Origin of the sequence: Mesorhizobium sp. M0938 (assembly GCF_040319125.1) — a bacterium.
GTDB lineage: Bacteria > Pseudomonadota > Alphaproteobacteria > Rhizobiales > Rhizobiaceae > Mesorhizobium > Mesorhizobium robiniae.
This window is the reverse complement of record NZ_JAMYNS010000010.1, coordinates 1-54,882: the sequence shown is the minus strand read 5'-3', so window position 1 is coordinate 54,882 and position 54,882 is coordinate 1. Positions and strand designations below refer to the sequence as shown.

58 protein-coding genes, 1 tRNA gene and 3 pseudogenes are annotated in these 54,882 nt (G+C 61.9%); 44 read left to right on the top strand and 18 right to left on the bottom strand.

Annotated features, from left to right (window positions below):
- Nucleotides 1-641: 641 nt before the first annotated feature.
- The 4 genes from NKH73_RS18860 to NKH73_RS18845 all read right to left on the bottom strand — a co-directional run bounded on the left by NKH73_RS18860 (nt 642) and on the right by NKH73_RS18845 (nt 2,418).
- On the bottom strand, nt 642-863 hold the full coding sequence (locus NKH73_RS18860; protein ID WP_352934631.1) for a hypothetical protein: 222 nt from the start codon (nt 861-863) through the stop codon (nt 642-644).
- A gap of 140 nt (nt 864-1,003) precedes the next feature.
- Entirely contained in the window at nt 1,004-1,609 is a 606-nt protein-coding gene (locus tag NKH73_RS18855) for an ATP-dependent Clp protease proteolytic subunit (protein WP_352934628.1), read from the bottom strand.
- 21 nt (nt 1,610-1,630) lie between these two features.
- A complete protein-coding gene (locus NKH73_RS18850) occupies nt 1,631-2,107 on the bottom strand; it encodes an SRPBCC family protein (protein WP_352934625.1) in 477 nt (158 codons plus the stop codon).
- Entirely contained in the window at nt 2,104-2,418 is a 315-nt protein-coding gene (locus tag NKH73_RS18845) for an ArsR/SmtB family transcription factor (protein ID WP_095492810.1), read from the bottom strand. The genes NKH73_RS18850 and NKH73_RS18845 overlap by 4 nt, the downstream gene beginning before the upstream one ends.
- Before the next feature lie 235 nt (nt 2,419-2,653).
- Between NKH73_RS18845 and ssb the strand changes: the two genes are divergently transcribed.
- Nucleotides 2,654-3,172 carry a single-stranded DNA-binding protein gene (gene ssb / locus NKH73_RS18840; RefSeq protein ID WP_352934621.1) on the top strand — a complete coding sequence of 173 codons (519 nt, stop codon included), beginning with the start codon at nt 2,654-2,656 and terminating at the stop codon, nt 3,170-3,172.
- Between the two features lie 135 nt (nt 3,173-3,307).
- Nucleotides 3,308-3,733: an OsmC family protein gene (locus tag NKH73_RS18835; RefSeq protein ID WP_352934618.1), complete on the top strand. Its 426-nt coding sequence runs from the start codon at nt 3,308-3,310 to the stop codon at nt 3,731-3,733.
- 94 nt (nt 3,734-3,827) lie between these two features.
- Here NKH73_RS18835 and NKH73_RS18830 read toward each other — a convergent pair whose 3' ends face one another.
- The 3 genes from NKH73_RS18830 to NKH73_RS18820 form a co-directional block, all read right to left on the bottom strand.
- Nucleotides 3,828-4,457 carry a MarC family protein gene (locus tag NKH73_RS18830; RefSeq protein ID WP_029352879.1) on the bottom strand — a complete coding sequence of 210 codons (630 nt, stop codon included), beginning with the start codon at nt 4,455-4,457 and terminating at the stop codon, nt 3,828-3,830.
- A gap of 132 nt (nt 4,458-4,589) precedes the next feature.
- A complete protein-coding gene (locus NKH73_RS18825) occupies nt 4,590-4,967 on the bottom strand; it encodes a VOC family protein (RefSeq protein WP_352934615.1) in 378 nt (125 codons plus the stop codon).
- Nucleotides 4,968-4,999: 32 nt separating this feature from the next.
- A complete protein-coding gene (locus NKH73_RS18820) occupies nt 5,000-5,536 on the bottom strand; it encodes a hypothetical protein (protein ID WP_352934612.1) in 537 nt (178 codons plus the stop codon).
- Nucleotides 5,537-5,656: 120 nt separating this feature from the next.
- Here NKH73_RS18820 and NKH73_RS18815 point away from each other — a divergent pair, with 120 nt between their 5' ends.
- Nucleotides 5,657-6,511 carry a helix-turn-helix transcriptional regulator gene (locus NKH73_RS18815; RefSeq protein WP_352934610.1) on the top strand — a complete coding sequence of 285 codons (855 nt, stop codon included), beginning with the start codon at nt 5,657-5,659 and terminating at the stop codon, nt 6,509-6,511.
- Between the two features lie 191 nt (nt 6,512-6,702).
- Nucleotides 6,703-9,501 carry a DNA gyrase subunit A gene (gyrA, locus tag NKH73_RS18810; RefSeq protein WP_352934607.1) on the top strand — a complete coding sequence of 933 codons (2,799 nt, stop codon included), beginning with the start codon at nt 6,703-6,705 and terminating at the stop codon, nt 9,499-9,501.
- A 57-nt stretch (nt 9,502-9,558) separates the two neighbouring features.
- Here the strand turns inward: gyrA and NKH73_RS18805 are convergent, their stop codons facing one another.
- Nucleotides 9,559-9,711, bottom strand: a complete 153-nt coding sequence (locus tag NKH73_RS18805) for a hypothetical protein (RefSeq protein WP_352934604.1) — start codon at nt 9,709-9,711, stop codon at nt 9,559-9,561.
- A 324-nt stretch (nt 9,712-10,035) separates the two neighbouring features.
- On the opposite strand from NKH73_RS18805, the gene coaD reads away from it, so the two are divergent.
- The 23 genes and pseudogenes from coaD to NKH73_RS18690 all read left to right on the top strand — a co-directional run bounded on the left by coaD (nt 10,036) and on the right by NKH73_RS18690 (nt 31,664).
- Entirely contained in the window at nt 10,036-10,536 is a 501-nt protein-coding gene (gene coaD / locus NKH73_RS18800; protein ID WP_352934602.1) for a pantetheine-phosphate adenylyltransferase, read from the top strand.
- A 75-nt stretch (nt 10,537-10,611) separates the two neighbouring features.
- Nucleotides 10,612-11,202, top strand: a complete 591-nt coding sequence (locus tag NKH73_RS18795; RefSeq protein ID WP_352934599.1) for a peptidylprolyl isomerase — start codon at nt 10,612-10,614, stop codon at nt 11,200-11,202.
- Between the two features lie 28 nt (nt 11,203-11,230).
- Entirely contained in the window at nt 11,231-11,743 is a 513-nt protein-coding gene (locus NKH73_RS18790) for a peptidylprolyl isomerase (protein WP_091593716.1), read from the top strand.
- On the top strand, nt 11,740-12,135 hold the full coding sequence (locus NKH73_RS18785) for a hypothetical protein (protein ID WP_352934596.1): 396 nt from the start codon (nt 11,740-11,742) through the stop codon (nt 12,133-12,135). The genes NKH73_RS18790 and NKH73_RS18785 overlap by 4 nt, the downstream gene beginning before the upstream one ends.
- 12 nt (nt 12,136-12,147) lie before the next feature.
- A complete protein-coding gene (queA, locus tag NKH73_RS18780) occupies nt 12,148-13,260 on the top strand; it encodes a tRNA preQ1(34) S-adenosylmethionine ribosyltransferase-isomerase QueA (protein WP_352934592.1) in 1,113 nt (370 codons plus the stop codon).
- Nucleotides 13,257-14,387, top strand: coding sequence for a tRNA guanosine(34) transglycosylase Tgt (gene tgt / locus NKH73_RS18775; RefSeq protein ID WP_352934589.1), 1,131 nt, complete (start codon nt 13,257-13,259; stop codon nt 14,385-14,387). The genes queA and tgt overlap by 4 nt, the downstream gene beginning before the upstream one ends.
- Before the next feature lie 260 nt (nt 14,388-14,647).
- Nucleotides 14,648-14,884, top strand: a complete 237-nt coding sequence (locus NKH73_RS18770) for an Lrp/AsnC ligand binding domain-containing protein (RefSeq protein WP_352934586.1) — start codon at nt 14,648-14,650, stop codon at nt 14,882-14,884.
- A 172-nt stretch (nt 14,885-15,056) separates the two neighbouring features.
- Nucleotides 15,057-16,469: a circularly permuted type 2 ATP-grasp protein gene (locus tag NKH73_RS18765; RefSeq protein ID WP_435528767.1), complete on the top strand. Its 1,413-nt coding sequence runs from the start codon at nt 15,057-15,059 to the stop codon at nt 16,467-16,469.
- A gap of 103 nt (nt 16,470-16,572) precedes the next feature.
- Nucleotides 16,573-16,940 (top strand): annotated as a pseudogene (locus NKH73_RS18760) (four helix bundle protein).
- A gap of 63 nt (nt 16,941-17,003) precedes the next feature.
- Complete coding sequence (locus tag NKH73_RS18755; RefSeq protein WP_352934582.1) at nt 17,004-17,945, top strand: alpha-E domain-containing protein; 942 nt, start codon at nt 17,004-17,006, stop codon at nt 17,943-17,945.
- A gap of 7 nt (nt 17,946-17,952) precedes the next feature.
- Nucleotides 17,953-18,747 (top strand): transglutaminase family protein, encoded by a 795-nt coding sequence (locus tag NKH73_RS18750; RefSeq protein ID WP_352934579.1) that lies wholly within the window; start codon nt 17,953-17,955, stop codon nt 18,745-18,747.
- A 31-nt stretch (nt 18,748-18,778) separates the two neighbouring features.
- The gene (locus NKH73_RS18745) at nt 18,779-19,510 is read left to right on the top strand and encodes a proteasome-type protease (protein WP_352934577.1); all 732 of its coding nucleotides are present in this window, start codon (nt 18,779-18,781) and stop codon (nt 19,508-19,510) included.
- Nucleotides 19,511-19,535: 25 nt separating this feature from the next.
- Nucleotides 19,536-20,948 carry a pyridoxal phosphate-dependent decarboxylase family protein gene (locus NKH73_RS18740; protein WP_352934575.1) on the top strand — a complete coding sequence of 471 codons (1,413 nt, stop codon included), beginning with the start codon at nt 19,536-19,538 and terminating at the stop codon, nt 20,946-20,948.
- Nucleotides 20,949-21,074: 126 nt separating this feature from the next.
- Nucleotides 21,075-21,842: a DeoR/GlpR family DNA-binding transcription regulator gene (locus NKH73_RS18735; protein ID WP_095485289.1), complete on the top strand. Its 768-nt coding sequence runs from the start codon at nt 21,075-21,077 to the stop codon at nt 21,840-21,842.
- Nucleotides 21,843-21,967: 125 nt separating this feature from the next.
- The gene (glpD, locus tag NKH73_RS18730; protein ID WP_352934573.1) at nt 21,968-23,494 is read left to right on the top strand and encodes a glycerol-3-phosphate dehydrogenase; all 1,527 of its coding nucleotides are present in this window, start codon (nt 21,968-21,970) and stop codon (nt 23,492-23,494) included.
- Between the two features lie 28 nt (nt 23,495-23,522).
- Entirely contained in the window at nt 23,523-24,605 is a 1,083-nt protein-coding gene (locus NKH73_RS18725) for an ABC transporter ATP-binding protein (protein ID WP_352934571.1), read from the top strand.
- 13 nt (nt 24,606-24,618) lie between these two features.
- Nucleotides 24,619-25,689 carry an ABC transporter ATP-binding protein gene (locus tag NKH73_RS18720; protein ID WP_352934569.1) on the top strand — a complete coding sequence of 357 codons (1,071 nt, stop codon included), beginning with the start codon at nt 24,619-24,621 and terminating at the stop codon, nt 25,687-25,689.
- A 2-nt stretch (nt 25,690-25,691) separates the two neighbouring features.
- A complete protein-coding gene (locus tag NKH73_RS18715) occupies nt 25,692-26,558 on the top strand; it encodes a carbohydrate ABC transporter permease (RefSeq protein WP_352934566.1) in 867 nt (288 codons plus the stop codon).
- A 43-nt stretch (nt 26,559-26,601) separates the two neighbouring features.
- Nucleotides 26,602-27,480, top strand: coding sequence for a carbohydrate ABC transporter permease (locus NKH73_RS18710; RefSeq protein ID WP_435528770.1), 879 nt, complete (start codon nt 26,602-26,604; stop codon nt 27,478-27,480).
- A gap of 2 nt (nt 27,481-27,482) precedes the next feature.
- Nucleotides 27,483-27,764, top strand: coding sequence for a DUF2160 domain-containing protein (locus NKH73_RS18705; protein ID WP_352934560.1), 282 nt, complete (start codon nt 27,483-27,485; stop codon nt 27,762-27,764).
- Nucleotides 27,765-27,843: 79 nt separating this feature from the next.
- Nucleotides 27,844-29,568: an ABC transporter substrate-binding protein gene (locus NKH73_RS18700; protein WP_352934558.1), complete on the top strand. Its 1,725-nt coding sequence runs from the start codon at nt 27,844-27,846 to the stop codon at nt 29,566-29,568.
- An 89-nt stretch (nt 29,569-29,657) separates the two neighbouring features.
- Complete coding sequence (glpK, locus tag NKH73_RS18695) at nt 29,658-31,151, top strand: glycerol kinase GlpK (protein ID WP_352934556.1); 1,494 nt, start codon at nt 29,658-29,660, stop codon at nt 31,149-31,151.
- 36 nt (nt 31,152-31,187) lie between these two features.
- Nucleotides 31,188-31,664: a DUF6882 domain-containing protein gene (locus tag NKH73_RS18690; RefSeq protein WP_352934554.1), complete on the top strand. Its 477-nt coding sequence runs from the start codon at nt 31,188-31,190 to the stop codon at nt 31,662-31,664.
- Between the two features lie 105 nt (nt 31,665-31,769).
- Here the strand turns inward: NKH73_RS18690 and NKH73_RS18685 are convergent, their stop codons facing one another.
- Nucleotides 31,770-32,246 carry a BA14K family protein gene (locus NKH73_RS18685; RefSeq protein ID WP_352934552.1) on the bottom strand — a complete coding sequence of 159 codons (477 nt, stop codon included), beginning with the start codon at nt 32,244-32,246 and terminating at the stop codon, nt 31,770-31,772.
- 262 nt (nt 32,247-32,508) lie between these two features.
- Here NKH73_RS18685 and NKH73_RS18680 point away from each other — a divergent pair.
- Nucleotides 32,509-32,584, top strand: a tRNA-Lys gene (locus NKH73_RS18680).
- Between the two features lie 619 nt (nt 32,585-33,203).
- On the opposite strand, the gene dprA is transcribed toward NKH73_RS18680, so the two are convergent.
- From dprA to NKH73_RS18660, 4 genes are read right to left on the bottom strand one after another with little or no spacing between them, the layout of a single operon-like run.
- Complete coding sequence (gene dprA / locus NKH73_RS18675; RefSeq protein ID WP_352934550.1) at nt 33,204-34,328, bottom strand: DNA-processing protein DprA; 1,125 nt, start codon at nt 34,326-34,328, stop codon at nt 33,204-33,206.
- On the bottom strand, nt 34,325-34,912 hold the full coding sequence (plsY, locus tag NKH73_RS18670; RefSeq protein WP_352934547.1) for a glycerol-3-phosphate 1-O-acyltransferase PlsY: 588 nt from the start codon (nt 34,910-34,912) through the stop codon (nt 34,325-34,327). The genes dprA and plsY overlap by 4 nt, the downstream gene beginning before the upstream one ends.
- A gap of 18 nt (nt 34,913-34,930) precedes the next feature.
- Nucleotides 34,931-36,217 (bottom strand): dihydroorotase, encoded by a 1,287-nt coding sequence (locus NKH73_RS18665; protein WP_352934545.1) that lies wholly within the window; start codon nt 36,215-36,217, stop codon nt 34,931-34,933.
- Nucleotides 36,217-37,176: an aspartate carbamoyltransferase catalytic subunit gene (locus NKH73_RS18660; protein ID WP_352934543.1), complete on the bottom strand. Its 960-nt coding sequence runs from the start codon at nt 37,174-37,176 to the stop codon at nt 36,217-36,219. Before NKH73_RS18660 ends, NKH73_RS18665 begins: the two co-directional genes overlap by 1 nt.
- A gap of 177 nt (nt 37,177-37,353) precedes the next feature.
- Between NKH73_RS18660 and NKH73_RS18655 the strand changes: the two genes are divergently transcribed.
- The 3 genes from NKH73_RS18655 (at nt 37,354) to NKH73_RS18645 (ending at nt 40,050) form a co-directional block, all read left to right on the top strand.
- Complete coding sequence (locus tag NKH73_RS18655) at nt 37,354-38,982, top strand: DNA alkylation response protein (RefSeq protein ID WP_352934540.1); 1,629 nt, start codon at nt 37,354-37,356, stop codon at nt 38,980-38,982.
- A 130-nt stretch (nt 38,983-39,112) separates the two neighbouring features.
- Nucleotides 39,113-39,739 carry a hypothetical protein gene (locus NKH73_RS18650; protein WP_352934538.1) on the top strand — a complete coding sequence of 209 codons (627 nt, stop codon included), beginning with the start codon at nt 39,113-39,115 and terminating at the stop codon, nt 39,737-39,739.
- Nucleotides 39,739-40,050: a DUF6105 family protein gene (locus NKH73_RS18645; RefSeq protein WP_352934536.1), complete on the top strand. Its 312-nt coding sequence runs from the start codon at nt 39,739-39,741 to the stop codon at nt 40,048-40,050. Before NKH73_RS18650 ends, NKH73_RS18645 begins: the two co-directional genes overlap by 1 nt.
- Here the strand turns inward: NKH73_RS18645 and ruvX are convergent.
- Nucleotides 40,017-40,502, bottom strand: a complete 486-nt coding sequence (gene ruvX, locus NKH73_RS18640) for a Holliday junction resolvase RuvX (RefSeq protein WP_352934534.1) — start codon at nt 40,500-40,502, stop codon at nt 40,017-40,019. The genes NKH73_RS18645 and ruvX overlap by 34 nt on opposite strands.
- Nucleotides 40,503-40,620: 118 nt before the next feature.
- Here ruvX and NKH73_RS18635 point away from each other — a divergent pair, with 118 nt between their 5' ends.
- The 5 genes and pseudogenes from NKH73_RS18635 (at nt 40,621) to NKH73_RS18615 (ending at nt 44,658) form a co-directional block, all read left to right on the top strand.
- On the top strand, nt 40,621-41,328 hold the full coding sequence (locus tag NKH73_RS18635) for a metal-dependent hydrolase (RefSeq protein ID WP_352934532.1): 708 nt from the start codon (nt 40,621-40,623) through the stop codon (nt 41,326-41,328).
- A gap of 175 nt (nt 41,329-41,503) precedes the next feature.
- A complete protein-coding gene (gene gatC, locus NKH73_RS18630) occupies nt 41,504-41,791 on the top strand; it encodes an Asp-tRNA(Asn)/Glu-tRNA(Gln) amidotransferase subunit GatC (protein ID WP_352934530.1) in 288 nt (95 codons plus the stop codon).
- A gap of 7 nt (nt 41,792-41,798) precedes the next feature.
- Nucleotides 41,799-42,251, top strand: a pseudogene (locus NKH73_RS18625) (GNAT family N-acetyltransferase); the annotation flags it as partial.
- A gap of 4 nt (nt 42,252-42,255) precedes the next feature.
- Nucleotides 42,256-43,821, top strand: coding sequence for an amidase (locus tag NKH73_RS18620; RefSeq protein ID WP_352934528.1), 1,566 nt, complete (start codon nt 42,256-42,258; stop codon nt 43,819-43,821).
- Between the two features lie 27 nt (nt 43,822-43,848).
- Nucleotides 43,849-44,658: a YdcF family protein gene (locus tag NKH73_RS18615; protein WP_352934524.1), complete on the top strand. Its 810-nt coding sequence runs from the start codon at nt 43,849-43,851 to the stop codon at nt 44,656-44,658.
- Here NKH73_RS18615 and NKH73_RS18610 read toward each other — a convergent pair.
- On the bottom strand, nt 44,595-45,350 hold the full coding sequence (locus NKH73_RS18610) for a DUF599 domain-containing protein (RefSeq protein ID WP_352934521.1): 756 nt from the start codon (nt 45,348-45,350) through the stop codon (nt 44,595-44,597). The genes NKH73_RS18615 and NKH73_RS18610 overlap by 64 nt on opposite strands.
- A 159-nt stretch (nt 45,351-45,509) precedes the next feature.
- Between NKH73_RS18610 and NKH73_RS18605 the strand changes: the two genes are divergently transcribed.
- The 4 genes from NKH73_RS18605 to NKH73_RS18590 all read left to right on the top strand — a co-directional run bounded on the left by NKH73_RS18605 (nt 45,510) and on the right by NKH73_RS18590 (nt 48,983).
- Nucleotides 45,510-46,913, top strand: a complete 1,404-nt coding sequence (locus NKH73_RS18605; protein ID WP_352934519.1) for an L-serine ammonia-lyase — start codon at nt 45,510-45,512, stop codon at nt 46,911-46,913.
- Nucleotides 46,914-47,015: 102 nt separating this feature from the next.
- Complete coding sequence (locus NKH73_RS18600) at nt 47,016-47,453, top strand: DUF1489 family protein (protein ID WP_352934516.1); 438 nt, start codon at nt 47,016-47,018, stop codon at nt 47,451-47,453.
- Nucleotides 47,454-47,550: 97 nt separating this feature from the next.
- Nucleotides 47,551-48,285 carry a VWA domain-containing protein gene (locus tag NKH73_RS18595; protein ID WP_352934514.1) on the top strand — a complete coding sequence of 245 codons (735 nt, stop codon included), beginning with the start codon at nt 47,551-47,553 and terminating at the stop codon, nt 48,283-48,285.
- A complete protein-coding gene (locus tag NKH73_RS18590) occupies nt 48,285-48,983 on the top strand; it encodes a DnaJ domain-containing protein (RefSeq protein ID WP_352934512.1) in 699 nt (232 codons plus the stop codon). Before NKH73_RS18595 ends, NKH73_RS18590 begins: the two co-directional genes overlap by 1 nt.
- A 43-nt stretch (nt 48,984-49,026) precedes the next feature.
- On the opposite strand, the gene NKH73_RS32590 is transcribed toward NKH73_RS18590, so the two are convergent.
- Nucleotides 49,027-49,596 carry an SPOR domain-containing protein gene (locus NKH73_RS32590; RefSeq protein ID WP_502893944.1) on the bottom strand — a complete coding sequence of 190 codons (570 nt, stop codon included), beginning with the start codon at nt 49,594-49,596 and terminating at the stop codon, nt 49,027-49,029.
- 138 nt (nt 49,597-49,734) lie between these two features.
- Nucleotides 49,735-50,343: pseudogene (locus NKH73_RS32585) on the bottom strand (D-alanyl-D-alanine carboxypeptidase family protein); the annotation flags it as partial.
- Here NKH73_RS32585 and NKH73_RS18580 point away from each other — a divergent pair.
- The 4 genes from NKH73_RS18580 (at nt 50,321) to clpA (ending at nt 54,182) form a co-directional block, all read left to right on the top strand.
- On the top strand, nt 50,321-50,446 hold the full coding sequence (locus NKH73_RS18580) for a hypothetical protein (protein ID WP_352934508.1): 126 nt from the start codon (nt 50,321-50,323) through the stop codon (nt 50,444-50,446). The pseudogene NKH73_RS32585 and the gene NKH73_RS18580 sit on opposite strands and share 23 nt — an antisense overlap.
- 328 nt (nt 50,447-50,774) lie before the next feature.
- Nucleotides 50,775-51,104 carry a phasin family protein gene (locus NKH73_RS18575; RefSeq protein WP_352935106.1) on the top strand — a complete coding sequence of 110 codons (330 nt, stop codon included), beginning with the start codon at nt 50,775-50,777 and terminating at the stop codon, nt 51,102-51,104.
- A gap of 276 nt (nt 51,105-51,380) precedes the next feature.
- Nucleotides 51,381-51,707: an ATP-dependent Clp protease adapter ClpS gene (gene clpS, locus NKH73_RS18570; protein WP_189501641.1), complete on the top strand. Its 327-nt coding sequence runs from the start codon at nt 51,381-51,383 to the stop codon at nt 51,705-51,707.
- 6 nt (nt 51,708-51,713) lie between these two features.
- Nucleotides 51,714-54,182, top strand: coding sequence for an ATP-dependent Clp protease ATP-binding subunit ClpA (clpA, locus tag NKH73_RS18565; RefSeq protein WP_352934506.1), 2,469 nt, complete (start codon nt 51,714-51,716; stop codon nt 54,180-54,182).
- 81 nt (nt 54,183-54,263) lie between these two features.
- Here clpA and NKH73_RS18560 read toward each other — a convergent pair whose 3' ends face one another.
- Nucleotides 54,264-54,695 (bottom strand): HIT family protein, encoded by a 432-nt coding sequence (locus NKH73_RS18560; protein WP_352934504.1) that lies wholly within the window; start codon nt 54,693-54,695, stop codon nt 54,264-54,266.
- Between the last annotated feature and the right edge of the window lie 187 nt (nt 54,696-54,882).

Genomic DNA, 54,882 nt, shown 5'->3' with positions numbered 1-54,882 from the left:
TTTCGAGAGACGCCACAACTCTCGACCAAAGCCTTTAACCGTCTTTCGCGCGGGCGAGCAAGCGGAAAGAACAAAGACCGAACACGCTCCTGACAAAACCTGTGTACCAACCCAGCTTCACCAAGCGCGTCTCAGATCACATTTTTTGTAATCGGCTATCCAACGGTTGACGTCTCAGCCTCAGGGGGGCAGACTCCAAACGTCACCGAAGCCGACCGTCTTTCGATGGCCTCGCCGCCCTAAGGTGGCCTGCGAGACGCCGCAGGCTTTTGCGATATGCGCTTCGGACGACACCGGTCGCAATGGACAGAAGAGGAGAGCAGAGGAATGACTCCACCGGACAATCCCTTGAGGCTCCACGTGTCGCTGGAGCCGCGGCAGGCATAAGTGCCAGGGCCAGGCGTGTGCGCCGCCCGACAAACCGTGACCTGCCGATCCCACTAAAATCAGAGACTACTAGTCGGATCGTCGGCTGAACGCCGCGAAGCATCCGAAATCAAAAGCCGGCAGTGTACTCCCGGCGAGTTGGATTTTAGATCCAAAAAGGCCCCGACCGTCTGCGGAAGCAGCGGCGGGGCTGTTCATTTCAGACAACCGCAAGCGCACGAGCACCTTCAGATTGTGGCAGCGATGAAAGCTGCCTAGCGCCTGGGCGCCTTGATCGCGCCGGCGCCGACATCGAAGGTAATGCTGCCGGAAATTCTGACATCGGTATCGCCGATCTTGAACTCGCCGTTACTGTTGCTGGGTATGGCATCGTCGGGCTCGGGAGACGGCTTGGCGATGCGGTAGTTGTTGGCCACGCCGGGCAGCGTCCCTTTTTGCGGCGAACTGTCATCGGCAAACGCGTTGCCGGTCAGCAAGGAGGCACTGGCAAGTGCTGCGGCGGCAGGGCGCAATGGTCTTGATGAGCGGCTGTCGGTCATTTTGCGGACTATAGTGTTACGCCTCGCATCAGGCCAGACCGGCTGCGATCAAATTGCCGCGTGTCAGCCGGCTTGCTTCACGCCGCCTTCTTGCGCGTATCAAAAACATGGTCGACAAGGCCCCATGTCTTTGCCTCCGCGGCGGTCATGAAATAGTCACGGTCGAGCGTGCGTTCGACCTCTTCATAGGTGCGGCCGCAGTGATGCGCATAGAGTTCAGTCATGCGCTTCTTGGTGCGCAAGATGCCTTCGGCGTGACGCTGGATATCGGAAGCCTGGCCCTGAAACCCGCCCAGCGGCTGGTGCAGCACGATGCTGGTGTTGGGCAGCGCGATGCGTCGCCCCGGTGTGCCGGCCATCAGCAGGAAGGAGGCCATCGACGCGGCAAAGCCCATGCAGACGGTGGATACGGGGCAAGAGATGTATTGCATCGTGTCGTAGATGGCGAAGCCGCTGGTCACCACGCCGCCCGGCGAGTTGATGTAGAGCGAGATCTCCTTGTCTGGATTGTCGGATTCCAGCGACAGAAGCTGGGCACAGACCAGCGCCGACACGCCGTCGTTGATCTCTCCGTTGATGAAGACGATGCGCTCGCGCAGCAGCCGCGAAAAAATGTCGAAGGCGCGCTCGCCGCGGCTCGACTGCTCGATCACCATCGGCACCAGATTGGCAAAACCGCTCATCGCTTTTCTCCGTTGTGTCGCTCAGGCCGCGCGCAGGAACAGGCGAGGCGTGTTTGCGGCAATGGTCTGTTTGGGACTGTGTCCGTTGAGCGAAAGCCGGCAACCGGCACCCACCATCGCGACCGCAGGTGTAGCTACCCGCGCAAATCCATCGTGGACGATACGCAGATGCGTGCCGCCCGACACGGTGCGGTCGAGCGTGAAGGTGACGATACTGTCAAGCGGATCCGGTGCATTGCCCGGCGCCGCTCGCTCCCGCCAGGAATAGCGCAGCAGGCGTTCGGGCTCGGCGTCGAGGATTTCGCACTCGATCGGCGCATGCGCCTTGGCAAAGGCAAAGCGGCTGCCGATCTCGGGCTTGATGTCGTTCGGCATCATCCAGGCCGCGAGCAGGTCTGGCACCGTCAGCGCCCGCCACACTTTTTCCGGCGGGTCTGGAAGCTCGCACTCGAACTCGATCGAGTCTGCTGCCATGTCCGAATGCTGTTTTACCGTCATTGGTCCATATCCTTCAAAACCGCCTTGAGCCGTTCGATACGCTCGGGCCAGAACGCACGGTAGCGTTCGATCCAGCCGAGCAGAGGGTCAAGCCCTTGCGGATCGGCGCGATAATAGGCGTTGCGGCCGGCCCGCCGCTCGGCCACAAGGCCGGCGCCGCGCAATACCGCGAGATGCTGCGACACGGCCGGTTGCGACACGGTCATGCCGCTGCGCAGTTCCGACACCGTCATCTCGCCGGCGGCGAGCCGTTCGTAGACGGCGCGGCGTGTCGGGTCGGAAAGCGCTCGAAAAATCTCTGCTTCGATCATGGCGGAAGCATAAGTCTACACTTATCGATTTGGCAAGCGGTCTTTTGCGCCCATATGAAATGGCGTGGCCAACCCCAGCGATTGCTGACATTCCTTGACAGTTGAAGGCAGATCGCCTAGAACGAAAAGAGAACAAAAACCTTGTGGGAAAAGGCAGCCACGGCAGGCGGCGATTGTCCGCAGTCTATAAGGTATGCGACAGAAATTTTGTTTCGGATGAGCGCGGAGAAGTATGATGGCGGGTAGCGTCAACAAGGTCATTCTGGTGGGCAATCTCGGGGCGGACCCGGAAATCCGCCGTTTGAATTCGGGTGAGCCGGTCGTCAACATCCGCGTCGCCACGTCGGAAAGCTGGCGCGACAAGACTTCCGGCGAACGCAAGGAAAAGACCGAGTGGCACAATGTCGTCATCTTCAACGACCAGCTCGCCAAGGTTGCCGAGCAGTATCTGAAGAAGGGCGCGAAGGTTTATGTCGAGGGCCAATTGCAGACGCGCAAATGGCAGGACCAGACCGGCAATGATCGCTACACGACCGAAATCGTGCTGCAGAAATTCCGCGGCGAGCTGCAGATGCTCGACGCGCGCGGGCAAGGCGAGGGCGGTCAGGTCGGCAGCTATGCCGGTGGCGGCAGCAGCCGCGGTTCCGATTTCGGCCAGTCCGGCCCGGGCGAGAGTTTCAATCGCGGCGGCGGTGGCGCCAACAAGAGTGGCGGCGGTTCGTCGCGCGAACTGGACGACGAAATCCCGTTCTAAATCCTTAGGGCGGATGGCCCTTACGCGGGCGAAAAACGCCAGCTACTTGAGGCCACGAATTGGCGTCCCGAAAATCTGTCTTGGATTTTCGGGACGTTCTGCGTTTGAGTGATGCGCGGTGAAAGGACGTATCAGGTGAAAGCACGGGTCAAATGGGTCGAGGAGCGCACCTTTGTCGGCGAGTCCGGCAGCGGTCACAAGCTGGTGCTGGGAACCGCGTTTGGACCGGACGGCAAGACGCCGGGGCCGAGCCCGATGGAACTGGTGTTGCTCGGCACCGGCGGCTGCTCCGCCTATGATGTGGTCCACATCCTCGAAAAGGGGCGCGAGGCGGTCGAAGACTGCGTGGTCGAGCTCGACGCCGACCGGGCGGAAACCGACCCAAGGGTCTTCACCCGCATCCATATGCATTTCGTCGTCAAGGGCCGGGCACTCTCGCCCGACAAGGTGAGGCGGGCGATCAATCTTTCGATCGAAAAATACTGCTCGGCCTCGGCAATGATAGCCAAGACCGCCGAGATCACCCACGACTTCGAAGTTATTGATACGACGGCAGGATAGCGCCCGGTGGCTGCGGTTCGTTGCGAGCCGGACGACGAAATCCCGCTTGAAACACGATATGACGACCTCGTACTAAGCGTGGGCCACTTTCGTATCATGCCGCCATCAGCGCCTTGATGCCGTCGGCGACGAACTGCACGGCAAGCGCCGCCAGGATGACCCCGAGCAGCCGCGTCAGGATCGAGCGGCCGGTCTGGCCGAGGATGCGGTCGATGCGCTCGGCCAGCACGAACACCAGGTAGGTGATGACAAGGCAGATCGCGATGATGCCGACAAGGGCTGCCTGTGCGCCAAAACCTGGAAACGAGCCGGAAAGCAGGACGGTCGCTGAAATCGCACCCGGACCGGCGATCAGCGGGATCGCCAGCGGGAAGGCGGCGATGTTGTGGATCATGTCCTTGGTAATGGCGACGTCGCCGATCTTCTCCTTGCGGTCCTGCCGGCGCTCGAACACCATTTCGAAAGCGATGAAGAACAGCAGGAACCCGCCGGCGACGCGGAAGGCCGGCAGTGTGATGCCGAACACCGACAGGATCGACGCGCCGGCGATTGCGAACAGCGCCATCACCAGGAAACCGATGATCGAGGCGCGGACGGAAACCTGGTTGCGCTCCTCGCGGTTCATGCCGCGTGTCACGGCGAGGAAAAGCGGCGCCAGGCCGGGCGGGTCGATGGTCACGAGAATGGTGACGAAGGCGTTGAACAGGCTGTCGAAGCTCGGCATCTCTGACCCTCCCCGCCGGGCCGCGCCCGAATATTGGCATTGCTCCAATATTGGCATTGGTAGAGCAAAGCAGGGTCAGTGGAAACCGTTTGAGCGGCGGGAGTTCGGCAACCTTGATGGGGCAGGGTGAGCCTAGCCGGCCGCTCCGCAATAGGCCTCGATGCGATAGCCATCCGGGTCGATGACAAAGGCGGCGTAATAGTTTTCGCCATAGCTGGTGCGCAGGCCAGGTGCCCCATTGTCACTGCCGCCTGCACGCAAGGCGCCCGCATGGAAAGCGTCGACGCTGCTCCGCGTCGGCGCCGCAAAGCAGAAATGCAGGCCGGACTCGCGGTCGTCCGAAACCGGGCGCTGAGCCTCGTTCACCCACAGCGCAACGTCTTGCGCGCCATAGCCGAGCGAGCCCGGCGACTGGCTGAGACAACTATAGCCGAGCGGCGTAAGCGCGGCATCGTAAAAACGCTTCGAGGCAGTGGTGTCGCGGACGCCGATCGAGACATGGTCCAGCATCTTTTTCTCCTTTTTTACAATATGTTGGGTCGTCAATTTCCAGTTGTTCGCCGTGCCAGGAACTCGACTTCGAGCCGCCAGGTCACGCCGTCATCCTGCGAGCGTTCGCCCAGCCAGCGGAACGAATTTTCGGTGATACGCGAAAAGCTCCAGCGCACCGAGGCGCCACTACCGTCTGCGCCTTGCTGGACGATGCTGTCGCCCTCGGCGCGGCCGAGCTGGCGGCTGTAATACTGGGTGCGTGGGTCGCTCCAGAAGATGTGCCAGGCGTCGACGCCGGGGTCATAGACGCGCAGTGTCGTGCCATAGAAGGTCCATTTGCCGAGAGAGGGCGAGGAACCGGCGTCGCGCGCGGGCAGGATCCATACGTCCTGGATCGCGCGGCCTTCGAGCACCCAGCCGAAATGCACCTCGCCGCGCCCGGTCAGCACCTGGCCGTCCTCGAGGTTGCGCGTGGCGTCGAATGTCCAGGCGCCAACGAAGCGGCCGTAAAGGTTCAGTTTTTCGGCAAGGTCCGTGGCCGGGCCGTTGCTATGCAGGGTTTCGGCAAAGGACGATGAATTGAACATGATTTCGACCTCATTTTGTCAAGGGACCCCATCTGTCAGGAGCCCCATTTTGTCAGGAGATTGGTGGGAATAGGCGGCACCAGGGTTCTGTGCTTGGGAAAAATTGCTATCTTTCGAGCCATGACAACGAGCGCGCATACACTGGCGTCTGGGCGAGGCTGGCAGGTGTCGGATGTGGTCTGCACCGCCGGCGCCGCTGATCGCCCGTTCGAGGAAGAGCATCGCAAATTCTGCGTCGCCGTGGTGACCAGCGGCACCTTTCGCTACCGCGCGCAACAGGGAACCGCGATGCTGGCGCCGGGCGCGCTTCTGCTCGGCAACCCCGGCACATGCTATGAATGCGGACACGAGCATGGCGCTGGCGACCGTTGCCTCTCCTTCCATTTCGAGCCGGCCTATATGGAACAGATTGTCGCCGGCATGCCGGATGCAAAGAAGCTGAATTTCAAGATGCCGCGCCTGCCGCCCTTGCCGGCGCTGGCAGCGCTGCTTGCCGAGGCGGAAGCCGCGCGCGATATGGCCGACATCGACGCGTTCGAGGAACTCGCCCTGCGCATTGCCAGCGCGGCCGTCGCCTCCGGCGTCACGCCTGCTGCCCGGGTACCGAGCCGCCGCGACCAGAAACGTGTCGCAGAGGCGGTGCGGCGCATCGAAAAGGACGCCGAAGGGCCGATCTCGCTTGCCGAGCTTGCAAGCGAGACGGCGACCAGCCCCTACCATTTCCTGCGCAGCTTCCGGCACGTGGCGGGCGTGACGCCCTACCAGTTCCTGCTGAAGACCCGGCTGCACAGGGCGGCGGTGCGGCTGCGCATGTCGGACGAGGCGATCTCGACGATCGCCTTCGAGGCGGGGTTCAACGATTTGTCGACCTTCAACCGCCGTTTCCGGCGCGTGATGGGGGAGGCGCCCGGCGCCTATCGGGTCCGGCGGCGAGGGGATAAATTGTCGAATGCGCCTGCCGTTCCGGCTTTGTGACGCAAAATTGGCCGGACAATCAGCTTTAACCGGCGACCACGAAAAAGCGCCTCGGCCATATCGTCGCAATCAGCGATATCCTTTTGAAATCGCCACAAAAATCGTCATTGGAAAACTGCCGCGGACATTGGAGTTTCGGCCGCGCTTCCTATATAAGCACCGAGTGATTCCTGATTAGATTGTGACCTGATTTGACCGACCAGAAGACACCGCGCGGCGCCGACGGCGGCCCCACCGGCATCGAGCCGATATCCATCATCGAGGAGATGCAGCGCTCCTATCTCGATTACGCCATGAGCGTGATCGTCAGCCGTGCGCTGCCCGACGTGCGCGACGGGTTGAAGCCGGTGCATCGCCGTATCCTCTATGCCGCCCATGAGAGCGGTTACCACTGGAACCGCAAATATGTGAAGTCGGCCCGCCCGGTCGCCGACGTGATGGGTAAATACCATCCGCATGGCGATGCCTCGATCTACGACGCCTTGGTGCGCATGGCGCAGGACTGGTCGCTGCGCGTGCCGCTGATCGACGGACAAGGCAATTTCGGTTCGATCGACGGCGATCCGCCGGCGGCGATGCGCTACACCGAATCGCGGCTGACCAAGGTCGCGCATGAGTTGCTGGAAGATATCGACAAGGACACCGTCGATTTCCAGGACACTTATGATGCGTCCGACACCGAGCCGAAGGTGCTGCCGGCTCGCTTCCCCAACCTTCTGGTCAACGGTTCCGGCGGCATTGCCGTTGGCATGGCCACCAACATTCCGCCGCACAATCTCGGCGAAGTATGCAACGGCGCCATTGCCCTCATCGACAATCCGGCGATCGATCTGCCGGCGCTGATGGAGATCATCCCTGGACCGGATTTCCCGACCGGCGGCATCGTGCTCGGCCGTTCCGGCATCTACAGCGCCTATTCGACCGGCCGCGGCTCCATAGTCATGCGCGGCCGCGTCAATGTCGAGCAGCGCGGCAACGACCGTGAATCGATCATCATCACCGAAGTTCCCTATCAGGTGAACAAGTCGTCGATGATCGAGAAGATGGCCGAGCTTGTGCGCGACAAGCGCATCGAGGGCATATCCGACATCCGCGACGAGAGCGACCGCCAAGGTTACCGCGTCGTCATCGAACTGAAGCGCGACGCGGTCGCCGACGTCATCCTCAATCAGCTCTATCGCTTTACGCCGCTGCAGACCTCCTTCGGCGCCAATATGGTGGCGCTGAACGGCGGCAAGCCGGAAGTTCTGACGCTGATCGACATGCTGAAGGCGTTCGTCGCCTTCCGCGAGGAGGTGATCAGCCGGCGCACCAAATTCCTGCTGCGCAAGGCGCGCGACCGCGCCCATGTGCTGGTCGGCCTTGCCATTGCCGTCGCCAATATCGACGAGGTGATAAAGCTGATCCGCACCGCGCCGGACCCGCAGACGGCGCGCGAGCAGCTGATGGAGCGGCGCTGGCCCTCGGGCGACGTCGAATCGCTGATCCTGCTGATCGACGATCCGCGCCACCGCATCAATGAAGACGGCACCTACAATCTGTCCGAGGAACAGGCGCGCGCCATCCTCGAACTGCGCCTGCAGCGCCTGACAGCGCTCGGCCGCGACGAAATCGCCGACGAGCTGAACACAATCGGCGACGAGATCAAGGATTACCTGGACATCCTGTCGTCCCGCGCCCGCATTCAGCAGATCGTCAAGGACGAGCTCATCGCCGTGCGCGACGAGTTCGGCACGCCACGCCGCACCGAGCTCTCCGAGGGCGGGGCGGACATGGAAGACGAGGACCTGATCCAGCGCGAGGACATGGTCGTGACGGTCAGCCATTCCGGCTATATCAAGCGCGTGCCGCTGTCGCTCTACCGGGCGCAGCGCCGCGGCGGCAAGGGCCGCTCCGGCATGTCGACCAAGGAAGAGGATTTCGTCACCCGGCTATTCGTCGCCAACACGCACACGCCGGTCCTGTTCTTCTCCTCGCGCGGCATCGTCTACAAGGAAAAGGTCTGGCGCCTGCCGATCGGCAACCCGCAATCGCGCGGCAAGGCACTGATCAACATGCTGCCGCTGGAGCAGGGCGAACGCATCACCACCATCATGCCGCTGCCGGAGGATGAGACCAGCTGGGGCGAGCTCGACGTGATGTTCGCCACCACGCGCGGCACGGTCCGCCGCAACAAGCTGTCGGACTTCGTCCAGGTCAACCGCAACGGCAAGATCGCCATGAAGCTGGAAGAGGAAGGCGACGAGATCCTCGGCGTCGAGACCTGCACCGACAATGACGACGTGCTTTTGACCGCAAGCTCCGGCCAGTGCATCCGCTTCTCGGTCAGCGACGTGCGCGTCTTCCAGAGCCGCAACTCGGTTGGCGTGCGCGGCATCGCCATGGCTGCCACCGACCGTGTGATCTCCATGGCGGTGATCGAGCATGTCGAGGCGCCGCCGGCCGAGCGTGCCGCTTATCTCAAGCGGGTGGTGGCCGAACGGCGGCTCGCCGCCGGCATTGCGGCGGGTGAGGACGAAGACATCCAGCTCACTAATGAAGAGGTTGGCGAGGAGACGGAGCTTTCCGACGAGCGCTACGAATTCCTTAGGGCACACGAGCAGTTCGTGCTGACGGTGACGGAATATGGCTATGGCAAGCGCTCATCGTCCTACGACTTCCGTCTGACTGGGCGCGGCGGCAAGGGCATTCGCGCCACCGACGTGTCGAAAGCGGCCGAGATCGGCAGATTGGTGGCAACGTTCCCGGTCGGCAACGACGACCAGATCATGCTTGTCTCGGACGGCGGCACTGTCATCCGCGTGCCGGTCAACGGCATTCGTTTCGCCAGCCGCGCCACCAAGGGCGTGACCATCTTCAACACGGCTGACGGAGAGAAGGTCGTGTCGGTGGAGCGTATATCGGAGCCGCAGTCGGACGAGGACGCCGAAGAAAGCGTCGAGGGCGACGATACGGGTGCTGGGGACGCTGGCCCGGACAGCGCCGAGTAGGTTTTGGCGGGTAAATGCCGGCCGAGGGGCCGGCGCCGTCAACAGATGGCGGCCGGATCAGAAGTGGCGATAAGGCTTGCGGATGCCGAAGCCTTCGAATCGCTTGATATTGGCCTTGGCGCGGACGCGGCCTGCTTCCTGATGCAGCCCGAATACGGTGGCTATAAGCATGGCGACGGTCATTGCGGCGGCGAGCATGTAGATCAGCATGTGCTTGTTCTCCTGCGCCTAACAACGTTCAAATGGGGTTTTGGTTTCATCTTCTGAAGCTGTAACCTAGTGAACGCTGCGTGAAGCCTTCGTGATCGGCCTGTTCATTTGTCGTTCATCTCGGCCAGAAGCTTCATTCAAAGCGCATCGCGATTAACGTGGCTCAGACGATGCGCTTTGGATCCCGTTGGGGTGCATGTCGTTGTCCCAAACCGCTGCGCACCCTCGGGTCAGGCCCAAGGCCAGGTTTTTTGGGCGACATGCATTGGCGGCTCGTTAATCGGATTTGCCTTTGCGAGAGAGGCTCGCTAGAAGCACCCTGCCATGACTGAACGCATCGCTCTTTACGCCGGCTCCTTCGACCCGCTGACCAACGGCCACCTCGACGTGCTGAAGGCGTCGCTGGCCGTCGCGGACACCGTCTATGCGGCGATCGGCATTCATCCCGGCAAGAAGCCGTTGTTTTCGTTCGAGGAACGGGTTGGGCTTATAGAAGCGGCGACGAAGGCCGAATTCGGCAACGACAGCGTCCGCATCAAGGTCGTCGCTTTCGACGGGCTAGTCATCGACGCGGCCAGGAAGCACGGCGCGTCGATCATGATCCGCGGCCTGCGCGACGGCACCGACCTCGACTATGAGATGCAGATGGCCGGCATGAACGAAACCATGGCGCCGGAACTGCAGACGGTTTTTCTACCCGCCAGCCCTTCGGTGCGAACCATTACCGCCACACTTGTCCGTCAGATAGCCTCGATGGGAGGCGACATCCGCCCCTTCGTGCCGGCGGCTGTGGCTGGCGTACTCACCGCCAAATTCGCGAAATAAGGCATGTCGACCAGAAGTCGAACCCGGTTTCGGGACAGCGATATGCATGAAACAAAGGTTTTCGGAGAAAGATCCATGCAGCTCAAAAGGCTTGCCACCTGCTTCGTCGTTCTTTTCGGCCTTGTGGCTGCATCCGTTTCGGCGCTCGCAGCCGATCCGGAAAACACCATGATCATAACGCTGAAGGATGGCGACGTGACCATCGCGCTCAGGCCCGATCTCGCGCCCAAGCATGTCGAGCAGATCAAAAAGCTGGTCCGCCAGGGCGCTTACGACAATGTCGCTTTCCACCGCGTCATCGACGGCTTCATGGCACAGACCGGCGACGTAAAGTTCGGCAACATGAAGAACGGTTTCAGCGCCGATGCTGTCGGCACCGGCGGTTCAGATCTTCCCGACCTGCCGGCCGAATTCTCGACGTCCGAGCGCTACGTGCGCGGCGTGGTCGGCATGGCCCGCTCGCAAAACCCGGATTCCGCCAATTCGCAGTTCTTCATCATGTTCGCGCCGGCGCCGCCGCTCGATGGCCAGTACACCATCGTCGGCAATGTCGAAAAAGGCATGGAGTTGGTGGACCAGATAAAGAAAGGCGACGAGGCGCAAAACGGGGTTGTCACCGGTCCCGATCGCATGATCAAGGTGAGTATCGCCGCCGACGGCAAGTAAACCCATTAGCTTCAAAGGATATTCTGACATGGCCGAGATCAAGGACCGCGAGAACGCGCTCATCATGGAAACGACCAAGGGCAAGGTCGTCATCGAACTGTTTCCCGATCTGGCGCCTGGCCATGTCGGTCGCATCAAGGAATTGGCGCGCGAAGGCGCCTATGACGGCGTCGTGTTCCACCGCGTCATCGACGGCTTCATGGCGCAGACCGGCGACGTGAAATTCGGCAATTCCAGCAAACCCTCTTTCGCGCCCGCCCGTGCCGGCACCGGCGGCTCCGACAAGCCCGACCTGAAGGCAGAGTTCTCCAACGCCAACCATGGCCGCGGCACCTGCTCGATGGCGCGCTCGCAGAACCCGAACTCGGCCAACTCGCAGTTCTTCATCTGCTTCGACGATGCCGCCTTCCTCAACCGTCAGTACACGGTCTGGGGCCAGGTCATCGAAGGCATGGACAATGTCGACAAGATCAAGCGCGGCGAGCCGGTGCCGGATCCCGACAAGATCGTGTCGCTGAAGGTCGCGGCCGACGTGAAATGACCTATCGGGCTGTCGCGACTACTCTGATGCTTGTCGCGGCGGCCACTCCGGCACTGGCAACGGAATCGATGATTTGCAGCGCAGAAGGCGACGCGGCATCGATCGATGTCCTGATGGGGAACACCGCCACGATCGCAGTCGCGCGCGTGTGGCTGGATGCCGGCGGCAAGACATGGACCACCGATGGTCAGCCGGGATCGATGAAAGTGATCGTCGGACAGGCATTCGAGGACGACCAGCACATGGCGATCGATCTCACCGACGAGGGTATCAGCTCGATTGTCGCCAAACTGCGACTGGTCAAGGCCAGCGAACAGTCCAATGTCGCAATGGGCGGCACGCTGAGCATCGACGGTGTTGGCGCCTGGGCGGTAACCTGCCCGGAACCTTGAGGCGGGGTTTTCTTGCGCGTCGACCTTTTCGACTTTGAACTGCCGGAGGAGCGCATCGCGCTTCGACCGGCAGAACCGCGCGACAGCGCCAACATGCTGGTGGTCAGGCCGGGTGAGGGGCTCGAAGACCGAACGGTGCGTGAGCTGCCGTCGCTGCTCGAGACCGGTGACGTGCTGGTGTTCAACGACACCAAAGTCATTCCGGCACAGTTGAAAGGCATCAGGCGGCGCGGCGAGGCGATGGCGCAAGTCGAAGCCACGTTGCACATGCGGGTAGGGCCGGACCGCTGGCTGGCTTTCATGCGTCCGGGCAAGCGCATCGCCGCCGGCGACCGCATCCATTTCGGCCATGACGCCAATTCCTGCTTTCTCGGCCAACTCGACGCCACCGTGATCGAGAAGGGCGAGGCCGGCGAAGCGCTGCTCGGTTTCGACCTCTCGGGCCCGTTTCTCGACGAGGCACTGCACGCCGTCGGTCACATTCCGCTGCCGCCCTACATCGCCTCGAAGCGTGACGACGACGAACGCGACCGCATCGACTACCAGACCATCTATGCCAGTGAGGAGGGGGCTGTCGCCGCTCCCACTGCCGGCCTGCATTTCACGCCCGAGCTTTTCGCCGCACTCGATGCCAAGGGCATCGAGCGGCGCTTCGTCACCTTGCATGTCGGTGCCGGCACGTTCCTGCCGGTGAAAGTCGACGACACGGCCGATCACAAGATGCATGCCGAGATCGGTTCGGTCAGCCCGGAAACGGCCGCGGCGCTCAACGCGGCAAAGGCGCGTGGCGGGCGCATCATAGCCGTCGGTACGACGTCGCTGCGCCTGCTGGAGAGCGCCGCGCGGGAGGACGGCACATTGGCCGGATGGTCAGGTCCGACCGATATCTTCATCATGCCCGGCTATCGTTTCAAGGCCGCCGACATGCTGATGACCAATTTCCATCTCCCGCGCTCGACGCTGTTCATGCTGGTTTCGGCGTTTTGCGGGCTGCAAACGATGCGTGCGGCCTACGAGCATGCCATCGAGAACCGCTACAGGTTTTACTCCTATGGAGATGCAAGTCTTCTGTTCAAGGAGGAGAACGATGGACGCGCGCCCAGTATACAACAAGGAATTCAATGACTAAGGCGTTCACCTTCAAGGTGCTGGCGACCGACGGGAAAGCGCGGCGCGGCTCCATCACCATGCCGCGCGGCGAAATCCGCACGCCGGCCTTCATGCCGGTCGGCACCGGCGGCACCGTCAAGGCCATGTATATGGATCAGGTGCGCGGTGTCGGTTCGGACATCATCCTGGGCAACACCTATCATCTGATGCTGCGACCCGGCGCCGAACGTGTGGCGCGGCTTGGCGGCCTGCACGAATTCGCCCGCTGGCCGCATCCGATCCTGACCGACAGCGGCGGCTTCCAGGTGATGTCGCTGTCGAAGCTGAGGAAACTCACCGAAAAGGGCGTCACCTTCCGTTCGCACATCGACGGCGCCGCCTACGAGATGTCCCCAGAACGCTCGATCGAGATCCAGGGACTGCTCGATTCCGACATCCAGATGCAGCTCGACGAATGCACCGCGCTGCCGGCCAAGGAGAACGAGATCGAGCGGGCCATGGAGCTATCGCTGCGCTGGGCCGAGCGTTGCAAGACGGCGTTCGGCGACCAGCAGGGGAAGGCGATGTTCGGCATCGTCCAGGGCGGCGACATAGCCGCGTTGCGGCTGCGCTCGGCGCAGGCGCTGAAAGCGATGGACCTCAAGGGCTACGCGATCGGCGGGCTGGCGGTCGGCGAACCGCAAGCGGTGATGCTCGAAATGCTCGATATCACCTGCCCGGAGCTGCCGGCGGACAGGCCCCGCTATCTGATGGGTGTCGGCACGCCGGACGATATATTGAAATCGGTGGCGCGCGGCATCGACATGTTCGACTGCGTGATGCCGACCCGCGCCGGCCGCCATGGCCTCGCCTATACAAGGCGCGGCAAGGTCAATCTGCGCAACGCCCGCCACGCCGATGATCCGCGTCCGCTCGACGACGAGAGCGACTGCCCGGCCGCGCGGGATTATTCACGTGCCTATCTGCACCACCTCGTGCGCTCGCAAGAGGCGCTGGGGGCGATGCTGCTGACCTGGAACAATCTTTCCTACTACCAGAGGCTGATGCAGGAGATTCGTGCCGCCATCGAAGCCGGCGCTTTCGAGGCGCGGGCGGCAGAGATTTCCGAGGGCTGGGCGAGGGGCGATATTCCGGCGATGTGAGCGACCGCTCCGCCCGGTTCGACTATCCACGTCTGCGAAGATTCGGCGATTGGCTGCACTTAAGCTTCCTTCAGGGGAGCGCCGTCCTGATGCTTGAAAGCCGGGCGGCAGTCTGCCACAAGGGCCGCCTATGCGCATGACCCCGAAAATCGGAATCGATTTTCGGAAAGGATCATGCGCAATCAAAGTGCTACAGCGTCCTTTGCGCGTCCAAAAAGGACGCGCGGCGCTGTAGGTGCAAGCTTGAGCAGGACCGGGCAATGAAGGCATTTTTCGTGCAGATAAAGTGCGATCTGGGCAAGGCCTATGAGGTTGCCAGCGCTTTGGCCGATGCCGAGATCGCTTCGGAAATTTACTCTACAGCCGGCAATTACGATCTGCTCGCCAAATTCTATGTCGACGACGAGGAAGACATCGGCCATTTCGTCAACGAGAAGGTGCAAGTCCTTCCGGGTATCAAGGACACGTTCACGGTCGTCACCTTTCGTGCGTTCTGAGCAGTGCCGGCCGCCTGCCTGGACATAAGGCAAAGCCTGATCACAGCCATATTGGTGCTGCCCTAATTTTAGGCAGCCGCGACATACTGATCGCCAGCACCCTCCAAATCACCGATTGCGCTTGATTTTCTCCGGTGACGCCAGTGAAATGGCCTCACAGGGGAGTATGCGATTGGCAGCGTTCGACGAAATGCTTCCGGAAATCTCCGGATTGAGAACACCATATTCGGCTTACGATCGCTGGCTGAAGGAGCAGGATCCGGCCAGGCTTACCGAAAAGATGCAGGACGCCGAGCGCGTCTTCCGCAAGACCGGCATCACCTTTGCCGTCTATGGCGAGCAGGAAGCCTCCGAGCGGCTGATCCCCTTCGACATCGTTCCGCGCATCATTTCCGGCAATGAATGGCGACGGCTGACGCAAGGCATCGAGCAGCGCGTGCAGGCGCTGAACGCCTTTCTCGACGACATCTATCACCGCCAGGAGATCTTGCGCGCCGGGCGCGTCCCCAAGGAATTGATCGCCAAGAACGAGGCGTTTCTGCCGGAAATGATCGGGGTTCGGCCGCCGGCCGGCGTCTACACCCATATCATCGGCGTCGATATCGTGCGTATCAGCGAGAACGAATTCTATGTGCTGGAGGACAATGCGCGCACGCCCTCCGGCGTCTCCTACATGCTGGAGAACCGCGAGACGATGATGCAGCTCTTTCCCGAGCTGTTCCAGCAGATCAAGGTGCGACCGGTGGAAAACTATCCGCAGCTCTTGCGCCAGTCGCTGGCAGCGGTGCGGCCGCAGAGCACCAAGGGCGCGCCAACCATCGCCGTGCTGACGCCGGGCAGCTTCAACTCCGCCTATTTCGAACATGCCTTCCTTGCCGACCAAATGGGCGTGCAGCTTGTCGAGGGGCAGGATCTGCGCGTCGTCGACGGCCACGTCGCGATGCGCACGACCGAAGGCTACAAGCAGATCGACGTGCTTTACCGGAGGGTCGACGATTCTTTCCTCGATCCGCTGACCTTTCGGGCGGACTCGGCACTTGGCGTGCCTGGAATCATGGATGTCTACCGCGCCGGCAACATCACCATCGCCAATGCGCCGGGAACCGGTATCGCCGACGATAAGGCGATCTATTCCTACATGCCCGAGATTGTCGAATTCTACACCGGCCGCAAGGCGATCCTCGGCAACATCCCGACTTGGCGCTGCTCGGAACCGGACAGCCTGAAATACGTGCTCGAACATATCGACGAGTTGGTGGTCAAGGAAGTTCACGGGTCCGGCGGCTACGGCATGCTGGTCGGGCCGGCCGCGACCAAAAAGGAATGCGAGGATTTTTCCAAGAAACTCGCCGCAAAACCATCGAACTACATCGCACAGCCGACGCTGGCGCTGTCGACCTGCCCGATCCTGACCGACAAGGGGCTGGCGCCGCGCCATGTCGATCTCAGGCCCTATGTGCTGGTTTCCGACCGCATCCAGATCGTGCCCGGCGGGCTGACGCGCGTGGCGCTGAAGGAAGGCTCGCTGGTGGTCAACTCCTCGCAGGGCGGCGGCACCAAGGATACGTGGGTGCTGGATGATTAAAGTAGGAAGTAGCGAGTAGGGAATAGCGAGTAGGGAATAGCGAATAGGGATAGGGATAGGGATAGGGATAGGGATAGGGATAGGGATAGGGATAGGGAGGTGTGTGACGGCGATCAATTCTTACAGGGACCTGATTGTTTGGAAGGCAGCCATCGAATTGGCGGTAGATTGCTATTCCGGGACGGCAGCGTTCCCGAGCAAGGAAGCATACGGCATGACCTCTCAGATAGGCGCTCGGCGGCATCAATCGCAGCAAACATCGCGGAGGGCCACGGACGAGAAAATACGGGAGCCTTCATCCAATTTTTGCGCATTGCTCAAGGCTCGCTCAAAGAGTTGGAAACGCACCTGATCTTATCCGGAAGGGTAAGCTTGATGGTTGAGAAAGAGGTGGTTCGTTTACTTAGCCAGGCTGAGGAGATCGGGAAAATGCTGCGTTCAATGATCAGGAGTCTGCAACAAAAGTCATGACCTCATATTTCCGCTATTCGCTATTCGCTATTCCCTATTCGCTCGACTTCGAGGCAAGTTGACATGCTTCTCGGCCGCACCGCCAACGGGCTCTACTGGATGAACCGCTACATCGAGCGGGCGGAGAATATGGCGCGGCTGGTCGATGCCGGGCTACGCATGGCGCTGACACGTACGCAGAACGCTTCGGAGGAGTGGAACTCGGTGCTGCTAAGCGCCGGCTCGGACGCTGCCTTCACGCAGAAATATTCCGACTATACCGCCGCCAATGTCGCCGATTTCCTGCTGCGCGACACGTCGAACCCGTCGAGCACGATGGCGTCGATCGAGACGGCTCGCAACAATGCCCGCATGGTGCGCACCGCGCTGACGCGCGAAACCTGGGAAAGCATCAACGAAGCCTGGATGTCGCTGAAGCGGATGCTGGCCAGGCCGATCGACGAGCGCGACCTGCCCAGCGTGCTCGATGCGATCAAGCGCGAGACGGCGCTGATCCGCGGCTCGTTCTACGGCACCATGCTGCGCAATGAGATCTTCGATTTCTCCCAGCTCGGCACCTATGTGGAGCGCGCCGACAACACGGCGCGCATCCTCGACGTGAAATACTATGTGCTGTTGCCGTCGATCTCATGGGTCGGTTCGACGCTGGACAATTACCAGTGGGAATCGATCCTGCGCTCGGTGTCGGCGCACCGCTCCTATCGCTGGGTCTACGAGGCCGACTACAAGCCGACCAACATCGCCGACTATCTGATCCTCAATGTGCGCATGCCGCGCTCGCTGACCTTCTGCTACCGATTCCTGACCGAGCATCTCAGGTTCCTGGGCGACGATTATGGCGAGCGTCATGCCTGTCATGCGACGGCGGGCAAGACCCAGGCCATGCTGACGGCCGGCTCGATCAAGGACATATTCGACGCCGGCCTGCATGAATTCCTGGCCAATTTCATTCGCGACAACACCAGGCTCGGCGACGAGATCGCGCAGGACTATCGATTCTACTGAGGAAGCCATGCGGCTGAAGATCACCCACCGGACCGAATACCGCTACGATGCGCCGGTGCATTATCTGCTGCAGCGATTACGGCTGCTTCCGGTCAGCGGATCGACGCAGACCGTGCTGTCTTGGGCGCTGAAGATCGAAGGCGCACGCGAGGAAGTGCGCTTCACCGACCATTTCGGCAACGACACACGGCTTTTGAGCGTTGAAGGCGAGCGCGATTTCATCACCGTCGCGGCATCGGGCGAGGTGGTGACACGCGACACGTCAGGCGTCTCCGGGCCACAGCAGGGTTTCGCGCCGCTCTGGCTGTTTGGCCACGAAACGCCGTTGACGACGATCGGCAGCGGCATTCGCGAGCTCGCGGCGTCGGTCGGCGAGGGGACGGATATCGAAAGATTGCATAGACTGATGGCCACGATCGGCGAGCGCGTCGCCTATACGCCGGGCACTACCAACGCGGCGACCCCGGCCGAGGATGCGCTGGCACTCAAGACCGGCGTCTGCCAGGATCACAGCCATATCTTTGCCGCCGCCGCGCGCGCCATGGGGTTTCCGGCCCGCTACGTCAGCGGCTATCTAATGATGGATGCGGCGGTCGAGCAGGCGGCAAGCCATGCCTGGGCCGAGGCGCATGTTGCGGGCTTGGGCTGGGTCGCGTTCGACGTCGCCAACGGCATTTCGCCTGACGAACGCTATGTAAAAGTGGCGATCGGCCGTGACTATCGCGACGCGACGCCCGTATCGGGAATTCGGCTGGGACAAGCAGAAGAACAGCTTGCGGTCACCGTCACGGTGGAGCAGTAATCCTCGACAAGATTGCTGCCAAAGAGATTCGATGACCTATTGCGTCGGCCTGAAGATCGATCGCGGGCTCGTGTTCATGTCGGACACGCGCACCAATGCCGGCATGGATTCGATCTCGACCTTCAAAAAGATGCATGTCTGGGAAGAGCCGGGCGAGCGCGTCATCGTGCTGATGTCGGCCGGCAATCTGGCGACGACGCAGGCGGTCGTCAGCCTGCTCGACGAGCGCACCAAGGCAGTTGGCGATCGCCACGCGACACTGCTCGAAACGCCCTCCATGTACCAGACGGTGCGGATGGTCGGCGACACCGTCAAGGAAGTCATCGCCAATTCGTCGCCATCCGGCGACAAGGCGGATTCCTATTTCAATGCCTCCTTCATCCTCGGTGGCCAGATCAAGGGCAGCGCGCCGCGGCTGTTCATGATCTATCCGGAAGGCAATTTCATCGAATCGACCGACGACACGCCGTTTTTCCAGATCGGCGAGACCAAATACGGCAAACCGATCATCATTCGCGCCTATGAAAAGACGATGAGTTTCGCCGAGACGGTGAAACTGTTGCTGGTGTCGTTCGACTCGACGCTGAAATCGAACCTGTCGGTCGGTCTGCCGCTCGACCTGCTGTTCTACGAAAAGGACGCCTACAAGGTCAGCCTGAAGAAGCGGATAGCCCAGGACGATCAATACTACCGCACCATTTCGGACGGCTGGTCGAACGCACTGAAAACTGCTTTTGCGAGTCTGCCTGATTTTCCCGAATAGACGGCTTGTCTTTTCCGGAGGTGCGATGAACAACGACGAATTCCGGCAATGGTCGAGGCGCGCCGCGGATTGGGGCGCCGACTATCGCAACTCGCTGCGCGAAAGACCGGTGCGGCCGCTGGTCGATCCCGGTGACATCTTCAGGAGCGTGGGGACTTCGCCGCCTGAAGCGGCGGAGCCGATGGATGAGATCTTCGCCGATTTCGAGCAGAAAATCCTGCCGGGCATGACGCATTGGCAGCATCCGCGCTTCTTCGCCTATTTCCCGGCCAATGCCGCACCGGTTTCGGTGGTGGCCGAATATCTGGTCTCGGCGATGGCCGCGCAATGCATGCTCTGGCAGACCTCGCCGGCAGCGACCGAACTCGAGACGCGCGTCGTCGACTGGATGCGTCAGGCGCTTGGCCTGCAGGAAGGGTTTTCCGGCGTCATGCAGGATTCGGCATCGTCGGCGACGCTCGCCGCCGTGTTGACCATGCGCGAGCGAGCGCTCGACTGGCAGGGCAACGAGAAGGGCCTGCAAGGCCAGCCGATATTGCGCGTCTATTCTTCCGACCAGGTTCATACCTCCATCGACCGGGCGATCTGGGTATCGGGCATCGGCGAGGACAATCTCGTGCGCATTCCGGTTGCCGGCCGCTTTCGCGCCATGGATGTCGCAGCCCTGGAAGCGGCGATCGTCGCCGACCAGGAAGCTGGCATGCTGCCGGCCGGCATCATTGCCTGTGTCGGCGGCACCAGCACCGGCGGCACCGACGATATCGCCGGCGTCGCCGCGGTAGCCAAGCGCCATGGACTCTATCTGCATGTCGATGCGGCCTGGGCCGGATCGGCAATGATCTGTCCCGAGTTTCGCCATTTCTGGACTGGCGCTGGGCAGGCGGATTCCATCGTCTTCAATCCGCATAAGTGGCTGGGCGCGCAGTTCGACTGCTCAGTGCAGTTTATCCGCCAGCCGGAGGATTTGGTTCGCACCCTGGCCATCAAGCCCGAATTCCTGAAGACGCATGGACGCGACGGCATCATCAATTATTCCGAATGGTCGGTGCCGCTCGGCAGGCGTTTTCGTGCGCTGAAGCTGTGGTTCCTGCTGCGGGCCCACGGGCTGGAGAATCTGCGGACCATGATCCGCAACCATGTCGCCTGGAGCGAAGGTCTCGCTGCGCGGCTGGCGCGGGAAACGGACTTCGAGATCGTCACGGAGCCGATGCTGTCGCTGTTTTCGTTCCGGCATCTGGCGGCGGCCGGCATCGATTCGGACGAACACAATCTGCGGCTGGTCAACGCGATCAACGACGATGGCCGCATCTACCTGACCCAGACACGAGTAGACGGGCAGGTCGCGATCCGCTTTCAGGTCGGTCAGTTCGAGACGACGGCGGCGGATATCGACACGGCTTTCGAAGTCGTCACCGAAATCGCGCGCGGTCTGGGTTGAATTTGTCGGCAAAGTTGCGCCGAGGTTTGCCCTCTGGACGCATGCAATTTCGTTAGCCGGCTTGCGCCTTTTCATCACTTTCGTTTTCCGCTATACCCAAGAAAAACGAAAACGGGAGGTCCCCCAATGTATCTGTCGCCGCGTCATTCGGAAATCATCCAGATGGCCAAGGACCATGGCCGCGTGCTGGTCGATGATCTGGCAACGCATTTCAACGTGACGCCGCAGACCATCCGCAAGGATCTCAACGATCTGTGCGACCAGCGGCTGCTGTCGCGCATTCATGGCGGGGCGCTGTTCCCATCCGGCATCGAGAACATGGAATATGAGGCACGGCGCAAGATCGCCGCCGACGAAAAGGAGGCGATCGGCCGCGCAGCAGCCAGGCTGATTCCGGACAATGCCTCCCTGTTCATCAATATTGGCACCACGACGGAATCGGTCAGCAAGGCGCTCCTCGATCATAGCGGCTTGATGGTCATCACCAATAACATCAATGTTGCCAATAGGATGCGCATATATCCTTCGATTGAGGTTGTGATCGCCGGCGGTGTCGTGCGCGGATCCGATGGCGGCGTGGTCGGCGAGGCGGCGGTCGATTTCATCAGGCAGTTCAAGGTCGACTACGCGGTGATCGGCGCCTCGGCGATCGACCATGACGGCGCGCTGCTCGATTTCGATTTTCGCGAAGTGAAGGTGGCGCAGGCGATCATTGCCAATGCCCGGCATGTCATCCTCGTTTCCGACCAGACCAAATTCGAGCGAACGGCGCCGGTCCGCATCGGCCACCTGTCGCAGGTCAACACCTTCATCACCGACCGCTGCGACATTCCCTCGGTGCGCAAGATCTGCCAGGAGGCAGAGGTTCAACTGATCGAGACGTCGCTGTCCTAGAGGGTGCCGTTGCGGCAACAGCCGCCGTTTACATTTCGTTTGACATTCGTTCCCATTTCGAAATAATTCCGTCACGGTTCGTAAAAACCTAAAAATGCTGCAATGCGAAATCCGGGAGGACTATTGTGAGCGCACCCCCGATCCATGACATCTTCGTCATCGGTGGCGGTATCAATGGGTGCGGCATTGCCCGCGATGCGGTTGGGCGCGGCTTTTCGGTCTTCCTTGCCGAAATGAACGATCTGGCCAGCGGAACCTCCTCCGGCTCGACCAAACTGATCCATGGCGGCCTGCGTTATCTCGAATTCTACGAATTCCGCCTGGTGCGCGAGGCGCTGATGGAGCGCGAAATTCTCTGGAAGAACGCGCCGCACATCATCTGGCCGATGCGCTTCGTGCTGCCCTATGCCAAGGGTTTGCGTCCGGCCTGGCTGATCAGGCTCGGCCTTTTCCTTTACGACCACATTGGCGGGCGCAAATTGCTGCCGGCGACCAAGACGCTGGACATGGCGAAGGACCCGGCCGGCAAGCCGCTGAAGCCGTTGTTTGGAAAAGCCTTCGAATATTCCGACGGCTGGGTCAACGATGCGCGGCTGGTGGCGTTGAACGCGCGCGACGCCGCCGATCGCGGCGCAACGATCCGAACCCGCACGAAAGTCATCAGCGCACGCCGTGAAGGCGAGCTTTGGACGGTCAGGCTGGAAAACGCGCAGACCGGGGATACCGAGGAGGTCAAGGCGCGGCTTTTGGTCAACGCCGCCGGTCCATGGGTCGACCACGTGCTGTCCGCCACGGTCGGCTTGAACGACGTGCATAATGTCCGGCTGGTACAGGGCAGCCATATCGTCATCGGCAAGAAGTTCGACGATCCGCGCGCCTATTTCTTCCAGAACAAGGATGGCCGCATTATCTTTGCTATTCCCTATGAAGACGAGTTCACGCTGATCGGCACCACGGACCAGGACTATTCTGGCGACCCTCGTGAGGTGAAGATCAGCGACACCGAGATCGATTATCTCTGTGCCGCGGCGAGCGAATATTTCGCGCAGCCGGTCAAGCGTTCGGACATCGTCTGGACCTATTCGGCCGTGCGCCCGCTTTATGACGATGGCGCCTCGAAGGCGCAGGAGGCGACCCGCGACTATGTGCTGAAGACCGACGGCGGCGAGGGCATGGCGCCGATCATCAACACCTTCGGCGGCAAGATCACCACCTATCGCCGGCTGTCGGAATCGATGCTGGAGAAAATTGAGGGTTTTCTCGGCAAGCGCGGCAAGCCGTGGACCGCAAACGCGCCGCTGCCGGGCGGCGATTTCCCGGCCGGCGGCTTCGACGCCGAAGTGGCGAAACTGAAAACGGCCTATCCGTTCCTCGACGCGCGTCTGGCGCGGCGCCTGACCCGGCTTTACGGAACTCGCGCAAGGATGCTGCTGGGACTTGCCAGATCGAATGCCGATCTTGGCCGAAACTTCGGCGCCGATCTCTACGAGGCCGAGGTGCGTTACCTCGTTCAAAATGAGTGGGCGGTGACGGCCGAAGATGTATTGTGGCGCAGGACCAAGCGCGGCCTGCATCTGAGCCGCGAGCAGGCGGCCGCGCTCGACGAATTCATGCGCGGGATAAGCCGGCGCCATGTCGCGGCTGCCGAATAGTGATGCAGAAAGCCTGGGAGGAGGCATCATGCTGGAACTGAGAAACGTGACGAAGACGGTCGGCGCGACGGAGCATATACGCGACGTGTCGCTGACGCTTCAGCACGGCTCGCTCAACGTCCTTCTTGGACCGACGCTTTCCGGCAAGACCAGCCTGATGCGGTTGATGGCCGGCCTTGATGTGCCGACATCCGGGTCGGTCTGGTTCGATGGCAAGGATGTCACCGGCATCCCGGTGCAGAAGCGCAACGTCGCCATGGTCTACCAGCAGTTCATCAACTATCCGGCGATGACCGTTTATGAGAACATCGCCTCGCCGCTGAGGGTGGCTGGGACCGAGCGGGCAAAGATCGACAAGGAGGTGCGCAATGCCGCGGCCCTGCTCAAACTGACGCCCTTTCTCGACCGCACGCCGCTTAGCCTTTCGGGCGGCCAGCAGCAGCGCACGGCGCTGGCGCGCGCCATCGTCAAGAACGCCAGCCTCGTGCTGCTCGACGAGCCGCTTGCCAACCTCGACTATAAGCTGCGCGAGGAACTGCGCGCGGAACTGCCCAGGATATTCGCGGCGACCGGCACCATTTTCGTCTACGCCACGACGGAGCCGCACGAAGCCTTGCTGCTCGGCGGCAACACGGCGACGCTTTCCGAGGGTCGCATCACCCAGTTCGGCCCGACGATCGACGTCTTCCGCAGACCGAACGACCTCGTCACGGCCAAGACGTTCGCCGATCCGCCGCTCAACACGATCGTGCTGAAGAAAAGCGGCTCAAGCTTCCTTCTTGATGGTGGGGTGAACCTCCCGGTGCCGGCTGAACTCGCCGGTATTGCTGATACGAGTTACACGATCGGCTTCCAGCCCCACCATCTCTCTCTTGCCCGGCCGAGCCCGTCGGCGGTTCCGGTGAGAGCCAAGGTGTCGGTCACCGAAATCACCGGTTCGGAAAGCTTTGTGCATCTCGACTTCGCCGATGTCCGCTGGGTGATGCTGGAGCACGGCATCCTGGTGTTCGAGCCCGATCAGACCATCGAGGTGTTCATCGATCCGCGCCACATCATGGTTTTCGACGCGAACGGCCGCTCGGCCGCGCCGCCACAAATGCTGGCGGCTTAAGGGAGGAGGGCACATGGCGCGCATCGACTGCAACCACATCCGCCACGCCTACGGACCGCATCCGAAGTCGGACAAGGACTATGCGCTGAAGGAGGTGCATCACACCTTCGAGGACGGCGGCGCCTATGCGCTGCTCGGGCCGTCGGGCTGCGGCAAGACCACGCTGCTCAACATCATTTCCGGCCTGTTGTACCCGTCGCATGGCGAGCTTCTGTTCGACGGCAAGGACGTGACCAATCTGTCGACGCAGGAGCGCAACATTGCGCAGGTGTTCCAGTTCCCGGTCATCTACGACACCATGACCGTCTACGACAATTTAGCGTTCCCGCTGCGCAACCGCGGCGTTGCGGAACCTGACGTCGACCGCAAGGTGCGCGAAACGCTTGAGATGACGGGGTTGGCCGATATGGCCCGGAGAAAGGCGAGGGGGCTGACGGCCGACCAGAAACAGAAGATCTCGCTCGGACGCGGGCTGGTGCGCTCCGATGTCAACGCGATCCTGTTCGACGAGCCGCTGACCGTTATCGACCCGCATATGAAATGGGTGCTGCGCTCGCAGCTGAAGCAGCTGCACAGGCGCTTCGGTTTCACCATGGTCTATGTCACGCACGACCAGACCGAGGCGCTCACCTTCGCCGAAAACGTCGTCGTCATGTATGAGGGCGAGATCGTGCAGATCGGCTCTCCGGCCGAGTTGTTCGAGCGCCCCAAACATACATTCGTCGGCTATTTCATCGGCTCGCCGGGCATGAACGTCATGCCGGTCGCGGTCGAAGGCAGGAGCGCGCGGCTTGGCAGCCAGACGATCGAATTGCCGGGCACGCCCAAGGCTGGAACCACAGGCGCGATCGAACTTGGCATCCGCCCCGAATATGTCAGGCTTGGCGCCACCGGCATGCCGGTTTCAATCAGGAAGGTCGAGGATATAGGCCGCCACAAGGTGGTACGCGCCAGTTTCGAAGGCCGCGACATCGCGGCGATCGTCGGCGAGGACGAGGACATTCCCGCCGATCCGAAGATCGCGTTCGACCCGGCCGGCATCAACCTCTATGCCGATTCCTGGCGCGTCGAGATGGGAGGCTGAGCATGGAAAGGACCTGGAACAACAAGGCCTGGTTCATGGTGCTGCCGGTGCTTCTGCTGGTGGCGTTCTCGGCAATCATCCCGCTGATGACGGTCGTCAACTACTCCGTGCAAGACACGTTCGGAGACAACAAGTTCTTCTGGGCGGGCTCGGAATGGTTCGAGGAGATCCTGCATTCCGACCGTTTTTGGGAAGCGATGGCCCGCAACCTGGCCTTCTCGGCCATCATCCTCATCATCGAGATTCCGCTCGGCATCTTCATTGCGCTCAACATGCCGAAGAAGGGCTGGGGCGTGCCGGTCTGCCTGGTGCTGATGGCGCTGCCGCTGCTCATTCCTTGGAACGTCGTCGGCACGATCTGGCAAGTGTTCGGCCGCGTCGATATCGGCCTGCTCGGATATACGCTGCGGGCGCTCGGCTTCAACTACAACTATGTCAACGACCCGTTCGACGCCTGGGTCACCGTCATCGTCATGGACGTCTGGCACTGGACCAGCCTCGTGGTCTTGCTCTGCTACGCAGGGTTGGTCTCGATCCCCGACGCCTATTACCAGGCAGCCAAGATCGATGGGGCGTCGCGCTGGGCGATCTTCCGCTACATTCAATTGCCGAAGATGAACCGCGTGCTGCTGATCGCGGTTCTGCTGCGCTTCATGGACAGTTTCATGATCTACACCGAGCCGTTCGTCGTCACCGGCGGCGGACCCGGCAATACCACCACTTTCCTGTCGATCGATCTGGTGAAGCTGGCGATCGGCGAGTTCAACCTCGGCGAGGCGGCTGCGATGTCGATCGTCTATTTCCTGATCATCATGCTCCTGTCCTGGGTGTTCTACACCGTCATGACAGCCTACGACGCGGAGCGGTGAGATGGCGCGCCTCGATGAAACCACGGCCGACGGACGAACGCTGATGCGGCAAGCCCCCGCTAGCGGGGAAACGCAGGCGGCGAACGCTGCGCTGGCCCGCAAGATGCGGCGGCGGGGCGAGGAGTCGCGGTTCTGGTGGCTGGTGCCGACGATCTACATCATCTTCCTGATGCTGCCGATCTATTGGCTGGTCAATATGAGCTTCAAGACCAACCAGGAGATCCTGGGCGCCTTCTCGCTGTGGCCGAGAAACCCGACGATCGCCAACTACATGGTGATCTTCACCGACCCGTCCTGGTACAAGGGTTACATCAACTCGATCATCTATGTGGTTATGAATACGGTGATTTCCGTCGCCGTGGCGCTTCCGGCAGCCTATGCGTTCTCGCGCTACCGGTTCCTCGGCGACAAGCACCTGTTCTTCTGGCTGTTGACCAACCGCATGGCGCCACCGGCGGTGTTCGCGCTGCCGTTCTTTCAGCTCTATTCGGCATTCGGGCTGATCGACACACACATCGCGGTGGCGCTGGCGCACTGCCTGTTCAACGTGCCGCTGGCGGTCTGGATTCTCGAAGGCTTCATGTCGGGCGTGCCGAAGGAGATCGACGAGACCGCCTATATCGACGGCTATTCCTTCCCGCGCTTCTTCCTCAGGATATTCATGCCGCTGATCGCGAGCGGTGTAGGCGTGGCCTGCTTCTTCTGCTTCATGTTCTCGTGGGTCGAGCTGCTGATCGCGCGTACGTTGACCACGACCGCCGCCAAGCCGATCGCCGCGATCATGACGCGCACGGTCTCGGCCTCGGGCCTCGACTGGGGCGTACTGGCTGCAGCCGGCGTGCTCACCATCCTTCCGGGCGCGCTCGTGATCTGGTTCGTACGCAACTATATCGCCAAGGGCTTTGCCCTGGGGAGGGTCTGACGATGAACCTTTCCTGGATGGCGTGGACGCTGCCGACTGCGGTCTTTTTCATTACGATCCTGATGCTGCTCTGCGGCATGGCGATCTGGGAATACGTCTCGCCAGGCGGTAATCCCCGGGTCGGCGTGCTGCGCTTCGAGACGACGCGCGGCGACCGTCTCTTCCTATCGCTGCTCGGCAGCGCCTTTATCCATCTCGCTTGGCTGGGTCTTGTCGGACCCAACCTGTGGTGGGCTCTCGCTCTCTCCGTGGTCTACGCCATCGGCGTGTTCCGCTACGTATAGAGGGGGGAAACTGTTGGAGCGGCCGCGTGCCGGCGTCTGCTCCGATCGAACTTGAAAAATGAAACAGTGGAGGAAACACATGAAACGGCAATTATTGACATCGACGACTGCGCTTGTCCTGCTGCTCGGGGCAGGCAACGCCTATGCCGGAATGGACGAAGCCAAGGCGTTTCTCGACGCCGAGATCAAGGACATGTCGACGCTCGATCGCGCTGCCCAGGAAGCCGAGATGCAATGGTTCATCGATGCCGCAAAACCCTTTGCGGGCATGGACATCAAGGTCGTCTCGGAAACCATCACGACGCACGAGTATGAATCGAAGACGCTGGCCAAGGCGTTCGCCGACATTACCGGCATCAAGATCACCCACGATCTGATCGGCGAAGGCGATGTCGTCGAAAAGCTGCAGACGCAGATGCAGTCGGGCGAGAACGTGTACGACGCCTATGTCAACGACTCCGACCTGATCGGCACCCATTGGCGCTACCAGCAGGCGCGCAGCCTGACCGACTGGATGGCGAACGAGGGCAAGGACGTCACCAACCCGAACCTCGACCTTGCCGACTTCATCGGCACCAAGTTCACGACCGCTCCGGACGGCGACCTTTACCAGCTGCCCGACCAGCAGTTCGCGAACCTCTACTGGTTCCGCTACGACTGGTTCAACGACGAGAAGAACAAGGCGGACTTCAAGGCGAAGTACGGCTACGACCTCGGCGTGCCGGTCAACTGGTCGGCCTATGAGGACATCGCCGAATTCTTCACCGGCCGCGAGATCGACGGCAAGAAGGTCTACGGCCACATGGACTACGGCAAGAAGGACCCGTCGCTCGGCTGGCGCTTCACCGACGCCTGGCTTTCGATGGCCGGCAATGGCGACAAGGGACTGCCGAACGGTCTTCCGGTCGATGAATGGGGCATCAAGGTCGATGAGAAGTCGCGGCCGGTCGGCTCCTGTGTGGCTCGGGGCGGCGACACCAACGGTCCGGCGTCGGTCTATGCCATCCAGAAATATCTCGACTGGATGAAGGCCTACGCTCCGGCCGCGGCCCAAGGCATGACGTTCTCGGAATCCGGACCGGTTCCGGCGCAGGGCGAAATTGCCCAGCAGATGTTCATGTACACGGCCTTCACCGCCGACATGGTGAAGGACGGCCTTCCCGTCGTGAACGAGGACGGTACGCCGAAATGGCGCTTCGCTCCGTCGCCGCACGGCGTCTACTGGAAGGACGGCATGAAGCTCGGCTACCAGGACGTTGGTTCCTGGACGCTCCTCAAGTCGACGCCTGACGACCGCGCCAAGGCAGCCTGGCTCTACGCGCAGTTCGTCACCTCGAAGACAGTCGACGTAAAGAAAAGCCACGTCGGCCTGACGCTGATCCGCGAGAGCACGATCCAGCATAAGAGCTTCACGGACCGTGCCCCGAAGCTCGGCGGCCTGATCGAGTTCTACCGCTCGCCGGCCCGCGTCCAGTGGTCGCCGACGGGTACGAACGTTCCTGACTATCCGAAGCTGGCACAGCTTTGGTGGCAGGCGATCGGCGATGCGTCGTCGGGTGCCAAAACCCCGCAGGAGGCAATGGACTCGCTCTGCGCCGAGCAGGAAAAGGTGCTCGAGCGCCTCGAGCGCGCCGGCGTGCAGGGCGACATCGGACCGAAACTTGCCGAGGAAAAGACCCTCGAAGAGTGGAACGCCGATGCCGTCGCCAAAGGCAACCTTGCGCCGCAGCTGAAGATCGAGCCGGAGAAGGACAAGGCGCAGACCATCAACTACGACGAGCTGGTCAAGAGCTGGAGCAATTAAGCATCGGTCCGGGCGTCCGCGCCCGCATCGCAACAATCGGGGGAGGCGGCAGCTTGCCGTCTCCCCTGTTTGTGCCGAGGGGAATGGAAATGAGCAGCTTTATCCTTGCAATCGACCAGGGAACGACATCGAGCCGGGCGATCTTGTTCGATCCCGAAATGAAGGTCGTAGGCAGCGGGCAGAAGGAATTCACCCAGCATTATCCGGCCTCCGGCTGGGTCGAGCACGATCCGGAGGAAATCTGGTCGAGTGTCGTCGCGACGGTGAAGGCCGCGCTGAAGAGCGCCAATCGCGATGCGTCGGATGTCGCGGCGATCGGCATCACCAACCAGCGCGAGACCGTCGTCATCTGGGACAGGGCGACCGGCAAGCCGATCCACAACGCGATTGTCTGGCAGGACCGCCGCACCGCGCCGCTGTGCCAGAAATTGAAGAAGCAGGGGCTGGAGAAGAAGTTCACCAGAAAGACCGGCTTGCTGCTCGACCCCTATTTCTCCGGCACCAAGATCGCCTGGATGCTGGATAAGGTGAAGGGCGCCAGAAAACGCGCCGAGAAGGGCGAATTGCTGGCCGGCACAATCGACAGCTTTCTGATCTGGCGGCTGACCGGCGGCAAGGTTCACGCCACCGATGCCACCAACGCCTCGCGCACGCTGGTCTACAACATCGAAAAGAACGTCTGGGACGACGAGCTGCTGACCATTTTACGCATACCGGCAAAAATGCTGCCGCAGGTGAAGGATTGCGCCGACGATTATGGAATGACAGAGAAAACCCTGTTCGGCGCAGAGATAAAAATCCTTGGCGTCGCCGGCGACCAGCACGCGGCGGCCATCGGCCAGGCCTGTTTCCAGCCGGGCATGATGAAATCCACCTATGGCACCGGCTGCTTTGCGCTGCTCAACACCGGCAGCGATCTGGTGCGCTCGAAAAACCGGCTGTTGACGACCATTGGCTACAGGCTGAACGGCAAGACCACCTATGCGCTGGAAGGGTCGATCTTCATCGCCGGTGCGGCCGTGCAGTGGCTGCGCGACGGTATCAAGGTGATCGGCAAGGCCGAGCAGAGCGGCGTGCTAGCCGCAACGGCGGACCCGACGCAGAATGTCTACCTGGTGCCGGCTTTCGTCGGGCTTGGCGCGCCGCACTGGGACGCCGACGCGCGCGGTGCTATCTTCGGGCTGACCCGCAATTCGGGCCCGGCCGAATTTGCCAGCGCCGCACTGGAATCCGTTGCCTTCCAGACCCGCGACCTGCTCGACGCGATGCGCAAGGACTGGAAGGGCGCGTCAGCGAAGACCGTTCTCAGGGTCGATGGCGGCATGGTGGCCTCTGACTGGACGATGCAGCGGCTGGCCGACATCCTCGATGCGCCGGTCGATCGCCCGACGATCCTGGAGACGACCGCGCTGGGCGCCGCCTGGCTGGCCGGCTCGCAGGCCGGTGTCTGGCCGAAGGCGAGGGACTTCGCCAAGAGCTGGGCGCTCGAACGGCGGTTTAAGCCGGACATGGATGCGTCCGCCCGTATTGCCAAGTTGGCGGGCTGGCGCGATGCTGTGCGCAGGACGCTGAGCGTGCAATAAAAAAGGCGGTGGCAAATCGTGCTGGGACGAGGGGCAATGAATCCAGACTCGTATGCGGCTTGGCGCGAAGAAGCCTTCGAGGAGCTGAACGCTAAGAACGACCGCCTGCAGAAAGATTTCCGCCTCGGCAGTTGGTCGCGCTATGACTACGACCTGACGACTGGAAGACTCCTTTTCTCCGAGGAAGAGGTCATTAAGGTCATTGCCGAAATCCAGATTGCCGGCTCCACCAGCGTCAAGGCCAGCAACTGGCTTTGGGCTTGGGCAAATTCAAACCTGCCTGGCGAGCTTCTCAAAGATGCAAAGCTGGTTCGTTCCTTTGGAGAATCGAACAAGATCGATGAACTGGCTCAGGCTTATGTGATCGATACGGACAACGACCTGGAAGCGCTCGGTTGGGATTTGACCGGGGCAATGGTTCGAATTGGCAGCGCCCTTGGCGCCTACCGTTCTCCGCGTGGTGAAGGCGGAGGCCTTTACCTGACGATCAAGAGCATTAACTGGGCTGGCTGATCCGGGTTCCCTCCGCAGTGCCCCTAGCTTCTGCCGGGATATCAAAGCAGAGCCCGTGCCAATTGAGGCACGGGCTCTCTACGATCCTGTAACTGACTGAAGCCGTCAATACGGCGAATAGCACTGCCGGCGCGGGCCGTTGTAAGGCTGGTACGTGTTGTCATAAGCCCGGTAGGATCTATAGCGGTTGTAGCACCACTCCGTGTGCGAATCGCCTCGATAGACGCGGCGGCTCTGGTTGTTGACGATCGCACCGGTGATCAGCGCGCCAGTGGCGAAAGCAGCCAGCGGGAACCAATAGTCGCCGTGACGGCGATAGCCGCGACGATAACTGCGGTAGCCGCGATGGCCGCGCCAATACCTGCCATCGTCACGCGAGAAACGACGAAAATCGCGGCGGGAAAAATCGCGATCGCGGTTGAAACTACGCCTCCACCGCCTGTGGTCGACAGTCTGGACATCCGACGAGACGTTCTGACCAAGCGGCACGTAGGTGGGCTGGGCGTTGACGGGCACGATCTCCGCTACAGCGAATGACGCTGACAGCGCGGTCGCCAGCAGGCCCGACATGATCCTGTTCATGATCTTCTCCTTGAAAGCGTCGTCCCTTGTAGCGACAAAAACGGGCAGGCTGCGCAATTGTTCCCGCGAAAATCGCAAGGCGCTGATTTGTAATGCGTCTCGGCTTTCTGCGGGGCAGCAAGTTCGGCCTTGCCGAAGCGGTTTACGAGGCGTCACGAGATCGCGAAAACTCCGGCTTGCACAGCCTCTTTTTCCGGTTGACCGGTCGAGACACTCTCCCTATGTTCCGCGCAATTTCGAGGGCGGCATTCTGAGCCCGCGGGAGCGCGTAGCTCAGCCGGTAGAGCAACTGACTTTTAATCAGTAGGTCCAGGGTTCGAATCCCTGCGCGCTCACCATTGTTTCATCGAAAATTCAAGTACTTGTCCGATGGAGCGAAGCCAGAACCTGTGCGACTGCAAAAGCCCCACTGCGCCCCTGTTCGGGCGTCAGATGGCTGCCCGCCCGAAGACGATAACAGAGCGGCATCTCTTAGCCGCCCGTGCCATCCATCATTGTCTCAGTCAGCGCCTCATAGGCCATGCTGCATAGCTGAGAACGTGGACAACCTTTACAACGAGCACTGGCGCCACTGTAAGAATCGCGGCAACCAGGATTTGCAGGCAAAGATTGAGGGCTCCCGTCTTCTTGCCGAACAACCCCGTCAAGAAGAAGTAGAGACCTTGGGCCATACAGGCTGCTGTCAGGGTGCTCAGAAGGGTTCTGGTCGCTCTAGCGAAGGGCGATATATACCCATCCGGAAAACCCAGCATGCTAAGATCCCTAGACCATTGCAGGGCGAGCACAACGCTCAGCCCCGCCCAAAGAAGAGCGGTCGCACGAGTGAACAGCGCCCGCTTTTGCCTATTGGTCATGGGATCACTGCCACGTCAGACGCGACCGGCAACAGGCGAATGAGGCGAGCATCGGGGCGGGTTCTCACAAGAATCTCGTGCTGAGACATCCAGAAAACTTCGATCACACCAGCGAGACATTGCCGCCTGCATGTCGCTCCAGCCGGCCGGCGAGATCCAGTTCAAGCAGCACCATGAAAACCTGGGCCGGATGCAGGCCGGTGTGGCGGATGATCTCGTCGATCGCTACGGGTGTCGGGCCGAGGGCTTCGACGACGCGGGCGCGGTCGTCCTCGCCGGGTGGCGGCGTTGCCGAAAAGTCGGGCGGCTCGCCAAGCGGAGCCGTTTTTGGTGCCAGTGCGCCGACCAGCGGGGCGATCGCACTGGTAATGTCCGATGCCTCGGTGACCAGGGTGGCGCCGTCCTTGAGCAGAGCGTTGGTGCCGGCGGCGCGCGGATCGAGCGGCGAGCCGGGGACGGCGAAGACCAACCGGCCCATCTCGCCGGCAAGCCTGGCGCTGATCAGCGAGCCGGAGCGTTGCGCCGCCTCGACCACGACCAGCCCCAATGCTGCACCGGCGACAAGGCGGTTGCGGCGCGGAAAGTCTTGGGCGCGCGGCTGCCAGCCGAATGGCATCTCCGAAATGATGGCGCCGCCGCGCTCGGCAATCTCCTCGCACAGGCCGGCATTCTCGGGCGGGTAGGGCAGGTCGAGGCCGCCGGCCAGCACCCCGATCGTGCCTGACGCAAGGCTGCCTTGATGTGCTGCCGTGTCGATGCCGCGCGCCAGGCCGGAGACGATGCCGTAGCCGTTGCGGCCGAGTTCGGCGGCGAGCGTTCGCGCCATCTTGATGCCGGCCAGCGAGGCGTTGCGGGCGCCGACGATGGCAACCGCCGGCAGCCGGAACACCGAGCCTTCGCCCTTGATCGCGAGCAGCGGCGGCGGATGGTCCATGCTTTTCATCAGCGGCGGATAGTCGGCCTCGCCAATGCCGACAAAGCGGGCGCCGGCCCGGCGGGCCGCCTCCAGCTCCGTCTCGGCCTCGGCAATCGACGGGATGCGGACGATCTTCCTGGCGCCGCCCGAAATCATCAGCTCGGGCAGCATCTCGAGCGCCGTCTCTGCCGAGCCAAAGCGGTTGATCAGGTCACGAAAGGTGGCCGGGCCGACATTCGGCGTGCGGATCAAGCGAAGCCAGCTCAGCCGCTGCCGGTCGCTGAGCCGCGGCCCGGCGGCGCGCTGGCTCACTCCTTGGCCCCGATCTTGCCCTCGGTGCCGGCCAGCAGCCGCGCAATATTGGCCCGGTGTTTTACGATGACGATCAGGCTCATCAGCGCGAACAGCCCGGCAATCTCAGGCGTGCTGAGGACATAGAGTGCGATCGGCACGACGACTGCAGCGATCAGCGCGGCCAACGAGGAGAAGCGATAGAGGAAAGCAACGGCCAGCCAGACGACGGCGAAGATCAGCGCCACCTGCCAGGCCAACGCAATCAGCACGCCAAGATAGGTGGCGACACCCTTGCCGCCCTTGAAGCCGAGCCAGACCGGAAAGAGATGGCCGAGGAAAGCGCCGAGGCCGGCCCAGAGCCCGAGCTCCGGTGCAAAGCGACTGGCGATCAGCACGGCCGCCGTGCCTTTCAGCGCGTCGAGTAACAGCGTGGCGGCGGCCAGGCCCTTGTTGCCGGTGCGCAGCACATTGGTGGCGCCGATATTGCCTGAGCCGATGTTGCGGACGTCGCCAAGGCCGGCGGCTCGGGTGATCAGGAGCCCGAACGGGATCGAGCCGAGCAGATAGCCGAACACCAGCGCCAAGACGATGCCGTAAGCCATTGTTCCCCCAGATATGCCCTAGGCTGAAAACACTGTGCGGCCCGCCACCATCGTTTGCAAGACCTTGCCCTGCAGCCGCGCGCCTTCGAAACAGGTGTTTTTCGAGCGCGAACGGATGCCGCTTTCGCTGACGATCCATGGTTCGTCCAGATCGACAAGCGCAAGATCGGCCGGCGCACCCGGCTTCAGCGTGCCGCCCGGCAGGCCGAACAATCTTGCCGGCGCAGTGGATAAGGTCTCGACCAATCGAAGCAGCGTCACATCGCCATTGTGATAGAGCCGCAACGCCGCGCCCAGCAGCGTTTCCAGCCCGATGGCGCCGGCCGCAGCGTCGGCGAAGGGCAGGCGCTTGGTGTCGACGTCCTGCGGGTCGTGCGAGGAGACGATGATGTCGATCGTGCCGTCCTTGACCGCCTCGATCATCGCCAGCCGGTCTTCCTCGGCGCGCAGCGGCGGCGTCAGCCGGAAGAAGGTGCGGTACTCCCCGACATCGTTCTCGTTGAGCGACAGATTGTGGATCGACACGCCCGACGTGACATTCGCGCCGTCAGCTTTCGCCCGCGTTACCGCGTTTGCCGCCATGGTCGTCGAGATCTTGGCCGCGTGATAGGCGCCGCCGGTCAGCCGCGCCAGCGCAAGGTCGCGCTCCAGCGGGATGGACTCGGCTTCGCGCGGAATCCCGGCAAGGCCGAGCCAGCTTGCATAGAGGCCTTCATTCATGACGCCTGAGGAGGCGAGGTCGGCGTCTTGGGTTTCATGCGCGATTACACCGCCGAAATCGCGCGCATAGGTCAGCGCGCGGCGCATCACCAACGCGCTTGATATGGTGTGCCGACCCTCGGTGAAGGCGACCGCGCCGGCTTCGCGCAGCAGGCCGAACTCGGTCATTTCGCGGCCTTCGAGACCCTTGGTGACCGCCGCCGCCGGAAAGATATTGACGATGGCCGTATCCTTGGCGGTACGCAGCACGAATTCGACCAGCGCGACATTGTCGATCACCGGATCGGTGTCGGGCATCATGACGATCGAAGTAACGCCGCCGGCGGCGGCCGCCACGCTGGCCGAAGCGATGGTTTCGCGGTGTTCGCCGCCCGGTTCGCCGATGAAGACGCGCGCATCGATCAGGCCGGGGATAACCGCCTTGCCGGCGCAGTCGATGACGGCAGCACCTTGCGGAGCGCCCTGGTTCAAGGCCGCCTTGCCGGCGGCGATAATCTTGCGGCCCTCGACAATGACCGTGCCGACCTCGTCGATGCCGCGCGACGGGTCGATGATGCGGGCTCGGCTGAAGACCGTTGCGCTCATCAGGCACCCTCGCGATTGCGGCGGGGATCGAGCAGCGCTTCCATCACCGCCATACGCACGGCGACACCCATCTCCACCTGTTCCTGGATGACGCTCTGCGGACCGTCGGCGATTTCCGAGGCAATCTCGACGCCGCGGTTCATCGGGCCGGGATGCATGACCAGCGCGCCGTCCTTGGCCGCCTTTAGCTTTTCGGCGTCGAGCCCGAAATAGCGGAAATATTCGCGCACCGATGGCACGAAGGCGCCTTCCATCCGCTCGCGCTGCAGGCGCAGCATCATCACCACATCCGCATCCTTGAGCCCTTCGGCCATCGAACGGGTGACGATCACGCCCATTTTCTCGATGCCGGCGGGCAGAAGCGTCGACGGCGCAACCACGCGGACCTGCGCGCCGAGCGCGTTGAGCAGCATGATATTGGAGCGGGCTACCCGCGAATGCAGGATGTCGCCGCAGATCGCCACGATCAGCTTCGACAGCGGGCCCCTGGCGCGGCGGATAGTCAGCGCGTCGAGCAGCGCCTGCGTCGGGTGCTCATGGGCGCCGTCGCCGGCATTGATCACCGAGCAGCCGACCTTTTGCGCCAGCAGAGCCGCAGCGCCCGCGGACTGGTGACGGATGATCAATATGTCGGGACGCATGGCGTTCAGCGTCATCGCGGTGTCGATCAGCGTCTCGCCCTTCTTGACCGAAGAACTGGCCACCGACATGTTCATGACGTCGGCGCCGAGCCGCTTTCCAGCCAGCTCGAACGACGATTGCGTGCGGGTCGAGGCTTCGTAGAAGAGGTTGATCTGGGTGCGGCCGCGCAGCGTCGAGGTTTTCTTCTCCGACTGCCGCGAGATCGCGACCGCCCGATCCGCCCGGTCCAGCAAAAGCTCGATGTCGGCGGGGGAAAGATCGCGGATGCCCAAAAGATGGCGGTGGGGATAAAGTGGCAGGGACGAAGCGTCGGTCATCTCAAGGCGCTGCTATAGGGTGGAGGACCTTTGGCTGCAAGCACCAGCTTTGGATTGCCGCCTTTCTCCCCGGTATTTTCGTCGCGCGGCTTGCGTGGCTTGGGCTATATCTAGCTGATGGCTTCGGATTCGTGGCCTTGTGATGATAAGGCCTTTCTGCCGATAGAAGGATTGGGCGTGACCGACGACGTGACGAACCAGCCACCTCCGCTGGCAGGCGGCAACGCCTGGCGGGGCGATCCGTTGCTGATCCAACTTGCCGAGCGTTTTTCGGATCCGGTGCGCAGGGATCTCGATGGGCTTGGTCGCTTCGTGCTGACGCCGGAGGCGCAAGAACTGGCCCGCCTCGCCAATGTCGAGACGCCGAAGCTCAAGACCCATGACCGGCAGGGCCGGCGCATCGACCTGGTCGAATTCCATCCGGCCTATCATGCGCTGATGCGCCGGTCGGTGGCGAACGGGCTGCACTCCTCGGTCTGGGAAAATGGCGATACCGAAATCGGCCGCCGTCATCAGGTGCGCGCCACCCGTTTCTATCTGACGGCCGAGCTCGAAACCGGGCATCTCTGTCCCATCACCATGACCAGCGCGTCGCTGGCAGCGCTGATGGCCAACCCAAAACTGTTTCGCGAATGGGCGCCTAGGGTAACGACGCGAAAATACGACCAGAGCCAGAAGCCGCCGGTCGAAAAGACCGGGCTGACGCTCGGCATGGGCATGACCGAGAAGCAGGGCGGCACCGATGTGCGCGCCAATGTCACCCGCGCCGAGCGCGTCGGCAGCGGTTTCTATCGGCTGACCGGCCATAAATGGTTCATGTCGGCGCCGATGTCGGATGCGTTCCTGGTGCTCGGACAGGCGCCGGAAGGGCTTTCGTGCTTTCTCGTCCCCCGCATTCTCGGCGATGGTTCGAGCAATGGCTTCCGCTTCCAGCGGCTGAAGGACAAGCTCGGCAACCGCTCCAACGCATCGTCCGAGGTGGAGTTCGTCAACGCCATCGGCGAGATGATCGGCGAGCCCGGGGCGGGTGTGAAGACGATCATGGACATGGTGACGCTGACCCGGCTCGATTGCGCGATCGCCTCGTCGGCGATCATGCGTGCCGGGCTGGCCGAGGCCGTCCACCACGCCCGCCACCGCCAGGTGTTTGGAACCAATCTGATCGAACAGCCGCTGATGCAGCGCGTGCTGGCCGACATGGCGCTCGACGTCGCTGCCGCCACCGCGCTGTCATTTCGGTTGGCGCGCTCCTTCGACGAGGCGGCCAGCGACCGTGGTGAGGCGGCGTTTGCCCGCGCCATGACGCCCGTCGTCAAATACTGGGTCTGCAAGATAGCACCGCCGTTGCTCTACGAAGCGATGGAGTGTCTCGGCGGCAATGGCTATGTCGAGGAGGGACCGCTCGCCCGCTACTATCGCGAAGCTCCGGTCAACGCGATCTGGGAGGGGTCCGGCAATGTGATGGCACTCGACGTGCTGCGTGTGCTGGGGCGTGCACCCGGCCTGTTCGAGGATGTGCTGGCCGGCATCGACCGCGATCTCGGCGCCGGCGGACGCGGCACGATCGGTGTGCTCAAGGCAGCAATGCAGGTCGCGGCAACCGATGAGGGTTCGGCCCGTCTGCTCACCGAGCAACTGGCGCTGTCGGCGGCGGCGGCGGAGCTGCGCCGGCTGGGGGCAGGGCGGATCGCCGACGCCTTTGTCGAGACACGCCTCGCCGGCCAGTGGCGCAACACCTACGGCATGCTCGATTCGCGCCATGACGCGCGCATGATCATCGACACGCTGTATCCGCCGGTCACCTGAGAAGAGATTTCGGCGAAGAGTTCTCGCCATCCATCGCGCCGCTGTGGATGACCGTTAACCTTAACAAATGGTTTCCATTGCGGTGGCAAGCCGCAAAGCCCACTGTCCTGTTTACCGAAGCAGGAACGCCATGCGGTACATGTTGAGCTCCTTTCTGGCCTTGCACTGGGCGGTCGTTTTCGCCCTGCTGGCGTTGATCTGCATCGACGGCAATCGCGGCATCGCGGCAGCGTTGGCTGTGCTCGGCGTTGCCGCCCAGAACACCCGCTTCGTAGACCTCGAAAACGCTGCCGTCGTGGCACCGCTTGCCGTCGCGCTGCTCGTCGTCGCAGTGCTGTTTTGCTGGGCCTTTGTCGAGACTCTGATCAGCGACCCGACGGATCCGGACGGCAAAGGCAGCGTCGTGCGGGTCGCCTTCATCTCCGCCTCCGGGGTGCTGTCGCTGATCGTGGTCGGCGGCGCCGCGCAAGGCATCAACGGGCTGTTCATGGCCGTCGCGGTACAACTGGCGGCACTGCTGGCCTCCTATGTCGCCATACTCGCAGAGCGGCGATCGGCCTTTGCCGCAGCGGTTTCGGACACCGGCGAAATCCGTGCCGCCGCGCATGTGATGGCGAAGGCCGCCGCGCACAACTCGTCGCTCTCGCGTATTTCCGGCCGGCCCGACACGAACTTGAGGCCGGACACGAATTTCAGGCCCGACTTCAGGCCCGACACGAACTTCAGGCCCGACACAAACTTCAGGGATGGCCGCTGATGCGCACTTTGTTCGCCCTGTGGGCGACCCCACTCGTTCTGTTCTGGGGCTGGTTCTTCCTGTCGCTCAACAACATCAATTTTGGCTATGTCATGCTGAGCCGCCCATTGCATGACCTCGTCTTCCAGCTCTATGGGGAGATGCTTGGCATCGATCCGGCGGTCATACCCGGCATGGTGGCAAGGGCCTGCATCCTCGACAGTCTGCTGCTCGTAGCGTTTTGGGCGTTTCGCCGCCGCCGGGTGATCGGCGGCTGGTTGAGGACGATGCGGGACCGCTATTTCGACCAGGCATCAACGCCGAGCGCCTGAAGCCGGTCGAGAACGCCCTGCAGAATAAAGGCCGCCGCGGCGGAATCGATCTTGCCGGCGCGTTTGCGGCGCGAAAAATCCATCTCGATCAATGTCCGCTCGGCCGCCACCGTCGACAGTCGCTCGTCCCACAAGACGAAGGGCAGGTCGCTCAAACCTGCCATGTTGCGGACGAAAGCGCGGGATTTCTGGGCGCGCGCGCCTTCCGACCCGTCCATGTTGATCGGCAGGCCGAGCACCACCGCCCCGACATTCTCTTTCTGCAGCAAAGCGAGCAGTTCTGCGGCATCCAGCGAAAATTTCCTGCGCATGATGACCAGGCGCGGATGGGCGAAGGCAAAGCTCCGGTCGGAAACCGCCACGCCAATTGTCTTGTCTCCGAGGTCGAGGCCGGCCAGCGTCTTGCCGCCGCTAAGTCGCGCCGGCAACTCTTCGATGGTGATGATGCTCAACGGCTTTTCCTTTGACCACGATGCCGCACGTCCTATACGCGCAAACCATTGCCGTTGGACCTTTAATTTCGCCGTCGGTGTTCTATCCTCTACCGCAGCAAAAATCGAGGAAGCATTGATGAAACTGACCTGGTACGGACATTCGGCATTCCGCATCGAAACCGAAGGCGCGACGATCCTTATCGACCCTTATCTGGTCGGCAATCCGTCATGGACAGGCGGCTGGGAAGGGCCGGCCGAAGGGGTCACGCACGTGTTGCTGACGCATGGCCATAGCGACCACATCAGCGGCGCGGTCGAAGTGCTTGGGAAAAGCGGCGCGATGCTGGTCGCCAATTTCGAGATCTGCATGTATCTGGTCGGCAAGGGCGTCAGCGACAAGAAGATCAATCCCGGCAATATCGGCGGCACCGTCGATTGCGGCGGCTTCACCACCACTTTCGTCCAGGCTTTGCATTCATCGTCCTTTCCGGGCGAGGGCGGGCAGAACACCTATCTCGGCAATCCGGGCGGGCTCGTCCTGCACTTCCCCGAGGACAAGACGCTCTACCACATGGGCGACACAGACATCTTTTCCGACATGGCGCTGATCAACGAGCTGCATGAACCGAAGATCGGTATCGTACCGGTCGGCGACCGCTTCACCATGGGTGGCGCGGTGGCAGCCCTTGCCTGCCGACGCTTCTTTCAGTTCGAGACGGTCATTCCCGCTCATTTCGGCACATTTCCGATGATCGACCAGAGCGCCGACAAGTTCGTGGCCGGGCTGGACGGATCGGGTGTGAAAGTGGCGTTGCCGGAGATTGGCGGGACGATCACTTTGTAGAGGATGACCTTGCAGGGGTTGCAGGGGCCGCTACGGCGGCAGGTAGTTTCTCCGCGACAGTGCTGCCATAGCCGAATCGCGGCCAAGGACGACGCGCCGCGCATAACGATGCATGTTGCGCGCCACGCGCCGCGCCGCTATAGCGCGGACTGGTTATCCCGAGGCACAAATAAATATGTCCGTTGATGTCAAGACTGTGAAGCGCGTCGCGCGTCTCGCCCGCATTGCGGTGAGCGAGGAAGATGCCGAGCGCATGACCGGCGAGTTGAATGCCATTCTTGGCTTTGTCGAGCAGTTGAATGAGGTCGACGTTTCCGGCGTCGAGCCGATGACATCGGTGATTCCGATGGAGATGAAGAAGCGCCAGGACCTCGTCACCGACGGCAGCAAGGCGGCCGACATCGTCGCCAACGCGCCGGCCACCGAAGAGAATTTCTTCCTCGTTCCGAAGGTCGTGGAGTAGCGGGCCGATGGCAATCGAGGTCGCCATCGAAACGCCGCTGCAGGACGATGTGCGCTGGCTGGTTGAGGAGCTCAACGACACGCTGCTTGAATTGACGCCGCCGGAGCACTGCTACCACATGACCGTCGAGCAGATGGCCGACAACGACACAACGGTCTTTATCGCTCGCGATACCGGCCTTGCTATCGGCTGCGGCGCGCTGAAACGCCACGACGGCGCCGTCGGCGAGGTCAAGCGCATGTACACGCGGCCTTCGCATCGCGGGCGGAAGATCGGCGCCACGATCGTCGAACGGATTGAGGCGCTGGCGCGCAATGAAGGGCTGCAGCGTCTGGTGCTGGAGACGGGCGACCGCCATCCGGCTGCATGGACCGTCTATGAACGCGCCGGGTTTTCGCGCTGCGGCCCGGTGCTGGACTATCCTGATACCGAGTGGTCGGTGTTTTACGAAAGAGCCTTGCCTGATGAGCGACCTGACCCACCTGACGATTTCGCAGGCCCGCGCCAAGCTGCGCGCCAAGGAAATCACCGCAACCGAGATCACCGAAGCCTATCTCCAGGCGATTGAAGGAGCCAATCCGGTGCTCAACGCGTATGTCGTCGTTACCGACGACAAGGCGCGCGATATGGCCAAGGCCTCGGACGCGAAATTGGCGAAGGGCGAGGGCGGTTCGCTCGAAGGCATTCCGCTCGGCATCAAGGACCTGTTCGGCACCGAAGGCATTCACACCCAGGCCTGCAGCCATGTTCTGGATGGTTTCAAGCCGCACTACGAATCGACCGTCACCGCCAATCTGTGGGCCGATGGCGCCGTCATGCTCGGCAAGCTCAACATGGATGAGTTCGCCATGGGCTCGTCAAACGAGACCTCCTACTACGGCCCCGTCGTCAATCCGTGGCGGCGTTCGCGCGTGGACACGGTGGTGATGCCGACCACGCATCAGGGCGATGGCGGCTTCGTCTCGGCCGGCGGCACCAGGACCGCGCGCACGCTGGACAACGCCCAGCTTGTGCCGGGCGGCTCGTCGGGCGGCTCGGCTTCAGCGGTTTCCGCGTTTCTCTGTGCCGGCGCCACTGCCACCGACACCGGCGGCTCGATCCGGCAGCCAGCCGCCTTTACCGGCACGGTCGGCATCAAGCCGACCTACGGCCGCTGCTCGCGCTGGGGCATCGTCGCCTTCGCCTCGTCGCTCGACCAGGCTGGACCGATCGCGCGCGATGTGCGTGACGCCGCGATCCTCTTGAAATCCATGGCCTCGGTCGATCCGAAGGACACCACCTCGGTTGACCGGCCAGTGCCGGACTACGAGGCCGCGATCGGCAAGCCGGTCAAGGGTATGAAGGTCGGCATTCCCAGGGAATACCGCGTTGACGGCATGCCTGAGGAGATCGAGGCGCTGTGGCAGAAGGGCATTGCCTGGCTGAAAGATGCCGGGGCCGAGATCGTCGACATTTCGCTTCCGCATACCAAATATGCACTGCCGGCCTATTATATCGTTGCGCCCGCCGAAGCCTCGTCGAACCTCGCCCGCTATGACGGCGTCCGCTACGGGTTGCGCGTGCCGGGTAAGGACATCGTCGACATGTACGAGAAGACCCGCGCCGCCGGCTTCGGCCGCGAGGTCAAGCGCCGCATCATGATCGGCACCTATGTCCTCTCCGCCGGCTACTACGATGCCTACTATCTGCAGGCGCAGAAGGTTCGGAACCTCATCAAGCGGGATTTCGAGAATACGTTCGCGGCTGGCGTCGACGTCATTCTGACACCGGCGACGCCGTCGGCGGCCTTCGGCATCGCCGACGAGGACATGGCCGCCGACCCGGTCAAGATGTATCTCAACGACATCTTCACGGTGACGGTGAACATGGCCGGACTGCCGGGCATCGCCGTGCCCGCGGGGCTTGACGCCAAGGGCCTGCCGCTCGGCCTGCAACTCATCGGCCGGCCTTTCGACGAGGAAACTCTGTTCCAGACCGCCCATGTCATCGAACAGGCGGCGGGTACGTTCCAACCGGAAAAGTGGTGGTAGTGTCGTCTCCCATCTGAGGGGTGAGGGATGTTCTACTATCTTTCCAAGGTATTCTGGCTCCTCGTCCAGCCTCTGAATCTGTCGATTATCCTGCTGTTGGCCGGACTGCTTGCGGCAATGGTTGGCTGGCGGCAACTGGCGGCCACCGCCAGCATGCTCGCCTTCCTGATCCTCGGGCTCTCGGCCTGGACCTCACTTGGCGCAATGATGCTCAGCCCCTTGGAAGAGCGCTTTCCGCGACCGCCGCTGCCGGAAAGGGTTGACGGCATCATCGTGCTGGGTGGCGGCATGGAGGGGGCCATCAATTTCGTGCGTGCCGGCTATGAACTGAACGCCAGCGGCGATCGAATGGTGGAAGCGGCCGTGCTGGCACGGCGTTTCCCGGCGGCCAAAGTCGTTATCTCAGGCGGCACCATCGCAATGATCGGCGAAGGCGAGGGCGATGCAGTGTCGGCGCCACGTCTGCTCACTGCGTTCGGCGTGACGACCGATCGGCTGATTCTCGAGAACAAATCCCGCAACACCTACGAGAACGCCGTCTTCAGCCGGGAACTGGTCACCCCGAAACCAGGCGAGACCTGGCTTCTGGTGACCTCGGCCTTTCACATGCCGCGCGCCAAGGCGCTGTTCGGCAAGGCCGGCTTTGCGACCGTTCCCTGGCCGGTCGATTACCGCACCTCCGGCAAGGAAGGCTTCGGCCTGTTCCGCGACGATCCCTTTGGTTCGCTCCAGACCACCACGACGGCGGTGCGTGAATGGATAGGGCTCGCCGCCTACTGGCTGTCGGGCCGCATCGATCGGCTTTTCCCCGGACCGGATACTGGCTCGGGTGGCTGACCGATCACGGCTTGCCGCGCCGCCGAGAAGAACTGGCGACGCACCAGAACCGCCAGCAAGAGCAGCGTCGACAGTACGAACACCAGCGGGTCGACGAACCAGCCGAGATAGCCGATCGAGAAGAAAACGCCGCGCAGGCCGGAGTTGAAGTGCTTTCCGGCCAGCATGTTCATCCGCGCCGCCCGCCATACCGCCGTCTCGCTAGCCGGGTTGCGTGAAGCCTCGCCATACGGGATCGGCACCGCGCCGATCAGGATCGAGCAGTAGTTGAACAGCCGGTAGGCCCAGCCGAACTTGAAAAAGGAATAGGCCAGGATCAGCACCAATCCGAACACTTTCATCTGAAAGGCGGAGCGGGACGATGTCGCGCCGAGCGGCAGGTTACTCAGCACCGAAACAACCTGATCGGAGGCGCCGAGCAGGGCGAAACAGCCGCCGATCGCAATCAGCGAACTGGAGGCGAAGAAGGCGGTTCCCTGCTGAAGACCTGCCATGATGGCGGTGTCGACAATGCGGATCTCGCGTTCGGCCATGGTCCGCATCCAGGCTTCACGCTGGGTGTTCATCGCCATTGTCAGCGATATGCGGCTGACCAGCTTTCCGTCGGAGGCGAGCGTATGAAGCACCCACACGACAAGGAAGAAAGCCAGCGCCGCGAGATCAGCCGTCGATAGATGGAAGGAATCGCCCATGCAACCCTTTTACCACAAGCCGCGGCGTCGCTTCGATGGCAGGACGCACGATGTCGCTGCCGGAGCAAACAAGGTCGGCAGGTGCAGCGCCGCGATCTTCGAAAGAGCGGAAACATCATGGGAATTCCTATATGTAATTCCAATAGGAGAGAGTGGCGCGTGTTCCTTTCGGTTTTCGACCTGTTCAAGATCGGCATTGGGCCATCGAGTTCGCACACGATGGGACCGATGACGGCTGCGCGGCGTTTTCTCGACGAGGTCGCGGGAGATGACTGGCCACGCCCGGCCGGCGCCAAGGTCGACCGCATAGCCGCCAGCTTGCACGGCTCGCTCGCCTATACCGGCATCGGCCATGGTTCCGATCGCGCCGTCGTGCTCGGCCTTGCCGGCCAGACGCCGCAAAAGGTGGATCCCGATCAGGCGAACGGCATCTTCGATCGTATCGCCGCCGACAAGCGGATTTCGCCCCCCGGCCATCCCTCCTATCGCTTCGACCCGGCAACCGATCTGGTGCTGGACCGCAAGACGCCGCTTTCCGGCCACGCCAATGGCATGGCTTTCTCCGCCTATGATGCCGACGATCGCCTGCTGCTCAAACGCATCTACTATTCGATCGGCGGCGGCTTTGTAGTTTCCGAGGAGGAACTGCAGCGGATGAAGGTGAAGGGCTCGGTGACGACGGAAGGCAAGAAGGTGCCATACCCCTTCAAGAATGCCGTCGAAATGCTGTCGATGGCGGCAAAGAGCGGCCTTTCAATCGCCGATATGAAGCGCGTCAACGAAGAGACGCAGATGTCGCGCGAGAAGCTCGATGCCGGCCTCGACGACATCTGGAGCGCCATGAAGAGCTGCATCGAGCGTGGACTGTCGCAGGACGGTATCATGCCGGGCGGACTGAAGGTGCGCCGCCGCGCGCGGCAATTGCATGACAAGCTGCAGGAGCAGTGGCGGCAGAACCGGCCCAATCCGCTGCTAGCCAACGACTGGTTGTCGATCTATGCCATGGCGGTAAACGAGGAGAACGCCGCCGGCGGGCGCGTCGTAACCGCGCCGACCAATGGTGCTGCGGGCACGCTGCCCGCGGTGCTGCGCTACTGGCTGCATTTCCATCCCGAAGCCGACCAGCCAAGCATCCGCGATTTCCTGCTGACTGCGGCGGCAATCGGCGGCATCATCAAGACCAATGCTTCGATCTCAGGCGCCGAGGTCGGCTGTCAGGGCGAGGTCGGTTCGGCCTCGGCTATGGCGGCGGCGGGACTGTGCGCCGTCATGGGCGGCACGCCCGAGCAGGTCGAGAACGCCGCCGAGATCGCGCTCGAACATCATCTCGGCATGACCTGCGATCCGGTCGGCGGGCTGGTGCAGGTGCCCTGTATCGAGCGCAATGCGCTCGGCGCCGTCAAGGCTGTGACTGCCGCTTCGCTGGCCATCAAGGGCGACGGCGTTCACTTCGTGCCGCTCGATGCTGCGATCGAGACCATGCGCCAGACCGGCCTCGACATGAACGAGAAATACAAGGAAACCAGCCTCGGCGGGCTGGCCGTCAATATCGTGGAGTGCTGAGCCAACCTTGCCACTTTGGAGACGGGCACTGCGGAGACTGGCACTGTGGAGAAAGTCGACCAGCCCGTTGACGCCTTCGTGCGCCGGACTAAACCTTAATCCATGTCTCTCAATCTCATAAAGCTCTGTGTCGGTTGCGACAGTGTCGAAGATCTCGAAGAGTGGATCGCCTTCCGCCTCGACGAACGGCGGCGCGCCGGTGAACCGGTCGAGCATTATCACACCACCCGCATGATGCCGACGCGCGGCGTCGAGGTTACTGATGGTGGTTCCCTCTACTGGGTGATCAAGGGCAGTGTGCAATGTCGCCAGTTGATCACGGAGATCCGTCCTTTCACCGATGACGAGGGCATCGGCCGCTGTCACCTGATCCTCGATCCCGCGATCGTGCGCACCGACTGGCAGCCGCGCCGTGCCTTTCAGGGCTGGCGCTACCTGAAACCCTCGGACGCACCGGCCGATCTCGGCAAGGGCAAAGCGGGATTGGTCGAGATGCCGCCGAAGCTTAGGCGCGAGCTTGCCGATCTCGGCCTTCTCTGAGAGAGCCAAAGATTTCAAAGCTGCCGGGATCGCTGGCCCTCAAGGTCGCCTCGTGCTGGGCTTGCAAGCTGTGCGACAACGCCACATCTTGAATATCATGAGCGACAAGAAGCAGCAGCCCGTGCCTGCAAAGGACAATCCTGCGCCGATCGAGTCCCAATCGAGCACAGGCGAGATCGATGCCTTTATCCGTCAGGCCAGAACACTCGCTTCATCCGCGACCGGTTCTGGGAGGCTGATCCTTTCACTCGACGCGACGATGAGCCGCCAGCCAACATGGGATCTCGCCTGCGCGTTGCAGGGCGAGATGTTCGACGCCGTTGGCAGGGCCGGGGCGCTCAGCGTGCAACTCGTCTATTTTCGTGGTCTTGGCGAGTGCCGCTCATCCGCTTTCGTCACCGATACCGGCGCCCTGAAGCAGCTGATGACCCGGATCGAATGCCGCAGCGGCCACACTCAGATCGGCAAGGTGCTCGCCCATACGCTCAAACAGACGGCGGCGACCAAGGTCAACGCATTGGTCTATATCGGCGATGCGATGGAAGAAAACATAGATGACCTAGCTGAAAAGGCCGGCAGCCTCGGCCTGCATGGCGTTCCTGTCTTTGTCTTTCAGGAGGGCCATGATTCCGGTGCGGAGAAGGCGTTCAAGGAAATTGCGCGGCTGTCCAGAGGAGCTTGGTTCCGCTTTGATCGACGGGCCGCCACAACCTTGGCCAACCTGCTTTCGGCGGTCGCGGTGTTTGCGACCGGCGGGCTGAAGGCACTCGAGGCCAGGGGCAGGCCGGAAGACCGGCTGATGATCGAAAATCTGCGGGGTGGCAGGAAATAATGGGCGCGATTATCGCATTCGTGGCATTGCTTCTGGTGCTGCTCGGCGTGCTCACGATCTTTCTCCGTGCCGATCCCGCGAGATTAGCAGGCGCGATGAGGACGCTTGGGCCCGTCCTGCTGGGACTGGTCGGCGTCGCAGTGCTTCTGGTCGGTCGCGAAGGCATCGGCGGGCTGATCCTGTCGATGGCGCTCGCCTGGTATGGGTCCATGCGGATGAAGCGGCCGACGGCGAAACTCGAGCCTGGCAAGCGTTCGACGGTGCGCACCGCGGCACTCGAAATGGAGCTTGATCACGATACCGGCAGTCTGGAGGGGCTCGTGCTCGCCGGCCGGCATGAAGGCAAGATGCTAGGCACGATGAGCCTTGCGGAATTGCAGCAGCTTTACCGCGAACTGCCCGGCGACCCGGAGAGCCGCCAGCTGCTAGAGACGTATCTTGACGGCAGGTTTCCCATCTGGCGCAAAGACGCTGAGGCGAATGGTGGCGAAGGGCTGGGTGTTTCGCCAGGTTCGGGCGCCATGACTAAGGAGGAGGCCTACAAGGTCCTTGGTCTTGAAGCGGGGGCCGCCGCGGCGGATGTCCGCAAGGCGCACCGCCGCCTGATGCAGCGCCTGCACCCCGATATCGGCGGCACGTCGTTTCTGGCGGCGCGGATCAACGAAGCCAAGGACGTCTTGCTCTCCAATCACAACTAGTCTCCTTCGACGCAGAATTTTCCGGGAGATCATCGCCACGCCGCTACTGCTGGACGGCGTAGCACTCGATTTTCTTTTTCTTCAGGGCGTTGCAGGCCTTCCAGGCGGCAGTCTTGGAATCAAAGCCGAACCGGGCGCGGTAATAGGTGACGCCGTCCTTTTCGAAGGGGACGGTGAAGCCCGCAGCATCGGCCAGGACCGAAGGCGCCTGCTTGCTCGTCTCGTCCAGGAGCGCCTGGGCTTCGGACTGTTTTGGCGAGGAGGCGACCTGAACTGCCCAGCCGGACGGCACCGATGCCGTGTTGACGGGGTCGACCGCTGCCGCCGGTTCGGCGTAGGCTGCTGCGACCCGTGCGGTCGCTACGTCGTCCGCCGAGGCTGCGGCCACTGTGGTGATTTTTTTGGCCCGAGAGACGGGCGTGGTCTGGACGACGGGGGTGATTTCTTCAACGTCGGGCTCGGTTTCCTCAACGCCGGGTTCGGTTTCCTCAACAAGGGAGGCAATGACGTCGTCGTCCGGCCTGCTGTCCGGCGTCGGCGCATCGCGCTTGGGCAGGAACACCTTTGCCAGCGCGGTGATCGGATTGCCGCCGCTTGCCTTGGCGATCAGCATGCCGCTGCCGCGCGACGACGCCTTCGGCATGTAGGTGTTGATCAATTCGGCCATCTGGTTGTCGCGGCTGCCGCCGGACTTGCCGCCTATTACCACCGCGACGATGCGGCGGTCGCCGTCGTCGACCGACGAGACGAGATTGTAGCCCGAGGCCCGAGTGTAGCCCGTCTTGATGCCGTCGACGCCCTTGATGCGCCCAAGCAAGCGATTATGGCCGTTGATGCGCTTGCGGCCGTAGAGAAAGGAACGCTGCGAGAAATAACCGTAATATTGAGGAAAATGCTCCCGCAGCGCGATGCCGAGCACCGCCATGTCGCGCGCGGTCGTGAACTGGCCGGGATTTGGCAATCCGTGGGCGTTGCGAAAAACGGTCCCCTTCATGCCCAGCGCCCGCGCCTTGGCTGTCATCATCTGGGCGAAATTGGTTTCATTGCCGCCGAGGAGTTCGCCGAGCGCCGTTGCAGAGTCGTTTGCCGACTTGGTCACCATCGATAGGATCGCTGTTTCGACCGTGATCGCGCCGCCCGGCCTGACACCGAGTTTCGTCGGCGGTTCTGCAGCAGCATTGGCCGAGAAGACGACCCGGGAGTTCTTGCTGATCTTGCCCTTCGCCATGGCCTCGAAGGCCAGGTAAAGCGTCATCATCTTGGTGAGCGAGGCGGGATAGCGCCGGCCATCGGCATTCGAGGAATAAAGCACCTTGCCGGTCTTGGCATCGATGACGATGGCCGCCGACCTGGCCGCCATGGACGAAGTAGCGTCGGCAACGACGAATGTCATCGCCAAGGCGAGGATTATGACCGTTTTCAAAGAGGACGCGGATTTGGAAAAAATGCCCGACAACGCCTGACGCACCGATGGTTCCTTTGAATTTTTGTTGCGTTGGAGGCGGCAAAGGTCCTGCCCCACTCCAAGCCACGCTATCGCGGCCAGCGTTACCAATCCGTTTATGGTAACCGCTCCGTTCACCATTTTCTTCGGGCTTGAGCTTTTGTTTATTCGAATTTTAGCCATTACCGATGCGCTGGGTCGGCTACCCTGCGGGTATGACGGGCCGTTGTGTCGGGGCCGCATCCGGCAAAACATTGACTTTTTGTGCGCTGCACAATACATTGCTTGCATTGCACAAGCGGCCCGGACAGGGCCTGTTCAATGGCAACCGTCAAGGAATGCGTGAAATGACCCAGACCTATGAAGATTTCAGCAAATACGGCAAGGAATTTGCCGATACCGGATTGAAGAGCTTCGCATCCTTTTCCAAAAGTGCGCAGGCCATCGCCACCGAGGCGGGCGAGTACACCAAGAAAAGCTTCGAAGCCGGCAGCGCAGCAGCCGAGAAGCTTCTGTCAGCCAAGTCGCTGGAGAAGGCGATCGAGATCCAGTCCGACTTTGCCAAGCAGTCCTACGAATCTTTCGTTTCCGAAGCCACCAAGATCGGCGATCTCTATGCCGAACTCGCCAAAGAGGCCTACAAGCCGTTCGAATCAATCGTCGCAAAAGCGAAATAATTTCGCTATAAGACGTAAAGATGGCCCTCGGGCCTGCAGGACAGACCCGGTCGCGAACGCGCGGCCGGGTTTTTTCGTGGCAATTTGAAATCAGTGGGCTCTGCTGGCTTCACGATTTCGAAAATCGGTCAAGTTTGGCCACCTAGCCATATTGTCAGCTAAACAGAAGGGCTTAAAATCGTCCATCGAACACCTACATGTCGAGCTCGCATGGGGATTTCGAAAAGGCAGGACTACGTGACTACAGGTTTGACTGCCACAAGGGATGTGGTGCGTATGCAAAACGGCGGCGACGGCAACGAGGCCGGTCGCGGCACGGCTGTGATCACGCGCACCAAAACCAAGACCAAGAAGCCTAGCCTTTATCGGGTCCTCATTCTCAACGACGACTACACGCCCATGGAGTTCGTGGTTCACGTGCTGGAGCGTTTTTTCCAGAAGGACCGCGAAGCCGCCACACGCATCATGCTACATGTTCACAATCATGGAGTGGGCGAGTGCGGGGTCTATACATTCGAGGTGGCCGAGACCAAAGTGTCTCAGGTCATGGATTTCGCCCGACAGAATCAGCATCCGCTGCAATGCGTGATGGAGAAGAAGTGAGGTAACATGCCGGCTTTCTCCCAAGGCCTGGAAAAGGCGCTTCACCAGGCGCTGACGCTCGCTAATGAGCGGCACCACGAATACGCAACCCTTGAACATTTGCTGCTCGCGCTCATCGACGACACCGAGGCGGCCGCGGTCATGCGCGCCTGCAACGTCGATCTCGACGAGCTGAAGCACACGGTTCTCACCTATATCGACACCGAACTCGACAATCTCGTCACCGGCTACGATGAGGATTCCAAGCCGACGGCCGGATTCCAGCGCGTCATCCAGCGCGCGGTGATCCATGTGCAGTCGTCCGGCCGCGAGGAGGTCTCCGGCGCCAACGTGCTCGTTGCCATCTTCGCCGAGCGCGAGAGCCATGCCGCCTATTTCCTGCAGGAACAGCAGATGACCCGCTACGATGCGGTCAACTACATCTCGCACGGCATCGCCAAGCGTCCCGGCGCATCCGAAACCCGGTCGCCGCGCGGCGCCGACGACGAGCAGGGCGGCCAGAGCGGTGCCGAGCCGCAAGAGGACGGCGGCAAGAAAAAGCAGCAGCAGGACGCGCTGACCGCCTATTGCGTCAATCTGAATAACAAGGCCAAGGCCGGCAAGATCGATCCGCTGATCGGCCGCGAGTCCGAGATCAACCGCACCATTCAGGTGCTGTGCCGCCGCTCCAAGAACAATCCGCTCTATGTCGGTGATCCCGGCGTCGGCAAGACGGCGATCGCCGAAGGCCTTGCCAAGCGCATCGTGGAGGGCGACGTGCCCGAAGTGCTGCATAACGCCACCATCTTCGCCCTCGACATGGGGACATTGCTGGCCGGCACACGCTACCGCGGCGATTTCGAGGAGCGGCTGAAGCAGGTCGTCAAGGAACTCGAGGATTATCCGGGCGCTGTTCTGTTCATCGACGAGATCCATACCGTGATCGGGGCAGGGGCGACGTCGGGCGGCGCCATGGATGCGTCGAATCTGTTGAAGCCGGCGCTGTCGTCCGGAACGATCCGTTGCATCGGCTCGACCACCTACAAGGAGTTCCGCCAGTTCTTCGAGAAGGATCGCGCGTTGGTGCGGCGCTTCCAGAAGATCGACGTCAATGAGCCGACCATTGAGGACGCCATCGAGATCATGAAGGGCCTGAAGCCCTATTTCGAGGAGTTCCACAAGGTTCGCTACACGGCTGAGGCGATCAAGGCTTCGGTCGAACTGTCGGCCCGCTATATCAACGACCGCAAGCTGCCGGACAAGGCGATCGACGTGATCGACGAGACCGGCGCCTCGCAAATGCTGGTGCCAGAGGCCAAGCGCAAGAAGACCATTGGCATCAAGGAGATCGAAGCGACGATCGCCACCATCGCCCGCATTCCGCCGAAGACGGTTTCCGCCGACGACGAGAAGGTGCTGGCCGGTCTCGACGTCGAGCTGAAGCGCGTCGTCTACGGTCAGGATACCGCGATCACGGCGTTGACCTCGGCGATCAAGCTGGCGCGGGCCGGCCTGCGCGAGCCGGAGAAGCCGATCGGCTCCTATCTGTTCTCGGGACCGACGGGCGTCGGCAAGACCGAAGTGGCAAAGCAGCTCGCCGCCTCGCTCGGTGTCGAGCTGATCCGCTTCGACATGTCGGAATATATGGAACGCCACACCGTCTCGCGGCTGATCGGCGCGCCCCCCGGCTATGTCGGCTTCGACCAGGGCGGCCTGTTGACCGACGGCGTCGACCAGCATCCGCATTGCGTGCTGCTGCTGGACGAGGTCGAGAAGGCGCATCCGGACCTGTTCAACATCCTGTTGCAGGTCATGGACCATGGCAAGCTGACCGACCACAACGGCAAGCAGATCGACTTCCGCAACGTCATCCTGATCATGACCACCAATGCGGGCGCCTCGGATGCGCAGCGCGCGGCGATCGGTTTCGGCTCGACCAAGCGCGAAGGGGACGATGTCGAGGCGATCAACCGGCTGTTCACGCCGGAGTTCCGCAATCGTCTCGATGCGATCATCCCCTTCGGCTCGCTGCCGGTTCCGGTCATCCACCAGGTGGTGCAGAAGTTCGTCATGCAGCTCGAGGCCCAGCTCTCAGAGCGTGGCGTCACCTTCGACCTGTCGCAAGAGGCGATCGCCTGGCTGGCCGAGAAGGGCTATGACGAGCGCATGGGTGCTCGGCCGCTCGGCCGGGTTATCCAGGAGCACATCAAGAAGCCGTTGGCCGACGAGGTGCTGTTCGGCAAGCTCAAGAAGGGCGGTACGGTGCGCGTCACCGTCGAGAGGAAGGAGACCGGCGAGACCGGCCTGAAGCTCGAGTCTCTCGCCGACGAGGCGCCGGTCAAGCCGAAGAAGGAAGAACCGGACGACTCGCCGAAGCCCAAGAAAGCTGCGGTCAAGAAGCCCGTCGCGAAAAAGGCGATCGCGCAGAAGCCGGAGCCCAAGGGCAAGGATGGCAGCAAGCGCAGCCTGGTGCCGCAACTGCCCCGCAAGGGTTGACGGTCTGAAAGCAAAAAAGCCCCGGCAACGGGGCTTTTTTGTTGGATGGAGAGCTAGACCCGGAGGCGATATGTCCCGGATTCAGTTTCCCAGCGCCGTTCGTATTTTGCCCGCGTTCTCAGCCAGCACTTCCGGCTTCTCCATCTGACCGCTATGCGGCTTCAAGGGGGTGCCCTCGAAGCGTGGAATGACATGCACATGGAGGTGATAGACGGTCTGGCCCGAAGCGGGCTCGTTGAACTGCATGACTGTGACGCCATCGGCATCGAAGGCCTCTTTCGCCGCCACCGCAACCTTCTGAACAATTGTGAAGAGTGGGCCGAACGTTGCCGGATCCGCGTCAAGCAGGTTGCGCGACGGCGCTTTCGGCACAACCAGCGTATGACCCGGCCCTTGCGGCATTACATCCATGAAGGCGACAACCGCGTCATCTTCATAGACGCAGTGCGATGGGATTTCACCGCGCAGGATTTTCGCGAAGATATTGTTGCTGTCGTAGGTGGCTTCGGCCATGGCATGCTCCCGATTCTGCCTTTCTCTACCGCACCGACCCGAAAATCGGAATCGATTTTCGGAAAGTACGATGCGGAGATTCAATGTGTTAGAGCGACGGTGGGGGACATTTGGGCCCCGGGCGGGAAAAAGTACCCGCGATGAATCGGGTCAAGGGGGGTGGTTGGTAGAATTATCCCAAACCCAG

What these genes read in the sequence shown, in the direction of transcription:
- NKH73_RS18855 (WP_352934628.1), bottom strand. Translation starts at nt 1,609, where the DNA reads ATGAGCGGTTTTGCCAATCTGGTGCCGATGGTGATCGAGCAGTCGAGC.
- NKH73_RS18850 (WP_352934625.1), bottom strand. Translation starts at nt 2,107, where the DNA reads ATGACGGTAAAACAGCATTCGGACATGGCAGCAGACTCGATCGAGTTC.
- NKH73_RS18845 (WP_095492810.1), bottom strand. Translation starts at nt 2,418, where the DNA reads ATGATCGAAGCAGAGATTTTTCGAGCGCTTTCCGACCCGACACGCCGC.
- ssb (WP_352934621.1), top strand. Translation starts at nt 2,654, where the DNA reads ATGGCGGGTAGCGTCAACAAGGTCATTCTGGTGGGCAATCTCGGGGCG.
- NKH73_RS18830 (WP_029352879.1), bottom strand. Translation starts at nt 4,457, where the DNA reads ATGCCGAGCTTCGACAGCCTGTTCAACGCCTTCGTCACCATTCTCGTG.
- NKH73_RS18825 (WP_352934615.1), bottom strand. Translation starts at nt 4,967, where the DNA reads ATGCTGGACCATGTCTCGATCGGCGTCCGCGACACCACTGCCTCGAAG.
- NKH73_RS18820 (WP_352934612.1), bottom strand. Translation starts at nt 5,536, where the DNA reads ATGTTCAATTCATCGTCCTTTGCCGAAACCCTGCATAGCAACGGCCCG.
- NKH73_RS18815 (WP_352934610.1), top strand. Translation starts at nt 5,657, where the DNA reads ATGACAACGAGCGCGCATACACTGGCGTCTGGGCGAGGCTGGCAGGTG.
- NKH73_RS18805 (WP_352934604.1), bottom strand. Translation starts at nt 9,711, where the DNA reads ATGCTGATCTACATGCTCGCCGCCGCAATGACCGTCGCCATGCTTATA.
- coaD (WP_352934602.1), top strand. Translation starts at nt 10,036, where the DNA reads ATGACTGAACGCATCGCTCTTTACGCCGGCTCCTTCGACCCGCTGACC.
- NKH73_RS18795 (WP_352934599.1), top strand. Translation starts at nt 10,612, where the DNA reads ATGCAGCTCAAAAGGCTTGCCACCTGCTTCGTCGTTCTTTTCGGCCTT.
- NKH73_RS18790 (WP_091593716.1), top strand. Translation starts at nt 11,231, where the DNA reads ATGGCCGAGATCAAGGACCGCGAGAACGCGCTCATCATGGAAACGACC.
- NKH73_RS18785 (WP_352934596.1), top strand. Translation starts at nt 11,740, where the DNA reads ATGACCTATCGGGCTGTCGCGACTACTCTGATGCTTGTCGCGGCGGCC.
- tgt (WP_352934589.1), top strand. Translation starts at nt 13,257, where the DNA reads ATGACTAAGGCGTTCACCTTCAAGGTGCTGGCGACCGACGGGAAAGCG.
- NKH73_RS18770 (WP_352934586.1), top strand. Translation starts at nt 14,648, where the DNA reads ATGAAGGCATTTTTCGTGCAGATAAAGTGCGATCTGGGCAAGGCCTAT.
- NKH73_RS18755 (WP_352934582.1), top strand. Translation starts at nt 17,004, where the DNA reads ATGCTTCTCGGCCGCACCGCCAACGGGCTCTACTGGATGAACCGCTAC.
- NKH73_RS18750 (WP_352934579.1), top strand. Translation starts at nt 17,953, where the DNA reads ATGCGGCTGAAGATCACCCACCGGACCGAATACCGCTACGATGCGCCG.
- NKH73_RS18745 (WP_352934577.1), top strand. Translation starts at nt 18,779, where the DNA reads ATGACCTATTGCGTCGGCCTGAAGATCGATCGCGGGCTCGTGTTCATG.
- NKH73_RS18740 (WP_352934575.1), top strand. Translation starts at nt 19,536, where the DNA reads ATGAACAACGACGAATTCCGGCAATGGTCGAGGCGCGCCGCGGATTGG.
- NKH73_RS18735 (WP_095485289.1), top strand. Translation starts at nt 21,075, where the DNA reads ATGTATCTGTCGCCGCGTCATTCGGAAATCATCCAGATGGCCAAGGAC.
- NKH73_RS18725 (WP_352934571.1), top strand. Translation starts at nt 23,523, where the DNA reads ATGCTGGAACTGAGAAACGTGACGAAGACGGTCGGCGCGACGGAGCAT.
- NKH73_RS18720 (WP_352934569.1), top strand. Translation starts at nt 24,619, where the DNA reads ATGGCGCGCATCGACTGCAACCACATCCGCCACGCCTACGGACCGCAT.
- NKH73_RS18715 (WP_352934566.1), top strand. Translation starts at nt 25,692, where the DNA reads ATGGAAAGGACCTGGAACAACAAGGCCTGGTTCATGGTGCTGCCGGTG.
- NKH73_RS18710 (WP_435528770.1), top strand. Translation starts at nt 26,602, where the DNA reads ATGCGGCAAGCCCCCGCTAGCGGGGAAACGCAGGCGGCGAACGCTGCG.
- NKH73_RS18705 (WP_352934560.1), top strand. Translation starts at nt 27,483, where the DNA reads ATGAACCTTTCCTGGATGGCGTGGACGCTGCCGACTGCGGTCTTTTTC.
- NKH73_RS18700 (WP_352934558.1), top strand. Translation starts at nt 27,844, where the DNA reads ATGAAACGGCAATTATTGACATCGACGACTGCGCTTGTCCTGCTGCTC.
- glpK (WP_352934556.1), top strand. Translation starts at nt 29,658, where the DNA reads ATGAGCAGCTTTATCCTTGCAATCGACCAGGGAACGACATCGAGCCGG.
- NKH73_RS18690 (WP_352934554.1), top strand. Translation starts at nt 31,188, where the DNA reads ATGAATCCAGACTCGTATGCGGCTTGGCGCGAAGAAGCCTTCGAGGAG.
- NKH73_RS18685 (WP_352934552.1), bottom strand. Translation starts at nt 32,246, where the DNA reads ATGAACAGGATCATGTCGGGCCTGCTGGCGACCGCGCTGTCAGCGTCA.
- plsY (WP_352934547.1), bottom strand. Translation starts at nt 34,912, where the DNA reads ATGGCTTACGGCATCGTCTTGGCGCTGGTGTTCGGCTATCTGCTCGGC.
- NKH73_RS18665 (WP_352934545.1), bottom strand. Translation starts at nt 36,217, where the DNA reads ATGAGCGCAACGGTCTTCAGCCGAGCCCGCATCATCGACCCGTCGCGC.
- NKH73_RS18660 (WP_352934543.1), bottom strand. Translation starts at nt 37,176, where the DNA reads ATGACCGACGCTTCGTCCCTGCCACTTTATCCCCACCGCCATCTTTTG.
- NKH73_RS18650 (WP_352934538.1), top strand. Translation starts at nt 39,113, where the DNA reads ATGCGGTACATGTTGAGCTCCTTTCTGGCCTTGCACTGGGCGGTCGTT.
- NKH73_RS18645 (WP_352934536.1), top strand. Translation starts at nt 39,739, where the DNA reads ATGCGCACTTTGTTCGCCCTGTGGGCGACCCCACTCGTTCTGTTCTGG.
- NKH73_RS18635 (WP_352934532.1), top strand. Translation starts at nt 40,621, where the DNA reads ATGAAACTGACCTGGTACGGACATTCGGCATTCCGCATCGAAACCGAA.
- gatC (WP_352934530.1), top strand. Translation starts at nt 41,504, where the DNA reads ATGTCCGTTGATGTCAAGACTGTGAAGCGCGTCGCGCGTCTCGCCCGC.
- NKH73_RS18620 (WP_352934528.1), top strand. Translation starts at nt 42,256, where the DNA reads ATGAGCGACCTGACCCACCTGACGATTTCGCAGGCCCGCGCCAAGCTG.
- NKH73_RS18615 (WP_352934524.1), top strand. Translation starts at nt 43,849, where the DNA reads ATGTTCTACTATCTTTCCAAGGTATTCTGGCTCCTCGTCCAGCCTCTG.
- NKH73_RS18610 (WP_352934521.1), bottom strand. Translation starts at nt 45,350, where the DNA reads ATGGGCGATTCCTTCCATCTATCGACGGCTGATCTCGCGGCGCTGGCT.
- NKH73_RS18600 (WP_352934516.1), top strand. Translation starts at nt 47,016, where the DNA reads ATGTCTCTCAATCTCATAAAGCTCTGTGTCGGTTGCGACAGTGTCGAA.
- NKH73_RS18595 (WP_352934514.1), top strand. Translation starts at nt 47,551, where the DNA reads ATGAGCGACAAGAAGCAGCAGCCCGTGCCTGCAAAGGACAATCCTGCG.
- NKH73_RS18590 (WP_352934512.1), top strand. Translation starts at nt 48,285, where the DNA reads ATGGGCGCGATTATCGCATTCGTGGCATTGCTTCTGGTGCTGCTCGGC.
- NKH73_RS32590 (WP_502893944.1), bottom strand. Translation starts at nt 49,596, where the DNA reads ATGCTGATCGCCAAGGCAAGCGGCGGCAATCCGATCACCGCGCTGGCA.
- NKH73_RS18580 (WP_352934508.1), top strand. Translation starts at nt 50,321, where the DNA reads ATGGCCGCCGACCTGGCCGCCATGGACGAAGTAGCGTCGGCAACGACG.
- NKH73_RS18575 (WP_352935106.1), top strand. Translation starts at nt 50,775, where the DNA reads ATGACCCAGACCTATGAAGATTTCAGCAAATACGGCAAGGAATTTGCC.
- clpS (WP_189501641.1), top strand. Translation starts at nt 51,381, where the DNA reads ATGCAAAACGGCGGCGACGGCAACGAGGCCGGTCGCGGCACGGCTGTG.
- clpA (WP_352934506.1), top strand. Translation starts at nt 51,714, where the DNA reads ATGCCGGCTTTCTCCCAAGGCCTGGAAAAGGCGCTTCACCAGGCGCTG.
- NKH73_RS18560 (WP_352934504.1), bottom strand. Translation starts at nt 54,695, where the DNA reads ATGGCCGAAGCCACCTACGACAGCAACAATATCTTCGCGAAAATCCTG.